This window comes from Agrobacterium sp. NPDC090283 (assembly GCF_044769685.1).
Taxonomy (GTDB): domain Bacteria; phylum Pseudomonadota; class Alphaproteobacteria; order Rhizobiales; family Rhizobiaceae; genus Agrobacterium.
Genome location: NZ_JBIVYG010000030.1, coordinates 1 through 43,202, shown reverse-complemented (window position 1 = coordinate 43,202; position 43,202 = coordinate 1). Strand labels below are relative to the sequence as shown.

Annotated in this window: 41 protein-coding genes and 1 tRNA gene; 20 read left to right on the top strand and 22 right to left on the bottom strand. The window is 58.3% G+C overall.

Translation table 11 applies throughout. The features are described 5' to 3' along the window. Positions 1–322: 322 nt before the first annotated feature. Complete coding sequence (locus tag ACIQUH_RS26705) at positions 323–682, bottom strand: Arc family DNA-binding protein (RefSeq protein WP_400820966.1); 360 nt, start codon at positions 680–682, stop codon at positions 323–325. A gap of 97 nt (positions 683–779) precedes the next feature. On the opposite strand from ACIQUH_RS26705, the gene ACIQUH_RS26700 reads away from it, so the two are divergent. From ACIQUH_RS26700 to ACIQUH_RS26685, 4 genes are read left to right on the top strand one after another with little or no spacing between them, the layout of a single operon-like run. Continuing rightward, a complete protein-coding gene (locus ACIQUH_RS26700) occupies positions 780–950 on the top strand; it encodes an Arc family DNA-binding protein (protein ID WP_174002603.1) in 171 nt (56 codons plus the stop codon). 43 nt (positions 951–993) lie between these two features. Further along, positions 994–1,608 (top strand): hypothetical protein, encoded by a 615-nt coding sequence (locus ACIQUH_RS26695; RefSeq protein WP_400820963.1) that lies wholly within the window; start codon positions 994–996, stop codon positions 1,606–1,608. Next, a complete protein-coding gene (locus ACIQUH_RS26690) occupies positions 1,608–1,844 on the top strand; it encodes a hypothetical protein (protein WP_234825291.1) in 237 nt (78 codons plus the stop codon). The genes ACIQUH_RS26695 and ACIQUH_RS26690 overlap by 1 nt, the downstream gene beginning before the upstream one ends. After that, the gene (locus tag ACIQUH_RS26685) at positions 1,841–2,926 is read left to right on the top strand and encodes a tyrosine-type recombinase/integrase (RefSeq protein ID WP_400820961.1); all 1,086 of its coding nucleotides are present in this window, start codon (positions 1,841–1,843) and stop codon (positions 2,924–2,926) included. The genes ACIQUH_RS26690 and ACIQUH_RS26685 overlap by 4 nt, the downstream gene beginning before the upstream one ends. 73 nt (positions 2,927–2,999) lie before the next feature. On the opposite strand, the gene ACIQUH_RS26680 is transcribed toward ACIQUH_RS26685, so the two are convergent. The 5 genes from ACIQUH_RS26680 to ACIQUH_RS26660 form a co-directional block, all read right to left on the bottom strand. Beyond that, positions 3,000–3,075 (bottom strand) — tRNA-Phe (locus ACIQUH_RS26680). A gap of 277 nt (positions 3,076–3,352) precedes the next feature. Next, a complete protein-coding gene (locus tag ACIQUH_RS26675) occupies positions 3,353–3,784 on the bottom strand; it encodes a hypothetical protein (protein ID WP_400820959.1) in 432 nt (143 codons plus the stop codon). Between the two features lie 155 nt (positions 3,785–3,939). Beyond that, complete coding sequence (locus ACIQUH_RS26670; RefSeq protein ID WP_400820957.1) at positions 3,940–6,156, bottom strand: 3-hydroxyacyl-CoA dehydrogenase NAD-binding domain-containing protein; 2,217 nt, start codon at positions 6,154–6,156, stop codon at positions 3,940–3,942. A gap of 255 nt (positions 6,157–6,411) precedes the next feature. Beyond that, complete coding sequence (locus tag ACIQUH_RS26665) at positions 6,412–7,620, bottom strand: acetyl-CoA C-acetyltransferase (protein WP_400820954.1); 1,209 nt, start codon at positions 7,618–7,620, stop codon at positions 6,412–6,414. Between the two features lie 37 nt (positions 7,621–7,657). Continuing rightward, positions 7,658–9,454 (bottom strand): acyl-CoA dehydrogenase C-terminal domain-containing protein, encoded by a 1,797-nt coding sequence (locus ACIQUH_RS26660; RefSeq protein ID WP_400820952.1) that lies wholly within the window; start codon positions 9,452–9,454, stop codon positions 7,658–7,660. A 377-nt stretch (positions 9,455–9,831) separates the two neighbouring features. Here ACIQUH_RS26660 and podJ point away from each other — a divergent pair, with 377 nt between their 5' ends. The 4 genes from podJ (at position 9,832) to ACIQUH_RS26640 (ending at position 16,179) form a co-directional block, all read left to right on the top strand. After that, positions 9,832–13,569, top strand: a complete 3,738-nt coding sequence (podJ, locus tag ACIQUH_RS26655) for a cell division protein PodJ (RefSeq protein WP_400820950.1) — start codon at positions 9,832–9,834, stop codon at positions 13,567–13,569. 263 nt (positions 13,570–13,832) lie between these two features. Further along, entirely contained in the window at positions 13,833–14,759 is a 927-nt protein-coding gene (locus tag ACIQUH_RS26650) for a sulfite exporter TauE/SafE family protein (RefSeq protein WP_400820947.1), read from the top strand. Further along, complete coding sequence (locus ACIQUH_RS26645; RefSeq protein ID WP_400820945.1) at positions 14,756–15,583, top strand: TIGR02186 family protein; 828 nt, start codon at positions 14,756–14,758, stop codon at positions 15,581–15,583. Before ACIQUH_RS26650 ends, ACIQUH_RS26645 begins: the two co-directional genes overlap by 4 nt. A gap of 158 nt (positions 15,584–15,741) precedes the next feature. Continuing rightward, a complete protein-coding gene (locus ACIQUH_RS26640) occupies positions 15,742–16,179 on the top strand; it encodes a universal stress protein (protein ID WP_003522788.1) in 438 nt (145 codons plus the stop codon). Positions 16,180–16,257: 78 nt separating this feature from the next. Here ACIQUH_RS26640 and pdeM read toward each other — a convergent pair whose 3' ends face one another. Further along, complete coding sequence (pdeM, locus tag ACIQUH_RS26635) at positions 16,258–16,986, bottom strand: ligase-associated DNA damage response endonuclease PdeM (RefSeq protein WP_400820942.1); 729 nt, start codon at positions 16,984–16,986, stop codon at positions 16,258–16,260. Between the two features lie 28 nt (positions 16,987–17,014). Next, positions 17,015–19,606, bottom strand: coding sequence for a ligase-associated DNA damage response DEXH box helicase (locus tag ACIQUH_RS26630; protein WP_400820940.1), 2,592 nt, complete (start codon positions 19,604–19,606; stop codon positions 17,015–17,017). Positions 19,607–19,656: 50 nt separating this feature from the next. Between ACIQUH_RS26630 and ACIQUH_RS26625 the strand changes: the two genes are divergently transcribed. Continuing rightward, positions 19,657–20,160, top strand: a complete 504-nt coding sequence (locus ACIQUH_RS26625; RefSeq protein WP_400820937.1) for an RrF2 family transcriptional regulator — start codon at positions 19,657–19,659, stop codon at positions 20,158–20,160. 105 nt (positions 20,161–20,265) lie between these two features. After that, the gene (locus ACIQUH_RS26620) at positions 20,266–20,727 is read left to right on the top strand and encodes a carboxymuconolactone decarboxylase family protein (RefSeq protein ID WP_400820936.1); all 462 of its coding nucleotides are present in this window, start codon (positions 20,266–20,268) and stop codon (positions 20,725–20,727) included. Positions 20,728–20,752: 25 nt separating this feature from the next. Here ACIQUH_RS26620 and ACIQUH_RS26615 read toward each other — a convergent pair whose 3' ends face one another. The 3 genes from ACIQUH_RS26615 to ACIQUH_RS26605 all read right to left on the bottom strand — a co-directional run bounded on the left by ACIQUH_RS26615 (position 20,753) and on the right by ACIQUH_RS26605 (position 23,255). After that, entirely contained in the window at positions 20,753–21,394 is a 642-nt protein-coding gene (locus ACIQUH_RS26615) for a YitT family protein (RefSeq protein ID WP_400820933.1), read from the bottom strand. A 173-nt stretch (positions 21,395–21,567) separates the two neighbouring features. After that, positions 21,568–22,179: a YitT family protein gene (locus tag ACIQUH_RS26610; protein WP_400820969.1), complete on the bottom strand. Its 612-nt coding sequence runs from the start codon at positions 22,177–22,179 to the stop codon at positions 21,568–21,570. Positions 22,180–22,313: 134 nt separating this feature from the next. After that, a complete protein-coding gene (locus ACIQUH_RS26605) occupies positions 22,314–23,255 on the bottom strand; it encodes a methyltransferase domain-containing protein (protein WP_400820931.1) in 942 nt (313 codons plus the stop codon). Positions 23,256–23,424: 169 nt separating this feature from the next. Between ACIQUH_RS26605 and ACIQUH_RS26600 the strand changes: the two genes are divergently transcribed. Next, a complete protein-coding gene (locus ACIQUH_RS26600; RefSeq protein ID WP_003493739.1) occupies positions 23,425–23,691 on the top strand; it encodes a DUF6460 domain-containing protein in 267 nt (88 codons plus the stop codon). Between the two features lies 1 nt (position 23,692). Continuing rightward, positions 23,693–24,190 carry a CAP domain-containing protein gene (locus ACIQUH_RS26595; protein WP_400820927.1) on the top strand — a complete coding sequence of 166 codons (498 nt, stop codon included), beginning with the start codon at positions 23,693–23,695 and terminating at the stop codon, positions 24,188–24,190. Between the two features lie 222 nt (positions 24,191–24,412). Here ACIQUH_RS26595 and ACIQUH_RS26590 read toward each other — a convergent pair whose 3' ends face one another. Both ACIQUH_RS26590 and ACIQUH_RS26585 read right to left on the bottom strand, forming a co-directional pair. Beyond that, entirely contained in the window at positions 24,413–25,504 is a 1,092-nt protein-coding gene (locus ACIQUH_RS26590) for a quinone-dependent dihydroorotate dehydrogenase (protein WP_400820924.1), read from the bottom strand. Beyond that, the gene (locus ACIQUH_RS26585) at positions 25,504–25,857 is read right to left on the bottom strand and encodes a DUF952 domain-containing protein (protein WP_400820922.1); all 354 of its coding nucleotides are present in this window, start codon (positions 25,855–25,857) and stop codon (positions 25,504–25,506) included. Before ACIQUH_RS26585 ends, ACIQUH_RS26590 begins: the two co-directional genes overlap by 1 nt. Before the next feature lie 243 nt (positions 25,858–26,100). On the opposite strand from ACIQUH_RS26585, the gene ACIQUH_RS26580 reads away from it, so the two are divergent. Continuing rightward, positions 26,101–26,751, top strand: coding sequence for a response regulator transcription factor (locus ACIQUH_RS26580; RefSeq protein WP_035265127.1), 651 nt, complete (start codon positions 26,101–26,103; stop codon positions 26,749–26,751). Positions 26,752–26,862: 111 nt separating this feature from the next. Further along, on the top strand, positions 26,863–27,513 hold the full coding sequence (locus tag ACIQUH_RS26575; RefSeq protein ID WP_400820919.1) for a helix-turn-helix transcriptional regulator: 651 nt from the start codon (positions 26,863–26,865) through the stop codon (positions 27,511–27,513). 55 nt (positions 27,514–27,568) lie between these two features. On the opposite strand, the gene ACIQUH_RS26570 is transcribed toward ACIQUH_RS26575, so the two are convergent. Continuing rightward, on the bottom strand, positions 27,569–28,321 hold the full coding sequence (locus tag ACIQUH_RS26570; RefSeq protein ID WP_003519936.1) for a polysaccharide deacetylase family protein: 753 nt from the start codon (positions 28,319–28,321) through the stop codon (positions 27,569–27,571). A 26-nt stretch (positions 28,322–28,347) separates the two neighbouring features. Further along, positions 28,348–29,643: a Wzy-type polysaccharide biosynthesis protein UppY gene (gene uppY / locus ACIQUH_RS26565; RefSeq protein WP_400820915.1), complete on the bottom strand. Its 1,296-nt coding sequence runs from the start codon at positions 29,641–29,643 to the stop codon at positions 28,348–28,350. A gap of 286 nt (positions 29,644–29,929) precedes the next feature. Between uppY and uppX the strand changes: the two genes are divergently transcribed. Then, on the top strand, positions 29,930–31,222 hold the full coding sequence (gene uppX, locus ACIQUH_RS26560) for a Wzx-type polysaccharide biosynthesis protein UppX (protein WP_400820912.1): 1,293 nt from the start codon (positions 29,930–29,932) through the stop codon (positions 31,220–31,222). A gap of 37 nt (positions 31,223–31,259) precedes the next feature. On the opposite strand, the gene ACIQUH_RS26555 is transcribed toward uppX, so the two are convergent. Further along, positions 31,260–32,021, bottom strand: a complete 762-nt coding sequence (locus ACIQUH_RS26555) for a transporter substrate-binding domain-containing protein (RefSeq protein WP_149744347.1) — start codon at positions 32,019–32,021, stop codon at positions 31,260–31,262. Positions 32,022–32,190: 169 nt separating this feature from the next. Here ACIQUH_RS26555 and ACIQUH_RS26550 point away from each other — a divergent pair, with 169 nt between their 5' ends. Then, on the top strand, positions 32,191–34,128 hold the full coding sequence (locus tag ACIQUH_RS26550; protein ID WP_400820909.1) for a glycosyltransferase family 2 protein: 1,938 nt from the start codon (positions 32,191–32,193) through the stop codon (positions 34,126–34,128). Between the two features lie 214 nt (positions 34,129–34,342). On the opposite strand, the gene ACIQUH_RS26545 is transcribed toward ACIQUH_RS26550, so the two are convergent. Both ACIQUH_RS26545 and aqpZ read right to left on the bottom strand, forming a co-directional pair. Further along, positions 34,343–34,636, bottom strand: a complete 294-nt coding sequence (locus ACIQUH_RS26545) for a hypothetical protein (protein WP_400820907.1) — start codon at positions 34,634–34,636, stop codon at positions 34,343–34,345. Positions 34,637–34,688: 52 nt separating this feature from the next. Continuing rightward, positions 34,689–35,414 (bottom strand): aquaporin Z, encoded by a 726-nt coding sequence (aqpZ, locus tag ACIQUH_RS26540; RefSeq protein ID WP_400820904.1) that lies wholly within the window; start codon positions 35,412–35,414, stop codon positions 34,689–34,691. A 367-nt stretch (positions 35,415–35,781) separates the two neighbouring features. Between aqpZ and ACIQUH_RS26535 the strand changes: the two genes are divergently transcribed. The 3 genes from ACIQUH_RS26535 (at position 35,782) to ACIQUH_RS26525 (ending at position 37,927) form a co-directional block, all read left to right on the top strand. Beyond that, positions 35,782–36,765, top strand: a complete 984-nt coding sequence (locus ACIQUH_RS26535) for a hypothetical protein (protein WP_400820902.1) — start codon at positions 35,782–35,784, stop codon at positions 36,763–36,765. A gap of 114 nt (positions 36,766–36,879) precedes the next feature. Beyond that, complete coding sequence (locus ACIQUH_RS26530) at positions 36,880–37,134, top strand: AlpA family phage regulatory protein (protein WP_191217127.1); 255 nt, start codon at positions 36,880–36,882, stop codon at positions 37,132–37,134. 1 nt (position 37,135) lies between these two features. Then, entirely contained in the window at positions 37,136–37,927 is a 792-nt protein-coding gene (locus ACIQUH_RS26525) for a hypothetical protein (RefSeq protein ID WP_400820899.1), read from the top strand. A 22-nt stretch (positions 37,928–37,949) separates the two neighbouring features. On the opposite strand, the gene ACIQUH_RS26520 is transcribed toward ACIQUH_RS26525, so the two are convergent. Then, entirely contained in the window at positions 37,950–38,507 is a 558-nt protein-coding gene (locus tag ACIQUH_RS26520; protein WP_003519947.1) for a hypothetical protein, read from the bottom strand. Positions 38,508–38,904: 397 nt separating this feature from the next. Between ACIQUH_RS26520 and ACIQUH_RS26515 the strand changes: the two genes are divergently transcribed. Next, positions 38,905–39,120, top strand: a complete 216-nt coding sequence (locus ACIQUH_RS26515; protein WP_400820897.1) for a hypothetical protein — start codon at positions 38,905–38,907, stop codon at positions 39,118–39,120. A gap of 65 nt (positions 39,121–39,185) precedes the next feature. Here the strand turns inward: ACIQUH_RS26515 and ACIQUH_RS26510 are convergent, their stop codons facing one another. The 3 genes from ACIQUH_RS26510 to ACIQUH_RS26500 form a co-directional block, all read right to left on the bottom strand. Further along, positions 39,186–39,641 carry an ArsR/SmtB family transcription factor gene (locus ACIQUH_RS26510; protein WP_400820894.1) on the bottom strand — a complete coding sequence of 152 codons (456 nt, stop codon included), beginning with the start codon at positions 39,639–39,641 and terminating at the stop codon, positions 39,186–39,188. Between the two features lie 93 nt (positions 39,642–39,734). Then, the gene (locus ACIQUH_RS26505; RefSeq protein ID WP_400820892.1) at positions 39,735–40,901 is read right to left on the bottom strand and encodes an MFS transporter; all 1,167 of its coding nucleotides are present in this window, start codon (positions 40,899–40,901) and stop codon (positions 39,735–39,737) included. A gap of 139 nt (positions 40,902–41,040) precedes the next feature. After that, positions 41,041–42,204 carry a DUF2235 domain-containing protein gene (locus ACIQUH_RS26500; RefSeq protein ID WP_400820889.1) on the bottom strand — a complete coding sequence of 388 codons (1,164 nt, stop codon included), beginning with the start codon at positions 42,202–42,204 and terminating at the stop codon, positions 41,041–41,043. Positions 42,205–43,202: the final 998 nt, after the last annotated feature.

Sequence of the window (43,202 nt, the reverse complement as noted above, 5' to 3'; positions counted from 1 at the left end):
CGCTTAAACTCTTCGCTGAAATTCGATTTGCCCATGATGCTCTTCTTGCCTCAAAATTAGGAAAGAAGGTGTCTACAAATCTTGGGGCTATTCACTTTTCCCTCTCGTGATCCCCGCTCACCCTTCGCTCTACGGCAGCGTCCCGCCTCGCATCTGCTCTCGCCAGCGCCCTGACGAAATTTATGATCTTTTTCTTGGCTTCTTCCGGATCGTAGTTTTCAGGCTGGCGAAAGCTTGCAACGTATTCTCTTTCCGTCATGGCGCACCGTTGTTGATAACTGCAAAGGACTGACAGTTTGTTTCACCTGGCAGTTTACGTCACTCAGGATTTTTTGCGGCTGATATGCATTTTTTCCAACAACTCGGATGCAACATCCATGAATCGGCGTATCGCGCGAGCTTCTGTCTGTTTTGCTTCCTCATAGCTGTCGTAAAACTTATTACGATCATTTTCCGACAAGGGGTGAGTCGCCGCAATCATCCTGTTTGCGAACGCCGTTGCAATCGCGTCCAGAGACGAATTGCTTTGGCTGCCGACAAGAGAGTTTTCCAGACGTGTGACAATTTCTGCATTCATAGATCGGCCGTTGCGTTCGGCGGCGATCTTGATCTGTTCACGCATGCCGTCAGGGAAGCGCAACATAAACTTATCTTGTAAGGTTCGGTTTTGATCTTCGGCCATGAAGTCCTAATGACATCATATTTTCCTTGACTGCAATAGTGTCCTTAGGACATATTCACAATGCGTCCTAAGGACACCTTCAATCGGGAATATTTCCATGAGCCGTGAAAGTGACAAGTTCATGCTTCGCTTGCCAGATGGCATGCGAGATCGTGTCAAGGCAGAGGCTGATCAGAATTTCAGATCAATGAACGCTGAGATTGTTTTCCAACTCAACCGCGCATACGTGCAAACAGAAACGAAAAAAGCCGACGCTCAGGCCTCGTAAACCAGCGTCGGCTTTTTGTGATTTACCCACAAGGAGCAATTCAATGCGAAAGAAGTTAAACCAGAAATGCGCCTCCGGCGCAAGTGCCATCGCCAAAATTGCCGCCATGCGTGATGCGGTAGACGATATGCACATTGATGTGGATACCCTTTGCTGCCTCGCAATCGTCACAGAGTCGGGCGTCCAAGATATCCTTTTCGATAAACGGGCGGTGAGTGATCGGCCCGGATTTTACTACGCTGATGATGGCATCCGCCGGGTCTTGGGCTATTCAGTGTCTCAAGTCGAGGCGTGTTCGCGAAACATCGAAACTGCGATGATCGAACTGGCGGAAGATCTCCGAGAGGTTCACCGCATCCTTGAGCTACACAGCGATGATGCCTCCTCGCCATCTGGCCTCGCTGCTGTTGTTGCAGAATGGCGTACAGCCTATGAGGCGTGGGCGGCGGCAGACAAAGGAAACTCCGACCAATACGATACGCCAGAGGGACTGCGGGAGAGGCAGGCATTGATCGCCTTGGCGCAGCATCCTTGCTCATCACTCGACGAGGTGCGCCGCAAGGCTGATCTGTTCCAGACAGATCAGTATCTAAATGGCAATCTTCCGGATCTTGCCCCCGATTTGCTGCGCTCGTTCGCAGAGGCGGCCGGTGCGTGATGGCGAGTGCAACGCTCAATATTCGGGTTGCGCCTCGGCGCATGCTGACGCTCAGAGAGGCCGCAGACTATTGCGGCCTCTCCGCAAAGCGTTTCCCTATCGATTGCCACGTAACGCCAGTGGCAATGCCCTCAGGGGCAAAGGTCTACGACATGCACGATCTCGATGCTTTTCTTGATGCCCTGAAAGGTGGCGAGGCCTCGGGGGACGATGCGATTATTGCGAAGCTTGGATGATGGCAGACCGTAAACGCCCGAAGGGCTTTCAGATTTTTCAGGATAAGAAGCCGCCGCACAAGTGGCGTTGCTATCACCGGAAAACCGGCTCCGCCGTTGATCTCGACAAGTTTCCGCTGTGGACCATGGAGTTCTACGGTGAGTGCTACCGCATAAGCCAGCTTCATCAGAAAAGCGAAAACACCCGGGCCGGCACACTTGGTGCGTTGATCAAGAAGTATCGGGCCAGCCCGGCATTCCAGAAAGATATTTCCGACCGCACCCGCTCGGATTACCAAAAGTGCTTCGATTACCTCAAGAGCATCGAGGACACGCCGCTCACGAGCTTCACGCCCCCGCTGATCGTCAAGATCCGCGACAAGGCCGGAGAGAGCAAGGGCCGGAAATTCGGCTCCTACGTGCGCACCGTGCTTTCACTGCTGTTCGCCTGGGGGAAAGAGCGCGGCGAAGTTAAAGACAATCCAGCAGCAGGCATCAAGGCGATCAAGCGCCCAAAGAATGCGCCTCAGGCGAATCGCCCATGGATGGACGCAGAGCGGGACGCGGTTCTTGCAGCCATGCCAGCGCACATGTTGCCCGCCGTCACCCTGATGATGTTCTACGGCCTCGATCCGCAGGATGCGCTTTCCTTGCCCCGGACAGCGGTGCAGGCCGATGTTATCGACACTCGAAGGGGAAAGACTGGCGAGGCGGTTTATCTGCCGCTGCTCAAGCCCGTCGCTGACGCACTCGCAGCTGCGGCGCCTCACTCTGCAATCACGCTTTGCGCAAACATGCACGGCAGGCCGTGGACCGTTTCCGGTTTTCGCGCCTCGTGGCGACCGATCCGCCTCAAGCTCGAAGAAGCTGGCAGCGTTCAACCTGGTCTCACCCTGAAGGGTCTACGCCACACCGTCGCGACGATCCTGAGAGAGATGAACATGGACTATGGCACCATCGCCAACGTCCTCGGCCAGCGCACCGAGGCGATGGCAAAGCACTATTCCCGCCGTGCCGACATGTCGAAAAATACCATCGCAGCGGTGAAGGATTTCGAGGCCGAAGTGAACAGACGAAAAACGAAAGTTGTCAAACCTTCTTGAGAAAAGTGTCAAACCCGGATTTATGAACGGATGCCAAATCATGGAAAAAGATAGACATAACAAGGACTTAGAATGGTGCCCGGAGGCGGATTTGAACCACCGACACGCGGATTTTCAATCCGCTGCTCTACCAACTGAGCTATCCGGGCACTTCAGGTCCTTGAAGAACCTCCGCTTTTGGCGGTCGAGGCTGTTTGGCGCCCCGAAAGTGAGCGGGGTTATAACATCTTGTTCGGACATGGCAAGCGCCATCGCGAAGTTTTTTGACAGTTTTTTCACGGCGCCTGTGGATGGCTGAAATCTGTGCCCGGTGAACGCCGGATTGCAAGGGAAATCCGCTTTCGGGCACCCGCCGGAGTTGACGCATCCGCCCACCGCCGGGTTCGGGCAAGACCGATCCGGACGAACGAGGGCTGCCGGCGGCGGCTATGCCCCTTCGCTTCGCCGTGCGGCAAGGCCTAGTGCGAACGGCACCAAGGCCACCAACGCAGCCATGACGGGCGAAGACGCGAAGATGCGGCTGGCGAGCGATGTGACAGCAACGGAGCGCACCACGGTCATCAGGCGGGAATTCTCGCGGTCGCGTTCATGCTGCGGCTGTGCGGGCCTGTGGCGGGGATGCCGGGCGGCCTCCAGCCGTTTGACGTCGCGGCGGATCCTGTCGACCTGTTTACGAAGCTCATCCAGTTCGGCGCGCAGCTTCGGGTCGATGGCATCGGCAGCACGCGTTCTCTTTGCTGCGGGTTTTTCCGCCTTTGCGTCCGCAGCCCTTGCTTCAGCCTCTTCGTCCAGTTCGGCCAGATGGTTATCGAGGTCCGAGGGCTTGTCGAAACCGTGGGATCGCACTGGTGCTTTCATCGCTGTCTCCTGGGGCGTGCTGATTGCGTGGCGGCGGGCATTTTGCCCGGTCACGCTTTTCAACGCCTGAGCCCAACAAAGGATGCACGAAAAGTGGCGGCATCAGCATAATAAAACAGGCCCCGAAAGGCCTGTTCCATGGTCCGCTTGGTGTCTTATGCCGCCTTCGCGGCGCTGGCATAGGGGTCGAAACGACCGTAGAAGGTCTCGCCCTTGGCGGCCATGTCCTTCAGCAGTAGTGTCGGCTTGAAGCGCGGGCCGTAGGCTTCGCTGAGCTTCTCGGCCAGAGCGACGAAATTCTTCACGCCCATGCCGTCGATGTAGGACAGTGCACCGCCGGTATAGGGCGCAAAGCCGAAACCGAGGATGGAGCCGACATCCGCCTCGCGCGGATCGGTGACGATGCCTTCTTCCACCGTGCGGGCGGCTTCCAGCGCCACGGTGACGAGGAAGCGCTGTTTCAGCACCTCCATATCCACGTCCTCGGGCTTCTGCTGCGGATAGAGGTCCTTCAGGCCGGGCCAGAGGGATTTCTTGGCGGGCTTTGGCGGGTAGTCGTAAAAGCCCTTGGCGTTCTTGCGGCCAAAGCGGCCCTCGCCTTCCACCAGCTTCTTCACCAGTTCCATATGGCGCGGATCGACGGCCTTTTCGCCGAGATCGGCGACGGTGGCTTTCAGGATCTTGTAGGAAAGATCGATCGCCACTTCATCGTTCAGCGCCAGCGGGCCGACCGGCATGCCGGCGAATTTCGCGGCATTTTCGATCATCGCGGCGGGTACGCCTTCGATCAGCATGTCGTAGCTTTCCGCCATGTAACGCAGCACGCAGCGATTGACGAAGAAGCCGCGCGTATCGTTGACGACGATCGGCGTCTTCTTGATCTTGGCCACATAATCCAGCGCGACGGCGAGCGCCTTGTCGCCGGTTTCCTTGCCGAGGATGACTTCCGTCAGCATCATCTTCTCGACCGGTGAGAAGAAATGGATGCCGATAAAATCGGTCGGGCGCTTCGAGTTCTTCGCAAGCCCGGTGATCGGCAAAGTGGAGGTGTTGGAGGCGAAGATCGCCCCTTCAGGCAACACGGTTTCCACGGCCTCGATGACGGCCTTCTTCACGTCGCGATCCTCGAAGACCGCTTCGATTACGAGATCGGCATCGGCGAGCGCGGCGTAATCCGATGTCGGGGTGACGAGGTCGAGCAATGCCTTGCCCTCATCCTGCGTCAGCCTGCCCTTGCCGATGGCGGCCTTGACGCTTTCTTCGCAATGGCCTTTGCCCTTGTCGGCCGCTTCCTGATCCCGATCCACCAGCGTCACGGGGATGCCGGCTGCGGCGGTGACATAAGCCACGGCAGCGCCCATGAAGCCCGCACCGACGACGCCGACTTTCTTGAACTCCGTCTTCGGCTGGCCTGCGGGGCGGCGCGCGCCCTTGCCCAGTTCCTGCATGGAAATGAACAGCGAGCGGATCATGCCGAAGGCTTCCTTCGAGCGAAGGATCTCGGTGAAATAACGCTGCTCCACCTTCAGCGCCGTATCGAAGGGCAATTGCAGGCCTTCATAAACGCATTTGAGGATGGCAAGGGCGGCAGGATAGTTGCCGGCGCTTTCACGACGCAGGATGGCGGGAGCGGCGGGCCAGAGCTGGGCTGCGGCCGGCGTCCAGATGCCGCCGCCGGGGGCCTTGAAGCCCTTCTCGTCCCAGGGTGCGACCGGCTTCAGGCCGTCCTTGATCATCTGCTTTGCGGTTGCGACCAGCTGATCCGGCTCCACCACCTGATGCACCAGCCCCATGGCCTTGGCGCGCGCACCGGTGAGCGACTGACCTGTGGTCATCATCTGCAAGGCGGATTGTGCATCCGTCAGGCGCGACACGCGCTGGGTGCCGCCGGCGCCGGGGAAAATGCCGACCTTGACTTCCGGCAGGGCGATCTTGAGGCTCTTGGCACTGGAGGCCACACGACCGTGGCAGGCGAGCGACAGTTCGAAAGCTCCACCCATGCAGGTGCCGTTGATGGCGGAAACCCAGGGCTTGCCATTGGTCTCGATCTTGCGGAACAGGCCCGTCATGCGGCCGACGAGTTCGAACAACTTCGCTGCCGCATCATCCGGGTTCTTCGCCTTCTCGTCGTTGTAGAAGGAGAACATCGACTTGATCATCGACAGATCGGCGCCGCCGGAAAACGTGCTCTTGCCTGAGGTGAAGACGACGCCCTTGACGGCTGCATCTACGACAGTCGCGTCAAGAATGGCGCTCAGTTCGTCCATCACTTCAGAGGTGAAGACGTTCATGGATTTTTCCGGCATGTCCCAAGTGACGAGGGCAATGCCATCTGCGTCCGTCTCGATGGTGAAATTGGTGTAAGTGCTCATTTTGGGATTCCTCTTCCCTCAAATTTTTCTGCGGTTACGACAGTCCGATTGCGAGACCGATACAACCGACCACAAGAACGAGAAACACGATCAAGCCCCAACGCTCTGCCCGGAGCCGCCGGATGTGGACAGGCGAAACAGGGCGGATGCACGCCCTATGATCCTGCGCCATATCCTTTTCCAGATTGTGCCGAGCCAGCTGCTGTTCGATCTCATTCTTGGGCCGCTCATAAACCTCGCGCCTCATGACCAGCCTCAAACGCGCTCGATAACCGTCGCCGTGCCCATGCCAGCGCCAATGCAGAGCGTGACAAGCGCGGTGTTGAGATCGCGTCGCTCCAGCTCATCCAGCACCGTGCCGAGGATCATCGCACCCGTTGCGCCCAGCGGATGGCCCATGGCGATGGCGCCGCCATTGACGTTCATCTTGCCGTGGTCGATCTCGAAGGCCTGCATGTAACGCAGGACGACGGCGGCGAAGGCCTCGTTGAGTTCGAAAAGATCGATATCGGCAATCGACATTCCGGTCTTTTTCAGAAGCTTCTCGGTGACGTCCACCGGGCCGGTCAGCATCAGCGCCGGATCGGAACCGATATTGGCGAAAGCCTTGATGCGAGCACGGGGTTTCACGCCCATTGCCTCGCCGCCAGCCTTGGAGCCGACCAGCACGGCGGCCGCGCCATCAACGATGCCGGAGGAGTTGCCGGCATGGTGGACATAGTTGATCCGCTCCACTTCCGGATGCGCCATGATGCCGACAGCTTCGAAGCCGCCCATTTCGCCCGGCATCTGGAACGAAGGATTAAGCGAAGCCAGCGCCTGCATGTCCGTGCCGGGACGCATGTGTTCGTCGCGATCGAGGATGGTCAGGCCGTTCTGGTCCTTCACCGGAATGACTGATTTGTTGAAATAGCCCTTTTCCCAGGCATGCGCCGCACGCTTCTGGCTTTCGACGGCATAGGCGTCGACGTCATCGCGGGAAAAACCGTATTTGGTGGCGATGAGATCGGCCGACACGCCCTGCGGCATGAAGAAGGCCGGGAAGTTGACCGAAGGGTCCATGTACCAGGCACCGCCCGACATGCCCATGCCGACGCGGGACATGCTTTCGACGCCGCCGGCGATGACGATATCGTCAGACCCCGCCTTGACCTTGCCGGCCGCGAAGTTGATGGCATCGAGGCCGGAGGCGCAGAAGCGCGAGATCTGCATGCCCGGGGCCCTGTTGGAATAACCGGCCTCGAAGGCAGCGGCCTTCGGGATCACGGCACCGGCATCCATGACAGGATCGACGCAGCCCATGATGATGTCGTCGACAGTGGAGGTGTCGAGCCCGTTGCGGTCGCGGATGGCTTCCAGCGTCTTGGCGGCAAGGCGAACGGAAGGCACCTCATGCAGGCTGCCATCCTTCTTGCCGCGTCCGCGCGGGGTGCGGACATGGTCGTAGATAAAAACGTCGGTCATAAACTCTCTCCCTGCGGCGTGTTTACCGCCAACCTTCTCAGAATGCTTCCGCAGCCAGTTCCATCATGGTGTCCGCGCCGGTTTCGATGCGGGCCTTGCGCAGCGCCGTTTCCGGCATGATGCGCTCCATATAAAACTTCGCCGTGACAAGCTTGGTCTTGAGGTAATCCTCGTCCGAAGCGCTGCCTGCCGCAAGCGCTTCGCTGGCGGCTTTCGCCATGCGCGCCTGCATGTAACCCAGCACCACGATACCGAAGAGATGCATATAGTCTGTCGAACCGGCACCGGCATTGTCGGGCTTGGCCATGGCGTTCTGCATGAACCACATGGTTGCGGCCTGCAGATCGTTCAAGCCCTTCTTCAAGCCCTTGGTGTAAAGGCTGAGCTTTTCATCAGCGCGGTTTTCCTCGCAGAAATCGCCGATTTCCTTGAACAGCGCCATCACGGCGCGGCCGCCATTCATGCCGAGCTTGCGGCCTACCAGATCGAGCGCCTGAATGCCGTTAGCGCCCTCGTAGATCATGGTGATGCGCGCATCGCGGACATATTGGCTCATGCCATGTTCCTCGATGTAACCATGGCCGCCGAAGACCTGCTGCGCCATGACAGCATGGTCGAAGCCCTTGTCGGTCAGTACGCCTTTCAGGATCGGTGTGACGAGACCGAGCAGATCGTCTGCCGCCTGCCGCTGCTTTTCGTCGGCGGCGCGGTGGGCGATGTCGGATTGCAGCGCGGTCCACAGAAGGAAGGCACGGCCGGCCTCGTTATAGGCCTTGATGGTCATCAGCGTGCGGCGGATATCGGGATGCACGATGATCGGATCGGCCTTCCTGTCCGGGAACTTGGCGCCGGAAAGCGAGCGGCCCTGAATGCGCTCACGGGCATATTCCACCGCATTCTGATAGGCGATCTCGCCGACGGAAAGACCCTGCAGGCCGACGCCCAGTCGGGCTTCGTTCATCATGACGAACATGGCCGACAGGCCCTTGTTCTCCGCGCCCAGCAGGTAACCCGTCGCATCATCGTAGTTCATGACGCAGGTGGCATTGCCGTGGATGCCCATCTTGTGTTCGATCGCGCCGCAGGTGACGCCGTTGCGCTCGCCCGGCGTACCGTCTTCCTTGACGAGGAATTTCGGCACGATGAACAGCGAAATGCCCTTGGTGCCTTCCGGTGCGCCTTCGATACGGGCGATCACCAGATGGACGATATTATCCGTCATGGAATGTTCGCCGGCGGAGATGAAAATCTTCTGGCCGGAAATCTTGTAGCTGCCGTCAGCCTGCGGCACGGCCTTGGTGCGCAGCAGGCCGAGATCGGTGCCGCAATGGGGTTCGGTGAGGTTCATGGTGCCGGACCATGTGCCTCCCACCATCTTCGGCAGATAGGTGTCCTTCTGCGCCTGCGTGCCATGCACGAGGATGGCGGCAATCGCACCCTGTGTCAGACCGGGATACATCATCAGCGACAGGTTGGCGGAAGACATATATTCGCCGATGGCGGCATGCAGCGTATAGGGCAGGCCCTGCCCGCCGAATTCCGGCGGAACGGCAAGGCCGATCCAGCCGCCTTCGCAATAGGCGTCGTAGGCGTCCTTGAAACCATCGGGCACGGAGACGGAACCGTCATCGGCGCGCTTGCAACCCTCTTGGTCGCCGGAAAGGTTCAGCGGGAAAAGTCGCTCTTCGGCAAGCTTCGCCGCTTCACTGGTGATGGCCTCGATCATGTCGGGGGTTGCATCCTCGAAGCCGGGCAGGTTGTTATACCGCTCCAGGCCGAGAACGTCGTTCAGGATAAAAAGCGTGTCTTTGACTGGGGCCTTGTAAACAGGCATTACCGATGTTCCTCCGCATCGTGGGCGCCGGAGCCAATCCGGCCGATATGGCATGACAATATTTGACGTGCGCGTAAACGTCAAACAAATTTCCGCGGAATGTCGACTTGCCATTTCGGTCAAACCGACGCCCGGCCGGGCGGGAGCTCGGTCCCCGCCGTAAAAGTTAAAAAATTCCGACCATAGTTAACCACTTCTTTACCACGTTTCGTGAATTCTCCCGACAGAGGTAACTGCTTCGTTCATCGGCGCATTTTCCTCCATGGGGGCAAATACCGGCTCTAGAATTGCTGCATGTTGCGGCGACGGCGTGGTGAGACAGGCAACGTCGCGACAGACAACCGGGCACGGCGGGCGGAAGCGAAGCGAGCGAAAAGATGAACGGATTGCGATCGAAAACCCAACAGCCAAGTGACAGATCGTCCCTTGATGCGCTCAATCGCACCATTGAAGGCCTTGAAGCCCGTATAGAGGGGCTGATGAGCCAGAAATTCCCGCGCGACCCGCGGGCCGCGAGCGCCCAGCCCGAGCCAAAGAACGAGAGCTATGCCGCGCAGCGTACCGCCGTCACGCCGCCGCAACTCGATCCCGTCAACGAAATCCGCCAGCGCCAGCGCCTCCTCGAAGCGAGCTTCCAGCGCCCGCAGGAACCCGTCGCCCGTCCGGAGCGGACGATTACCAGACCGCTTGCGCCGGAATATCGCGCGCGAGACACCCAGCAAACGGCTGCTCCCGTGCCGCGCGCCCGCGCCATTCCGCCCTATCAGGAACAGCAGCGCAATGACGCAGCCCTGCAGGAGATCGCGCAGGCGCTCGTCAATCTTCGCCATGAGCTGAAGCACGACATAACCGAGGGCGTTGCCCGCGAAGCGCAGGGGCTGCGCGCCGAAATCCGCAATATCCGCGCCGTTGCGGAAGACCAGCAATTCATCGGCGATCTGCGCGACGACATCGCGCGGCTGGCCGGCAGCATCGACCAGCTCGGCAACCTGGCATCTCCTGACGCCTATGGGCTGCGCAACGAATTCGAGGACCTGCGCCTCACCATCGACCAGCTTGCGCGCGAAGACAGCGTTCACCGGATCGAAAGCCGCTGGAACAATGTGGAAGACACGCTGCGCGGTTTCGATGCGGCCTCCTTGCAGGACGAGATCGTTTCGCTCGCCTATCGTCTCGATGACATCAAGACCCAGCTCGGCGGCATGAGCAACAATCCCGCCGTACGCGTGCTTGAGGAAAAGCTCATCACCATTGCCAGCGCCGTGGAGCAGCTCGGCAAGCACATGCAGCCCAACGAGGCCGCCTTTACCGAACAGTTTTCCGGTCTCGACCAGCGGCTGGACGAAATCAGTCGCGCCATTGCCGCAAGCGGCACGCGCACCAATGCGCAGGCAACGGACAATGCACTGGCGCAACGTCTGGAAAGCCGGCTGAACGGTCTTGCCGAACAGCTCGGCGACATCAACCGCCTTGCCGCCGCCAAGCCGGAACCGGCGCTTGACCTCACCGCCCGGCTCGAAGCGCTCTCCGGCAAGATCGACGAACTCAGCACCGCCCGCGACGCTGCGCAGCTGCACGAGCGGCTCGACCAACTGTCGCTGCTTCTGGAACGTTCGCAGCGCCCTTCGCAACAGGCGGAACTGACGTCCTTCCTCAGCGATATCTCCCGCAAGATCGACGCGCTGGATCACGGCGCGGTCAATGACGGCCTGGCAGAACGGCTCGACACGCTCTCGCGACGGATCGAGGACCTCGACTATCGCTATAGCCAGCCGCAGCCCGCATCCGGTCTCAGCGAAAGCGCCTTTTCCCGTCTGGAAGAGCGGCTCGGCACTATCGCCGCCCGTCTGGACGAGACCGCCCATGCCGCACCGGCCGACAGCCACGCGCTGGCGAGCCTCGAAAACCAGATCGCCCATCTCTCCACGCTGATCAGCCAGCCGGTGCAGATGCAGGCAACGGGCATGTCGCCTGAACTCGATGCCCGCATGGCGGCGATCGAGGATTACATGGCGTCGAACGATGAATATATCATCGAAGCGGCGCGGCAGGCGGCCGAGGCCGTTCTCGACGCTTATACCCGTAACAATCTTTCGGCCGGCGCAAACATCGCCGACATGACGATGCTAACAGATCTTGCGACCGATCTGCGCAACCTCGAAGCCCTGAGCCGCAATACCGAAGAGCGCACGCACCGGACATTCGAAGCGCTGCACGAAACGCTGGTGCAGATCGCCGGCCGGCTGGACAACCTCGACAACGCGCCCGCCTATCGCGACGAGGCGCCCCGCAACGTCGCGCAGCCTATGGTCACCCCCGCCCGCGAAGAAGCGCCGATGCCGGCCGCAATCTTTCCGGAAGAAGGCTATATTGCCGAAGAGCAGGCCATTCTTGATGATGACCGCGAAAACGACGCGGCAACGATCGTGCCGCCCGCCGCGGCAAAGCCCGCAAAGGCAGAAAAAAAGAGCCTGCTCGCCGGCCTGACAAAACGGTTCAAGACCGGTACGGCGAAAACCGCCAAAACCATTGAGGAGCCAGTCTCGGCCTCCTCCGCCCGCACCCAGGTTGAGCCCGCCCCGTCGCTCGATCCGATCGATGTTCTGCCGGCTGGCCAGGAAAATGAACTTCTGGAGCCGGGTTCGGGTGCGCCTGATATCAAGAAAATCCTCGAGCGCGTGCGCGCCACTCAGGTGGCCGCGACTGGCAAGGCTGCAGACGCCGAAGGACGGACGGATTTCATCGCCGCCGCCCGCCGTGCAGCGCAGGCCGCCGCCATGGAAACATCGCCGGAGAAGCTGGACTCCGGCAAGAAGGGCCGCAAGAGCGACACATCGGCGCTTTCGCGTTATCGCCGCCCGCTGCTTCTCGGCATCGGCGCCATTCTTCTGGCAATGATGGCCATGCCGCTCGTCAAGACGCTGATCGGCGGCGCGGAAGCTCCGGCACCGGTCATCGAGCAGAAGATGGAGAATGGCCCGGTTTCCGCACTTCCCGAAACCGGCGACAAGGCCGTGACCATTCCGTCCGATCTCGCCATCGATCCGGAACAGGCCGCATCGGCAGACAGCATCGAAAACGCCGCGCCGGCGCAGAACACCATCGATCCCCGCACCGTCGGCGGCGCACCGCTGCCGGATGAGCCGCCGGTTGCCGATGTTCCCGCCGTGGATCCCGCAAAGTCAGACACCGTCGCGCAGAATGAAGGGCCGAAACCGGCTGAGGTCACCACCACGACTATCCCTGCGCAGGACGCCATTGCGGTTCCCGCCAGCATCGAGCCGGCATCGCTCGCCGAAGCCGCCGCCAAGGGCGACACACAGGCGCTGTTCGAGATCGCAGCGCGCTACACCGATGGCCGCGGCGTTGCCGCAGACCGTGCGGAAGCGGCAAAGTGGTACAAGATGGCGGCCGATCGTGGCCTTGCGCCCGCGCAATATCGTCTTGCCAATCTTTACGAAAAGGCGAACGGCGTCGAGCGCAACCTTCCCGAAGCGAAGCGCTATTACACGCTTGCCGCGGAACAGGGCAATGCCGGCGCCATGCATAATCTCGCGGTCCTGCTCGCCTCCGACGCGGCCGGCCAGCCGGATTTCACCGCCGCCGCACAATGGTTCATCAAGGCCTCCGACCTCGGCGTCCGTGACAGCCAGTTCAACCTCGCCATTCTTTATGCGCGCGGCAGCGGCGTGAAGCAGGATATCGAAGAATCCTACAAGTGGTTCGCCATTGCCGCCAAGGATGGTGACGCGGATGCCGCCCAGAAGCGCGATGAGGTTGCCGGCGCGATGAGCCCGCAGCAGCTTCAGAGCGCCAAGGCCAAGGTGGATGCGTGGAAGGTCAAACCGCTTTCGGACGATGCCAACAGCGTCAACCCGCCCGAGGAATGGGCTGGCAAGGAGGGCGTGAAGACCGCCTCCGTGGATATGGAAAAGGCGATCCGCAACATTCAGGCCATTCTGAACAAGAACGGTTTCGACGCAGGCCAGCCGGATGGCAAGCTTGGCAAGAACACCGTGACAGCGATCAAGGACTTCCAGAAGTCCGTGGGTCAGACGCCGGATGGCCGTATCACCAACGAGCTGGTGACCGCGCTGCTCGCCCGCAACAAATAGGCCTTCGAGAACCGGCGAAGCGGCCCCATGGCCGCTTTCGCTCAGCCCGGCGCAGGAATGTGGCCGGTTGCCGACACACGGCCGCTATCTTTCCAAATTATCAACGTATTTACCGTTGAATGTTGACAGGTCAGGCCCTCGCGGGCATGACGGATGAAGGCCGGGCATGCCCGATCTTTTCAGACAGAAAGTGTAAATCGCGGCGCGGCCCCCACACCCGGACAGGCCCTGCCGCCCGGAACCATTTGCCCGAGGTCCGAGCCGTGACTGTCTATCTGCCGATCGCAGAACTGTCGGTGAATATTTTCATCATTCTCGGCATGGGCGCGGCCGTCGGTTTTCTGTCCGGCATGTTCGGCGTGGGCGGAGGCTTTCTGATTACCCCGCTGCTGATCTTCTATAATATCCCCCCCGTTGTGGCCGTGGCAACCGGTGCGAACCAGGTGGTTGCCTCCTCCGTCTCCGGCTCGATCACGCATTTCCGGCGCGGCACGCTCGACGTCAAGCTTGGCAGCGTATTGCTTGTCGGCGGTCTGGTCGGGGCGACGGTCGGCGTGTGGATATTCTCCTTCCTGCGCAGCATCGGCCAGCTCGATCTCATCGTCTCGCTGCTCTATGTCATCCTGCTCGGCACTGTTGGCGCGCTGATGCTGAAGGAAAGCATTTCGGCGCTGCGCCGCGCCGCCCGCAATGAAACCGTGACGCTGCGCCGGCCGGGCCACCACAACTGGGTGCACCGGCTGCCGCTGAAAATGCGGTTCAAGAAATCGAAGATCTACCTCAGCATCATTCCCGTCGTTGCGCTGGGCTTCGGCATCGGCATCCTCACCTCGATCATGGGTGTCGGCGGCGGCTTCATCATGGTGCCGGCGATGATCTATCTGCTGCGCATCCCCACCAGTGTGGTTGTCGGCACCTCGCTGTTCCAGATCATCTTCGTGACCGCCTATACGACCGTCGTTCAGGCGGCGACCAACTATTCCGTCGATGTGGTGCTGGCCTTCATCCTCATGGTGGCTGGCGTCATCGGTGCGCAATATGGCGTGCGGGTGGGTCAAAAACTGCGCGGTGAACAATTGCGCGCGCTGCTCGCCCTCCTCGTCCTCGCCGTGGCGCTTCGCCTTGCGGTATCGCTGGTGGTGCGCCCGGAAGACCTGTTTTCTGTTGCCGTCGGGGGGCTAGGTTATTGACCCGCCACCTGCTGCTCGCCGCCCTTGCTCTGTTCTCATGTCTTGTCCTCGGGCAAACTGCTTCGGCGCAAACACCGCCGCTCGCCGTGCTGCCCGGTCCGCAGCAACGGCCGCTGCAGGAAAATATCGAAATCGGTGCGTCGACAACGGAAATTCCCATCGCTTCGGATTTTCGCGGCGCGGATTTCACGCTTTTCGGTGCGCTGAACAATACCGACCAGCTACTGCTGGCCATCGGGCAGTACGACATTGTCGTGACGCTGGAAGGGCCGAGCGACTATATGACCGTGCGCAAGAAGGAACGGGTCGCCGGCATCTGGATCAATACCAGCGCCATCACCTTCACGCCGCTGCCGGAATCCTATTCCATGGCCAGCACGCGCAATATCAGCGATGTCGCCTCGCCCGGCACTCTGCGCGCCATGGGGCTGGGTGTCGACCATCTGTCGCTCAAGAGCGCCGTCTTCTCCGGCGTGCCCGACAATGTCTTCGATTTCCAGGAAGCCTATCGTCGGCTCAAGCTTTCGAGCGGCATCTATCGCAATGATACGACCGGGGTGCGGCTGGAACGCACCGGTCTTTTCTGGGCGACGCTGCGCCTGCCCGCCAATGTGCCGAATGGCGTCCACACCGCCCGCGCCTATCTCTTCAAGAGCGGCAAATTCATCGCCCAGCGCGAACTGAAGCTGCGCGTCGTCAAAACCGGCATGGAACAGGCGATCACCGACGCCGCGCATCAGACGCCGCTTGCCTATGGCGCGCTCTGCGTTCTGCTGGCCGTCGTGACCGGCTGGGGCGCCAGCATCATCTTCCGCAAGGACTGATCCGTTTCATCCCCCAAAATCGGGCGCTGGCCGCCCTTTCCGCCAAAGATAGCATTCGCTTCCGTCATCTGTTTGCTGTAAAATTCAAGGCGTTACAACCACGCACGCAGATCATGGCGGTAAGCGCGGTTGTGACCGGGATGAAAAGGAGAAATGTCATGTTCAAGCACATTCTCATTCCCACCGATGGCTCGCCGCTGGCGCAGATCGCAATCGACCAAGGGTTCGCTCTCGCCAAGGAGGCAGGCGCAAAGGTGACCGTCGTGACGGTATCGGAACCCTTTCACGTGATTGCCAGCGATGTCGAGGACATTGCCGCCATTGCAGAAGAGGAATTCCACCGCTGCGAAGAAGCAGAGCATCTGCTTCGGGATACGCAGGCGCAGGCAACATCCATGGGGCTGGATTGCGAAGCGCTCTTGGCACGGGCGGGAAGGCCCGACGAGGCGATCATCGAAGCCGCCAACAGGAGCGGCTGCGATCTCATCGCCATGGCCTCGCACCGGCGCCGGAGCTTCGTGGAAATGCTGCTCGGCAGCGTCACGGCCAAGGTGCTGAAGAATTCGAAGATACCGGTGCTGGTTTACCGGCAATAGAGCGTTTCCAGTAAAAGTGCGTCGCGGTTTTACGTCCGGACAATGCGTAAAAACAACGAGGCAACAGCGTCGATGCGCTCAGCCGAGCAGATTTGCAAACCGCACCGAATAGATGCGGTCCCTCCCCATCAGATGCGCGACGAGAGCGGCATGATCGAACAGGCCGCGCATGGCCTTATGCCGCAAATCCAGCCCTCCGCTCATGACCCCGAATGCCGGCATCAAAAGCCTTGAGCCGTCGGTGGCGAAACAGGGGCGTCGCACCGTCTTTTCGCGGCGACGCACGGTGGCGGAGGGATGCAGGTGACCGGCGATTTCACCGGCGGCATCGCCCGGTTTCGGCTCGTGGCGGAAGGTGAGGTTGCCGTAAAACATCTCGTCCACCGAGGACCCCGGCAGATCAACCGTGCCATCGGGGTCGTGATTGCCGTTGATCCATATCCATTCGCGGCCGCGGGCCATCTCGCGGATAAGTTCGCGCAACATGGGCGGCAGATGCTCCGACCCGACGCGGTCGTGGAAATTGTCGCCGAGGCTGACGACGATCTTCGGATCGTAGCGGCTGACGAGCGAGGAGAGAATCTTGAGGGTGGCGATGGTGTCATAGGGCGGCAGCATGCGTCCGCGCCGCGCAAAGGCCGCACCCTTTTCCAGATGCAGGTCGGAGACGACGAGCAGCGACAGGTCCGGCAGGTAGAGCCCGCCCAAAGGATCGCACCAGCCGGCAACGCCATTGATGGCGGTTTCGCTGCCAAGGCATTCGAAGCCATTTGAAAATCGGTCGCTCAATGTCAGCCGGCTCAGCACTTTTGTGATCGTTCCTTCATTGCGTATCTCAGGACATGGCCTCGGCGATCAGCTCGTCGGCGGCTTCGGCCAGCACATCGTCCATCGCCTCGCCCGCCACCGTCTCGCGGCCGATTTCCAGCATCACCGGAACGGCAAGCGGCGAGACATGTTCCAGCGCGCGATGGGTGGTGTGACCCTTGATTCGCTTCAGCATATCGCCAAGACGGCCAATATCCAAAAGTCCCGCCGCCGCATCGCGCCGCGTCGCTTCCAGCAGAATATGATCCGGCTCATGGCTGCGAAGAACGTCATAAATAAGATCGGCGGAGACCGTGACCTGTCGGCCGGTCTTTTCCTTGCCCGGATGGCGGCGTTCGATAAGGCCGGAAATGACGGCGCAGTTGCGGAAGGTGCGTTTCAGCATGAAGGATTCGTCCAGCCACGCCTCCAGATCGTCGCCCAGCATATCCTCATCGAGAAGGTCCGCCAGCGACAGGCGGCGGGATTTCAGCCGCATGCCAATATCCTCCATGGCCCAGATGGCAAGCGAATAATCGGTGGCGACGAAACCCATGGGCTTGGCGCCGGCCCGCTCCAGCCGCCGGGTGAGCAGCATGCCGAGCGTCTGATGCGCCAAGCGCCCCTCAAAGGGATACATGACCATGAAGAAACGCTTGCGGAAGGGGAAGGTCTCGACCAGCAGCTCGTCGCGCTTCGGGATGATCGATTTTTCCTTCTGGATCGCCAGCCAGTCGCGCACCTGATCCGGCAAAGCGTGCCAGCGCGCCGGGTCCGAGAGCATGGAACGCACCTGATCGGCGAGATAGGTGGAAAGCGGAAACTTGCCGCCGGCATAGGAAGGAATCTTCGGATCCATGGAGAAGGCCTGCGAGACCAGACATTCATTCTCCCTGATACCTTCGAAGCGCAGGACCTTTCCGGCAAAGAGGAACGTATCGCCCTGCACCAGCTGCTCGAGGAAATATTCCTCGACCTTGCCGAGCGACATGCCGCCGCGGCCGACCGTGCCCTTGGCGTTGCGCTTGACCATGCGGACATTGAGTTCCGCCGCCTCGACGATGGTGCCGAGGTTCAGGCGATATTGTTGTGCCACCGCCGGATTGGAGACCCGCCAGCGACCATCCTTCATCCGACGGATACGGGCGTAACGCTCATAGGTGCGCAGCGCGTAACCGCCGGTGGCGGTGAAATCCACCACCCGGTCAAAGGTGGTGCGCGGCAGATCGGCATAGGGCGAGGCGCTGGTCACTTCGCGGTAGAGATCGTCCGCATCGAAGGGTTCGGCGCAGGCCATGCCGAGCACGTGCTGGGCGAGAACATCGAGCGCGCCCTCGGCAATCGGCGGCGTATCCTGAGCGCCGATGTAATTGGCGTCCAGTGCTGCCCGGCACTCCATCACCTCGAAACGGTTGGCGGGAACGAGGATCGCCTTTGACGGCTCATCCATGCGGTGATTGGCGCGGCCGATGCGCTGGGCAAGACGACTTGCACCCTTCGGCGCGCCGACATGCACGACAAGGTCGACATCGCCCCAGTCTATGCCGAGATCGAGCGTGGAGGTGGCGACGACGGCGCGCAACTTGTTTTCCGCCATGGCCGCTTCCACCCGTCGGCGCTGGCCGGCATCCAGCGAGCCGTGATGCAGCGCGATCGGCAGATTGTCGTCATTGATGGTCCAGAGTTCCTGAAAGATCAGCTCCGCCTGCGAGCGGGTGTTGACGAAGATCAGCGTCGTCTGATGCTCCTTCAACGCGGCATAGAGATCCTTCATGGCGTAACGCGCCGAATGGCCGGACCATGGAATGCGCTCTTCCGTATGCAGGATGGCAATGTCCGGCTTTGCCCCGCCTTCGACGGTGATGAGGCCAGCGGGCGGCTCACCCTGCCCCTGCGGGGCGAGATAACGACGCAAGTCCATCGGCTCCGCCACCGTGGCCGAAAGGCCGATAAAGCGCACATCGGGCGCGTGCCGGCGCACCCGGGCGAGCGCCAGCGACAGCAGATGGCCGCGTTTGGAGGTGACGAGCGAATGCAGCTCGTCCAGCACCACATATTTCAGGTCACGGAAAAAGCGCTCGGCCTCCTTGTTGGCGAGCAGCAGCGAGACCTGTTCCGGCGTCGTCAGCAGAATATCCGGCGGCTTGATCTTCTGGCGCTGGCGTTTGCCCTGCGGCGTATCGCCTGTTCGTGTTTCGATGGAAATCGGCAAGCCCATTTCGGAGACGGGCCTGGTGAGATTGCGTTCGATATCCACCGCGAGCGCCTTCAGCGGTGAGATATAGAGCGTGTGCACGCCGACAAAACCGGAGCCAGGCGGAACCTTGCCGCGCTCCGCCAGATCGGTGAGCGAAGCCATGAAGCCGCCCAGCGTCTTGCCGGCGCCCGTCGGTGCAATCAGCAGCATGTTTTCACCGCCGCGTGCCCGCGCCATCAATTCCAATTGGTGGGCGCGCGGAGACCACCCCTTTTCGGCAAACCATTTCTGGAATGGAAGGGGCAAGGCGCCGACATGGGTGCCGGAAATGGGGGACTCGGTATGTTTCACCTCTTCAAGGTAGTGAAAACCCTGCGAAAAAGAAGGGCATAACGGGGCCGCTTGACAGGAAAGCATAATCATGGATAAATAATATCCATGATTATGACGCAAACCACACAGGGGCAAGCCGGATGAAACTCGGTGACGGCGTGGAACAGGCCATTCACAGCGTCGGCATGCTGGCAGGGCTTTCCAAAGGCGGTGTGCTGTCGGCGGCCGCGCTGGCTGAATTCCATGGTGTTTCCACGAGCTATCTTCTGAAACACCTGCAGTCGCTGTCCAATGCCGGCATAGTCGCCACCGTATCGGGGCCGAAGGGCGGTTATCGTCTAGCCCGGACGACCGACGCGATCACGCTGCTGGATATCGTGCTGGCTGTGGAAGGGCCGCAGCCCGCTTTCCGCTGCGCGGAAATCCGCCAGCGCGGGCCGAACCCCTTGCCGGGGCGTTATTTCACCAGGCCCTGCGGCATCAACGCCGCGATGCTGAAAGCGGAGAAAGCCTATCGGGCGGAGCTCGCAAAGACCACCATCGCCGACATTCTCGGCGATCTCGCCGCCAATGATGATGGCGGGATTGCCGCGCGCGGCTGCGCCTTTCTGGAGCTGAACGAGCGTAAGACAGCGGCGCGCTGAAGCCGGAAACAGGCACCCGAAGAGACCGAGCTACACCGGAGAGCTTCGCCGCTTTCCGGAGCGATGATGCATGACTTCCAATAGACCCAACCAATGGAGAGACCCATGAAAACCCGCATCAACTATGCCAAAGCATCCCCCGAAGCCTTCAAGGCCGTCATGGCGCTGGAAAATTACGTTCAGGGCAGCGGGCTCGAGCGCCGCTTCGTTCACCTCATCAAGCTGCGCGCCTCTATCATCAACGGCTGTGCCTTCTGCGTGGATATGCATGTGAAGGAAAGCCGCCATGACGGGCTTTCCGAACAATGGATCAACCTGATGAGCGTGTGGCGGGAATCCCCCGTTTATACCGAACAGGAAAGAGCCCTGCTTGGCTGGGTGGACGCGGTGACGAAGATCGCCGAAACCGGCGCCCCGGATGACGCCTTCGAGACACTGAAGGCGCATTTTTCCGACGAGGATATCGTGAAGATCACCGTCGCCATCGGCACCATCAACACCTGGAACCGCATCGCCGTCGGCTTCCGTTCGCAGCATCCGGTCGAAGCCGCGGCCAAGGCAGCCTGATCTCCGCAGCCCGAACTGACGACCGCTACATGGCGATGTAGCGGTCGTTCCTGTGATTGATGGCGAGCGTGAGGTTCATGACCAGCGCGCCGAGGACGGAGCAGACGATGACGAAAGGTGTGGCCACGAAAAACGAACAGGCCAGCACCATGCCGTCAAAGGCGAGCTGCACGAGGCCGGCGCGCCAGCCGAAACGATCCTGCAGATAAAGCGCCAATATGCCGAAGCCGCCGAGGCTGGTGCGGTGGCGAAACAATGCCAGCATGCCGGCAGCAACCGTCAGCCCGCCGAAAAGTGCAGCAGCAACCGGATTGATGCTCTGAAAGGCGAAAAAGCCGGGCATATATTCCGACAGCAGCGCCGTCATGGCGATGGCGCAGAAGGTCTTGACCGTGAAGGCGAGGCCAAGGCGACGGAAGGCGAGATAATAAAACGGCAGATTGACGAGGAAGAAGACCGTGCCGAAACTGAGGTCAGTGCCGTAATGCACGAGAAATGCCAGACCGACCGTGCCGCCCGTCAAAAGGCCGGCAGCGGAAAACAGCGTGACACCGAGCGAAACCAGCATGCTGCCGGCGAGAACGCCCTGCGCGTCTTCCAGCAATGAATGCCGATCCGGCGCCGAGACCCAAAGGTTCAGACGCCTGCGTGCGCTCGTATCGTCCATGCCCTTTTCCCCTGACTTTCGGCCCCTGCCGAACTCGCGTTCTTTCGCTTTTCCTCGAAACGCGAAAACACTCTAACTCTTTGTTTTCGCGCATTTCCGGACGGAAAACCGGGTTCCACTTTTCCTGGAAATGCTCTATTGCGCCGAAGCACTCCGGATTTCAACACCTTTGCTCAACGCACGACGATGTATCTATCCGAGCGGTGATTGATGGCGAGAAACATGTTGAGAACGAAAGCGCCGACAATCGAATAAACGACCGTGGCCGGATCTATGACGAGGAAGGCGCAGAGCATGACGAAGGCATCGAAGGCAAGCTGGATCAGACCGGCGCGGATGCCGAAACGGTCCTGAATATAGATGGCGAGAATGCCGATTCCGCCCAAGCTGGCGCGATGGCGATAAAGCGCCAGCAAACCATAACCCAGAAGCAGACCGCCAAGCAGCGCCGCCCAGAGCGGATTGATGCTGTCGATCACCATCCAGCGCGCCTCCACTTCCGTCAGCACCGAAACGAGGCCGATGGCGATGAATGTCTTGAAGGAGAAAGCGAGGCCGAGGCGGCGGAAGGACAGGTAATAAAACGGCAGATTGACGAGGAAGAACAGCAGGCCGAAGCTGATACCGAAGGCATAATGAAGGAGGAAAGCGACGCCGGCGGTGCCGCCGGTCAGAAGGCCGACCTTGTTCAGGAGATAAAAGCCAAGCGCCGACACAATGGCACCGGTGATGATGCCCTGCACGTCCTCCACCGGCGCATGTCTGGCCGGATCGGAACTCCACATGCCGTAAACGCTTCTCGTTCTGCTCACGCTTTTTTCCCCAGGTTCAGGCATATTTTGCACTGCAAAAAACGTCTGAGCAAGATGGATACGTAAGGAAGCCTGACCTATCGTAAAAATGGCAAGAAACGGAATGTTCAGGCTTTGGCGCGGGCAAGAAAAAGAATGCCGGAAAGGGGTTTTCCGGCATCCTTGCGAATGGTGGTTTTGCGGATTTCGATGAGGGAGAAGCCCGTCCGCTCAAGAAGCTCGGTCACGTAGCTTTTCGAATGGGCGTAACGAAGGGACTCCCGCAACACGAAACCGTCTTCCTCCCCCGCATCCTCCACCGAAAAGGCGAAAAAGCCTGAAGGTGCGAGCAGGGCGGAAACGAGCGGCATGACGGTTTCGAGACTGCCGAGATACATCATCACATCGGCGGCGGCGACGAGGTCGGCGCGGTGCTCTACCAATGCCGGAGGGAACAAACCTGAGATATGCGCCTCAAGCGAAAGATCGGCCTGGCCGAGATAGTCGTAAAGACCCTTTTCCTCCGCCTTGGCCAGCATGTTCTGGGAAATATCGAAACCTTCCAGCCGTTTCGAGAAAGGGCGGATTTCAACCCCGAGCAGGCCCGTGCCGCAGCCAATATCGATGATGGTGTCGAAGACGTCGCTATCCGCAGCCTTGCCGATCAGTTCCGCCAGCTTTTGCGGCACGCTGTAGTCCAGCTTTTCCACGAGCGAGGTTTCGAAACGGTCGGCGTAGTCGTCGAAGAGCCCTTCCACATAGCGGCTCGGCGGTTGCTCCGGTGTTTCGGCGGCGCCGAGAACCGCGAGTTTCAGCTCGGCTGCAAACAGCCCTTCCGTATCCAGTTCGGCGACCTTCTCGTAAGCCGCTATAGCTTTTGCGGTCTCCCCCGCTTTTTCGTGATACTCCCCGAAGCGAAACCAACCCGCCGTCCACCGTGGCGCAAGTTCCAGCGCCTGTTCCATAAGTTCGGCGGCGGCGGGATAGTCACCGCCTTCCGCCAACATGCGGGCATAGTCGGCCCGGCGGTCGGCAATGACGTCACCGGAAGAAAACTGGTTTGGGGCCATCAATGATTTCCTGAGAAGATGCCGGCTGTCATTTATCAAGCCATAAAAAAACTCAAGTCCTATTTCATGGCCCCTGCGTGGAATTGGCGAATATGACGCGATATAGTGCGCCGAAACTTGCATCGAAGCGTCGTGCTTCATATGTCAGGACAAAACAGGAGACGTGCTGATGGCCGGTGAGGTCAACAAAATGCTGGGTGACACGGTGGCCCGCACCGTTGTGAAGCTGCTGGTGGTTTCATTGCTCGTCGGCTTTCTGATGGCTATCTTCGGATTGACGCCATGGAACATCATCTATGGCGCGCGGGATTTCGTGGTCGACCTATGGCGCAGCGGTTTCCATGCGCTGGGCGCGATCGGCGACTATCTGATCCTCGGGGCCACGATCGTCATTCCCGTTTTCATCATCCTGCGCCTTCTGAGCTACCGCCGCTGACATGACCGATACTTCGCTTCAGACGCTTACCCGGCGCGGTTTCGTGCTGCTTTCCGCCGGTTCCGTTCTTTCCGCCTGCGTGTCCATGCCCACCAACAAGGGCATGCCATCAGGCACCCGCGACGAGACGGCGGCGGCCCTTCCCATGGTCAATGATCTGCGCCGCTCCAAGGGGCTTTCGCCGCTCGCCATCAATGGGGCAGCCAGCGGTGCCGCCGCCTATCAGGCCGGCCGCATGGTCAAGGCCCAGAAGATGGCGCATCTGATCGGCCTGACCGACAGTTTCCTGATCCGCATGAAAGACGGCAATGTGCCGCTTCCGGCAGCGGAAAACGTGGCCGCCGGGCAGGATAGCGTCGAGCGGGTGGTGAAGGCCTGGATCGGCTCGCAACACCATCTCGAAAACATGCTCGGGCCCTATAATGGCCTCGGCGTCGCGGTCGCCTATGACGCGGCCAGCCGCAACCGGCCGTATTGGGCTATGGTGCTCTGCGCCTGAGGTAAAGCGGCGGGAACCATCCTCTTCCCTCATTCCTTGCTCGTCACAGGAATCCAGCCGACGTGCGTCTGCGCGGCGGGAAGAGTCGTTTCAGCCCAAGGACTTGGGCTGGCTGGATCCGTGTGACATCCTCGGACTTGTTCCGGGGAACAGGGGTGAGGATAGGATAGCGCAAGAAAGATGCTTCTTGACGGAATAGCAACGCGCTCCGTCAAACCACGCTCAGCCGAGCTTGCGATCCGCCCAGCGGTCCACCGCGCTGTCGCGCAGCTCGCGAATGGACTGCACGCCCTCGCGGGCGACCAGCTTCGACAGGCCCTTGACGATCGCCGAGGGCAAGCCGGGACCTTCATAGACCATGCAGGAATAAAGCTGCACGAGATCGGCCCCCGCCCTCACCTTTTCCAAAGCCGTCTCTGCGGATGAAACGCCACCGACACCGACGATCGGCAGGTTGTCGCCGACCCGGCGGCGCATCTTGGCGAGAACCGTGGTGGAAAGCTCGAACAGCGGCTTGCCCGACAGGCCGCCAGCCTCGCCCTTGTACGGGCCGGGTCGCAGGCCTTCACGCGAGAGGGTGGTGTTCGAGACGATCAGGCCATCGAGATCATGGGCGAGTGCCTCTTCGGCGACGTCGTCCAACCCCTCTTCGGTCAGATCGGGGGCGATCTTGAGGAAGACCGGAATGCGTTTGCCGAAACGTTCGGCCTCCGCCTTGCGACGCTCCAGCACGGCCGCGAGAAGGGCGGCAAGGCTTTCCCGCGCCTGCAGGTCACGCAGGCCGGGCGTGTTGGGCGAAGAAATATTGACGGTGAAATAGGACGCGACCGAATAAAACGCCTCGATGCCCTGCACATAATCGGCGATGCGGTCTTCGCTATCCTTGTTGGCACCGATATTCACGCCGACGATGCCACGCAGCTTTGCCTGCTTCAGACGTTCCAGCGCCGCGGCATGGCCTTCATTGTTGAAACCGAGGCGGTTGATGACGCCTTCATCCTCCACCAGACGGAAGATGCGCGGTTTGGGATTGCCCGATTGCGCCTTGGGCGTGACGGTACCGATTTCGGTAAAGCCGAAACCGAGCCTCAGAAGCGGCCCCGGGACTTCCGCATTTTTGTCGTAACCCGCCGCCATGCCAAGCGGATTGGGAAAGACGAGGCCCGCCACCGTCTGCTGCAGACGCGGATCATGCGGCACCATGCAGGTGGGCAGGAAGCCGCTTTTCAGCGCCGCGATGGACAGCCCATGCGCCTTTTCCGGATCGACCAGAAACAGGCCCTTGCGGCCGATCGAGGAAAATAATCCGCTCATCACAAAATCTCCGGAAACTGGTGCTGGCCATCGTGACCGAGCGAAAGCGGCGTTTCCCAAAGCACGGCGGTCAAGGGAAGAGACGCATAGAGGTGAGGAAAGAGATCGCCGCCTCTGGAAGGTTCATAGACCAGCTTGTCGCCAAGCGCCGCGCCGTCGACCGCGATCAGAAGCAGATCGACCTGGCCGGAAAAATGCCGCGCGGCGGTTTCGGCCACCTGCTTTGCCGTCGAAAAATGAATGAAACCGTCGGTGAAATCGATGGCCGCGCCTTCGAAGACGCCCTTCGCCTTTGCCGCACTCCACAACGTCTCCGGCACGATTTTATAGATGATCGCGGGCGTTTCCTGCATAGGGCTCTCCAAGGCTTTCCACTCAGCGGGATTTGCCGCAAAGCTCGAAGATTGTCCACAGTTTCCACGGCATTTTTATTGCGCAGAGCCCGAAAGACCGCATGTCCACAAGCTTTTCCTTGTAATGCGGGACCGATTGGCGCAACCTTTGGCGGAGGAGCCGGATGTGTTTCGACCACCGGCAAATGGGAGTGAGCCAGTATCATAAAAAGAACCGCATAACGCCCTTGGGAGGGGGCCAGAATGTCGGAACTTGTCATTATCATCGCAGATGACCACCCGCTTTTTCGCGGCGCCCTGAAACAGGCCGTATCCGGCCTCGATGGGCAACAGAGCATTATTGAAGCCGGGGATTTCGAGGCCGCCCGAAGCGCGGCCGCAGCGCGCAACGACGCCGATCTCATGCTTCTCGACCTCGCCATGCCGGGGGTGAGCGGATTTTCAGGCCTGATGGCGCTCCGGGCGGAATTCTCCAGCCTGCCGATCGTCATCGTTTCGGCAACCGACGATGCGACCACCGTGCGCCGCTCCATCGAACTCGGCGCTTCCGGTTTCATTTCCAAATCCTCTGGTATCGACGATATCAGAGATGGTATCCGCGCGGTTCTGGAAGGCGACGTCTGGATACCGGCGGGTCATCAGGGCGATAAGGAACAGGATCCTGACGTGGCGGATCTCATTGGCCGGCTCAGAACGTTGACGCCGCAGCAAAGCCGGGTTCTGGGCATGCTGGCCGAAGGGTTGCTGAACAAGCAGATCGCCTATGAACTCAATGTTTCCGAAGCCACCATCAAAGCGCATGTCTCCGCGATCCTGCTGAAGCTCAAGGTCGACAGCCGCACCCAGGCGGTGATCCAGCTCGCCAAGATCAACACATCCGCCATGGTGGCATAGAAAAGGATTTTATTCCTTTCCTTGCTTTACTCCTGACTGGATTTGGTCTAGATTCCGGTCAGTAAACGACAGGAGCTTTCCGCTATCGGCTCCACTTGCGGGCTTTCTATCATGCTGTCACACGAGACGATCTGGAGCGCCATCGATACGCTTGCCGAACGCCACCAGCTGACGCCTTCGGCATTGGCGAAACGCGCCGGTCTCGATCCCACCTCGTTCAACAAATCGAAACGTTTCGGCCCGGATGGCCGCAAACGCTGGCCTTCAACGGAATCCGTCTCCAAGGTGCTGGAGGCGACGGGGGCAAGCGTCGACCAGTTTTTCGGTTATGCTTTCGGCAGGGCGCAAACGATGCAGCCTTCCGGTGCCGACAACGCCATTCCCCTGCTCGGTTTCGCGCAGGCGGGTTCGGGCGGCTTTTTCGACGATGGCGGTTTTCCGGCGGGTCAGGGCTGGGATGTGGTGGAGTTCCCCTCCTCTCCCGAGCGCAAACAGGGTGTCTATGCGCTGGAGGTGCAGGGCGAGAGCATGATGCCGCTTTACCGTGACGGCGACATCCTCATCGTGGAGCCCGGCGCGCAGGTGCGGCGCGGCGACCGCGTAGTGCTGAAAAGCCGCGATGGCGAAGTGATGGCCAAGGTGCTGGCGCGGCAAAGCCCTAAAAACATCGAGCTTCTTTCGCTCAACCCGGAACATCCGAACCGCAGCTTCGACATGGCCGAGGTGGAATGGATCGCCCGTATCATCTGGGCCAGCCAATAATCCTCAACTGCGTTTTCCGCGGGATCGACCGGGTACGCGCGCTGAGAATATTCGTTTAAAGACCGAGTGTCCTTGCGGCGGCATCGACCGTCATGATCTTCGCGCCTCCCGACACCGCCCTGCGGACGAGACCCTGAAATCTGCCTTCCGGACAACCGTAGAAGCTCGGCGTCTGCGAAACATCATGGGTGAAGATGATGAGCCAGCCGCCTTTTTGCAGAACATCCTCCAGCCAGCCATCGGCAGCGTCGAGGTAGTTTTGATCCGAACGCAACTCGACTGCGGCAAGATTATGCGGGTCGACACTGCCCCGGTTAATCCCTGGCATGATGCCGCGCGCCGTCCTGAACCGGCGTCGCAACAGCGGTTGCATGACCGGTGAGGCCATGCCGAAGGGAACGGAGAAATTGCGCCCGTGGCGGCTTGCATCGAACGAGCCGAGCACGCGGTCATTGCGATCGAGATCCTCTTCCAGCCCCCGTCGGGAAAAGCTCGAAAGTTTGCGATGGGAAAAGGTGTGGCAGGCGAGCTCATGGCCGGCCGCCGCCAGTTCCGAGCAGCCTTTCGCGGAAATCATCTGCTGCTGTCCATCGTATTGGTCGATAAACACGCCGGCGATGTAAAACGTGCCGCAAACGCCCTCGTTTTCCAGAATGCGCGCACCCGCCGTCCAGGCGCTCGCCGGCACATCGTCGAATGTGAAGGACACGATCGGTTCGGATGTTTCGATCCGCACCGCCGGTCCCGGAAAATAGCGCACCAGCCGGTTATTGATCCGGTCTGTAAAAGTCCCGATTTTTTGCGTCATACAAAGCCCCCCGGCCTGTCTGCAAATTACTGTCCCTCTTCGAGTATGTCGTAAGCCTGATGTCTCAAACAATAGATTGCGATGAGAAGAGAAGACCAGATAGGCCCGGTTCCGGTAAAGAAATTACTCTCTAAACACGAAGAAAGTAGCGCATACACCCAGATTCTTGCAAAAAGTCGGGTCAGGCCCGGATCCGTGCCCTTGCCCACCGCTGTGCGGAAATCGTTCGCGGGTATGATGACCAGCCAGATGACAGTGAGAATGAAGGCCGGCAAGCCGCCGTTCAGCAGGCTTTCAATATAGCCATTATGGGCATGGAAGGCTGTGACCGCCCAGGTGCCGGCAATATCGGCCTGCGACAGGAGCCGGTCGCTCGCCCAGAATGCCTGGAACCCCTGCCCGAAGATCGGTGACTGCGCGAAGGTGTCGAAGGACAGGCGCCATATGTCCGTCCGGCCGGTGAAAGTGGAATCGATGCCCAGGCTCTCGACAAAATTCTGTATGCTCGGAAAATAGGTGGAGCCGACCGCGGATATGTTGATGAAGGCCAGAAGACCGCCGATCATCAGCAGGGTGCGGTGGGCATGCCTTTCCATGATCCAGATCAGCGCCACCGTGACGGGCAACAGCATGGCCGCGGTTTTTCCGTTGGTCTTCCAGAGGAAGAAGCCGGCCAGCAGCGTGATGGCGATGCCGCCCAGCGTCGACCAGGCATTGCGCAGGTAAAGCCCGATCATGAAGAGAATGATCATCGCCGGAGCGGCGGCATTCTTGTGATTGAAAATACCGCGCCAGTCACCCGCCAGCGCTTTTTCATCGAGATCATAGGGCTGATGGATCGAGCGCGAGCTGAGGAAGATCACACCGAGATAACACAGCGCCAGGAGAATGATGGCGAAGATGGCCATCATCCGGTCGAACTGCCGCCGGTCGCGCGGCATGACGACGAGGACGCTGGTGATGAAGCACAGGAGCGCCGTGAAGATCAGACGTTGCAGCGACGTGCCGGGCTGGGTTCCAACCACCGAGCAGATAGCCAGCCAGAAGAACAGCAGCAGAATGGGCAATCGCGGCCGCAGCAGAAGCCCCGTCAGCCGGTGGCGCAGTGCAAAAACGCCGAGAATCAATGCGATGACGAGGCCCGTCAGCTGGTTTGCGGCGGCGTGCGGCACGGGCGGTGCTGCAAGATTTTCGAAAGGCGCGACGGAAATCCAGATATAGAGCATGGTGGCGACGAAAAAAAACGCGTCGCGCCGGCCGCCGGCAAGGGATATGGCGCTGCCTTGCGCAGAGACGGGCTGCGTATCAGCCAAACGCGGCATGGTCGCCTGCATCGGAAATGGATAGTCGGATCATTGGCCTGCCTTGTGACGAACAACGAAACCCTTCTGAAACAGGGCCATGTCCAAATAACCATAAACAGTCATTATCATCATTATTATGCAATTGCTTTAACCCTCTCTTACCTCAAGGGGGATAAGACAGGATAAACTGCCATTCATTCGGGTCGCGGACTTTCACTTTATTGGCCGGTTGCGGCTTTTTCAGTTCGCCAGATTTTAAAAGCAGCGCAGTCATTTTTGAATTCGCCCGGCACTGCCGGAAAACATGGAGAATGAGGTGTCGTTCAATACGCCGCGGCTCGGCCATCTAGTCAGACTGGGATTGACCTACATGGCGTCCGGCGGAGCGCTCCTCATGTCCAGCGCCGCCCAGCTCCTGACCTTCGCGCTGCTTGCCCGCCATCTCGGTGTCGAACAATTTGCGCTTTACGCCTCCATCACGGCCGTTACCAATCTCGGCGTCCAGATCTGCGGCATCGGTTCGCAGGAATCGCTGATCCGCCGTGTCGCGCAGGATCGCAGCATGTTTCCCGTCATGCTCGGCCACAGCTATCTGTTAAGCGCCGCGACAGGCGTTGTACTGACGATCATCGGCATGGTGACGATCCCGGTCTTTTTCCCGACCTCGGAAACATTGCTGCACACGCTGATCACCACCTTCCTGATCCTGTTCACCAACCTCGTTCTCCTGAAGGTCATCTCGCTTTCCACGCAGAGCTTCATCGCCCATTCCGATTTCGGCTCCGCCAACAAGCTGGAAGTGATGTTCGCCGTCGCTCGCACCATTGCCGCCGTGGTCGCCTGCCTCATTTTCAAGGTGGAGACGGTTGAGGCCTGGGCGTTGTGGAACCTCGCCGCCCACACCATTGCGGCCGTGATTTCGGTCAAGGCGATAGCAAGACTCGGCAGCCCGGTGTTCCGCATCGTGCGTGAGGAAATCCGCATCGGCATCCTGTTTTCCACCCAGTTCCTGTTCAAGGCGGTGCGCGGCAATGCCGATATTCTCGTTCTCGGCGCCATTGCCAGCGCCGAGGTGCTCGGCAGCTATTCCATCGCCCGGCGTATTCTCGACAGTTCCTATCTCTCCGTCGAGGCCCTCAACCGGCTGATCTATCCCGGCTCGGCTTCCGCCGCCCTGCAAGGCATCACCAAGACCATAGAGCGCGCCTATAATGTGCTGAAGGCTGCACTTTTCATCGCCACCGGCAGTGCGCTCGTCATTTTCATCATCGCTCCCTTCCTGCCGCTTTTGTTCGGCGATGAATATGTCTCGCTGCCGATCATCACCCGCGTGCTTTGCTGGGCGGTTCTGCCGATGGCCGTTGCCGCCACCGCGCTTGAGGCGCTCGGCGCATCCGGACGGCAGGATATTCGCGCCAAGATATGGAACAGCGGCAATCTCATCGGCTCCGTCGTCGTCGCCTTCTTCACCTGGTCCTTCAGCATTTCCGGAACGATCGGCAGCTATTTCATGGTGGAAACCGCCATCGCCGCCGCCGTATGGATCGCGCTGCTGCGCCTGCGGCGCAATGAAGAGGTTTTCGCGCCAGCAAAATAGGAGCTAGCGTCAGGACACATCTGGGGGCCGACTCCCTCTAATAGAGCCCGTAGGGGAAATAACGCCGGTAAATTTCCTCCAGCCGGCCGTTGCGGGAAAGGGCGGCCAGCGCCTGATCGAAAGCCGGAACGAGCACGTTGTCGGGATCGACGGTCATGATGGACAGACCTTCGCCCAGAAACCTGTCGGACATATAGGGACCGCCGAAGAGCGCGCAGCAGCCTTCGGAAGCGCTTCCCGAAACCCAGAACGGCAGGCGCAGACCATCGGCGAAGATGGCGTCCACCTTGCCTTTCTTCAGCGCGTCATACATCGGCTCGTAACCATCGAAACCTTCAGCCGTGGCCTTTGGAAAGAATGCCTTCAGCATCTGTTCGTGCCGCGAGCCGGCAACCACGCCCACCTTCTTTCCCGAAAGCGCATCGGCACCGGAGCCGGTGAATTTCGCCGCCTTGTTCACCGCAAGACGGGCGGGCATCAAGAGATAGGGCCGCGAGAAGGTAAAACTCTTGCGCAGGTCGGCGGTGGTGGCGAGACCGGAAATCACCGCTTCGCCCTCACCCATTTCCAAAGCCGCCTCCAGCTCGTCAAACGGCAGCGCCTGCACCTGGCATTTGCTCTCGACCTTCAGTTGCGCACAGATTTCACGCACCAGATCGACATGGAAACCCGCAAGCCGGCCTTCCTGATCGGTAAAATTGAAGGGCGGGAAATCGACCGACATCAGAAATCTGATGCGAGGTACGGAAGAAAGATCGCCGCCCGGAAACCGCTCCTGCGCATCGAACAGCACCGGCATCCGGTTTCCGTCGGACAGACCCTCCGCACGCGCATCGCTAAAAAAACCGGTAAATTGTAAAGCGAAAGCTAAAGTAAATCCGAGACTTATATTCCGCGTTACATTCGTCATTCTCATCTATACTATCCGTAACAGGAAGTGGGCGTTACCATGACGGCGGCGGCGATGCATGGATTATTTTAGGCAATATACACGAGATTCGTTTCGCACGACGCCGACGACACGAAAAATTGCACTTTCCCATACCCGTGAAAATCCGCTTTTGGCCACTTCCGAACAGGACCAGGCCGGACAAGCCCGCTTTCTCTCTTCGCTGGGATTTGGCAGGCCCTATATCGAAGCATTCGAGCAACGGGCGCTGGAAAATGGCTCGACTGTGGAAGACGAGTTGCTGGCAAGCGGTCTCGTCACGGTGGATGCCTATTTCGGCGCTTTCGCGAGATTTCTGCGATTGCCGTTTCTCCCGGAAATCGGACCCGACCGGGTGACGGACTTGAACAAGCTGGACACTCAGCTCTCCCAGCCAAGGTTCCTGCGGCTGACGCCGCTCAACGGCACGCCGACGTTGCTGATCGTGCCGGAACTGGCGCGGATGGCATCGCTGAAAAACATGCTGGATCAGCGTCCGCGTCTTCTCGACGAATGTGCCGTGACCACGCCACAAGCGATACGCAGCGCAATCTGGAAAGCGGGCGAGGCCCGCCGCCTGGCGGAAACCCAGCAGCGGCTTTTCAACACGGCGCCGCAGCATTCCGCCAGGATCACGCTTCACGGCCAGCAGGGTTTTTGCAGCGGCGTTCTCCTTACCCTGCTCATTTTGTCGCTGCTGTTCTATACGGAAGCGGCATTTGCCTATCTGCATGTCACCCTGACGATGCTTTACCTCCTTACCCTGCTTTTCAGGCTGTTCGCGCTCGTCCAAGTACCCGCGGAGAACGACACGAAAACCATCCCGCCTCTTCAGCGGGAAAAAGAGTTGCCCATCTATACCGTTCTGGTGGCGCTTTACCGGGAAGAGGCCGTCGTCGGGCAACTCATTGGCGCATTGGAACGTCTGGACTGGCCGAAATCCCGGCTCGACATCAAGCTTGTCTGCGAGGCCGACGACGGCGCGACAATCGAGGCAATACAGCGAACAAATCCCGGCCCGCATATGGAGGTCGTCAAGGTGCCGCCTTCCCTGCCGCGCACCAAGCCAAAGGCCCTGACTTACGCGCTTTCCGGCGCACGCGGCGCATTCGTTGTCATCTATGACGCCGAAGACCGGCCCCATGCGCAACAATTGCGCGAAGCCTATGCCACCTTCCGCAACGCGCCGGAGGAGGTTGCCTGCCTGCAGGCGCCGCTTATTGTCAGCAACGCTTCTTCCTCCTGGCTCAGCGCCTGTTTCGCATTGGAATATTCCGGCCTTTTCCGCTGCATGCTGCCTGCGCTTGCCGCACACGGGTTGCCATTGCCACTTGGCGGCACCTCCAATCATTTCCGAACCGCCGTGCTGCGACAGGCCGGTGCCTGGGATCCCTATAATGTCACTGAGGACGCCGATCTTGGCCTGAGGTTGCATCGGCTCGGTTATCGTTGTGGCGTCATCCGACGGCAGACGCTGGAGGATGCGCCGACCTCGCTACCCGTGTGGCTGAACCAGCGAACACGCTGGTACAAGGGCTGGCTGCAAAGCTGGCTGGTTTTGACCCGTGCGCCCTTTGCGACCGCACGTGACATGGGGTGGATTGCCTATATGGTTTTTCAGCTGCTGATCGGCGGCATGCTTCTGTCGTCTCTGGCCCATCCCCTGCTCTTCGTTTCCCTGGCACTCATGGCCCTCGCCATCCGGGAAAACGGCGTCGATCTGCTGCTCACCTGGCAGGGTCTTCTGTTTTTTATCGATGCGCTGAATATCGTCGGAAGCTACACGATCTTCGTGCTGATGGGCAGAAGCAGAATGATCGCCTATGAGAAAAGGCATGTCGGAAAGCGGTGGCTGGCAATGCCCGCATATTGGCTGATCTTGTCCGTCGCGGCCTGGCGGGCCGTGGTGGAGCTCAAAACCAAACCCTTCGCATGGAACAAGACGCCACATATGCCAGCCGTCAAAAATACCACGTGACCCGGTATTTTCGACAGCAGCCAAACAAGCCCTAATACTTCCTCTGTCAACCGCGACGGCGTTTCACGATTTCGGTCACGCTTCTGCTGCCGGCAAAACCGCTTCAGGCATTGCATCGCCACCGTCACCGAAATACGAAAAGCTCACGCCTTGCCGAACGAAGCGCCTCCTTCGGCAAGGTCCGTCATTTCATCCTGAAGGCGACCGAACCGCTCTACTTGGTAACGAGCTTGTTCTTGATCAGGCCGACGATGATCTGCACGATCAGACCGCCGACACCACCGCCAACGAGCTGACCGGCGAGAGCGCCGATATCGACGCCGCCGGCTGCCGCACCTCCCGCCGCGCCGAGCAGCGATCCGAGCACGGTTCCGCCGCCGAGACCACCGATGGCGCCGGCAATCAGATTGCCGAGCGAACCAAGATCGGAGTCCTTCACTATCTTTCCGCCTGCCGTGCCGCCTACCGCACCGCCGACGATTTGGGCCAATATCGAAGCAAGATCCATCTCATCCTCCTCAGTCGTTTCCCCGACCATTCGAGGAAACAAACCCTCTTATTCACGTCTGCGCAGGTTGAACCGAACCGGCATGGCCGGCCTTCTCTTCCTCGCCGAAGATTTTCCAGATCACGGCCCCGATGGCGCCGCCGAGGATCGGAGCGAGCCAGAACAGCCAGAGCTGCTGCAGCGCCCACCCGCCAACGAACAATGCCTGTCCCGTGGAGCGGGCCGGATTGACGGATGTATTGGTGACCGGAATGGAAATCAGATGAATAAGGGTGAGAGCAAGACCGATGGCGATCGGCGCGAAGCCGGCCGGAACTCTGCCATGCGTTGAGCCCAGAATGACGATCAGGAAAAATGCCGTCAGGATGACTTCGATCAGCAGCGCCGAAACGAGAGAATATCCGCCCGGCGAATGCTCGCCATAGCCATTGGCGGCAAAACCGCCGATGTCAGCCCCCGCCTTGCCGGTGAGGATGACATAAAGCGCCGCAGCCGCGACGATCGCCCCCACGACCTGAGCCACGATATAAGGCAAGAGGTTCGCTGCCGGGAATTTGCCGGCAACCGTGAGGCCGACTGAAACGGCTGGATTGAAGTGGCCACCTGAAATGCCGCCAACCGCATAGGCCATGGTCAGAACCGTCAGACCAAAAGCGAAAGCGACACCAAGGAATCCGATGCCGAGCTCGGGAAAGGCGGCGGCAAAAACCGCACTGCCGCATCCTCCGAACACGAGCCAAAAGGTTCCCAGAAATTCCGAAAGAAGTTTGCGACTCATAACACTTCCCCTATGTTACGACTGCATCAACTATTACGTGCAATTTAATCGTAGTCAAGCTAAATTGCATATTCGCGCGACGAGCGACACGATGGCGGCTGAACGCGGCAGAGGAAGAGTTTCAGACGCTTTGAAAATGGAGCGGGTGAAGGGAATCGAATTACTTATACAAATAATTGAAATATAACCATAAATTTTCTTATTATATGATTTTACCGCACAATGTACCGTAAATATATTGGATGTTATTGGACGATACCTCGCCCGTTGGATCTTAACAGTACCCGTCAAACTAGCTGCGCGCCGCGCTGCATTACTTCCATGAATCAGATAGTCTTATCCCGTTCACCAAAGTAGGCGGGATAGCATGGTCGACGTTAAAGATGTGATTGAATCAAAAGAGATGCGAGATGTCATCACCGCTCTCCATGCGCTGAAACGGCGATGGGCTCCTGAGCATCAAGCAACCGATCACATCCGCCCAACTGTCCTTGCGCTTGTCGGCAAATACAAAGCCAAGGAAATCTTAGAGGTGCTGCTCGACAACCATGAGTATTACCCCGGCTACAAGGAAGTTTTAGCCGCAAGTTTCGGCGGGTGGCTGATCGTGCCCCGAGAACGTCGCGTGCGAGAAATTCTCATGGTGCACGCAGCTCTTGACCACATGCATGATGCGGAATGGAAGTTGGGTTACGCCGAGTTGAGTTTGGAGAGAGACATAACAGCTCGATACATCCTCACAAGCTTGGACTTTTTGATCGAGATTTATGACGGCTTGGGTGGCTATCAAGCTTTCGCACAAAATCCGTCTTTCGAGCTACTCTGGATAACATTTGAGCGGGATGAAAAATCGATAAATACCTGTGTCCTCGCCATGCGTTTTCTTCATCATGCTATTGATCGATCCAGTGCAAGAGGCCGCCCATTTCTTCCGAGCCTCAGCAAAGCAGTCCTCATGTTGGATGTGCTGAAAGATAAAAACCCCTCCTTCCCTTACAAAGAAAAATACGTCTCGCGGTCGTTGCTTCATCAACGATGGAGCCAGAACAAGCAAACATTGGCGCTGCTGTATGCCGCCTCAACAATCCGCATAAACCGAAAAACGTTGCTGCAACTCATTCTAGATGGCTTCTTCTCTTATCAAAACCACCAGCCCTACCTCGACACTTGGATGCGCCGCACTCGCTATGTTGCCGCTCACGTCTTTGGACGGATGACCGACACTGATCTCGAACGGAAGACCATGCGCCTCGTTGGCGACGGGCCAGCCACCGCTTTTGCACCTGCCAAGCTTATCGATATAGAGGCTGCATCTTTCAATGAAATTTTTCAAAAGATAATCAAAGACTAAACACAAACAGATTGTCCATTTTTGGCTACCATGTCCATGGACACGCACAGAATTTTAAATCGATAAATTTCGCGTCAATCTTTCTCCGTCATCAAGATCGAAAGGACGAAAGACATGAAGCACATACGTTTTCAAAACGACAAACTGCACGAGCGCAGTGTACCGCCGACCTTCCCGCAAACGGGATTTGTACGCCTCAACCAGATTGTTGGCCCCAGCGGCCCGCTGCCAATCAGCAAGTCAGGTTTCTGGGCGGGCGTCAAAAACGGCAAATTTCCAAAACCGCTCAAAATCTCGCCAAGGGTCACCGTATGGAAAGCCGAGGATATTCATAACCTACTGCGTGAAATCGAGAGGGGAGGCAAATAACATGTCTACTTCTTCCTCAAAAAATCGCAGCGCAGCGCCTGAAGCTAAGTTGAAGGAAAAATCGGATAATCCGAAATCGAAAGACCTATCGGTGTTTGAGATGAACAGTGCTGTTTCGAAGTTGCAATTCCGATATTTCAGTCGGGAAAGGGGCTATAGGCAAGGAGTGTGTGAGGATATTGCCACGGCTTGCGATCTTGGCTTGAAGTTGAAAAAGAACGCCAAGCTCTGGAAAGCTTTCTGCAATCGTTCGCCGAACAGCATCGGCAAGCCAAAAGAAACCGAGCAGGACGACGCTGTCCGGTGGGTTCTGAAGTACATGGTGGGCCCGGGCGAGGATGCGCAGAAAAGGGCAAGCTTCTACTTTCGCGCCGCGGGGCCTTTGGTTGAAAAAGGTTTTTCGGGGAACGACCTAGCAGTCAAACTCAACAATAAGGGCCTGAAGGCACTGGCAGACAAACACGCAAACAAAAACAAGACTGCGCGTGAAGAGAAGTCCAATAAGCGCTCCAAAACGCACGCGTTGCCTGCTAGTTCTTCGAACGCGACCGATCAGGGCGTTGTCTCCGAAAAGGCAAAAGCCCTAGACCGGTCTCCTGTTTCCGATAAAGACAAGGCATTTGCAGCAGAGAACGATTTGACCATCGTACATGCGGACTTACTGATCAAAAAATCAGCGAAGGCCTTCAGGCGTCTGCCGCAGGGCGAGCTGTTCAAGATGAAATGTGAGATCATCACGATTGGCCCCGCCACGAGCATTCTTGTTCGCTCGATCAAGCACAAGAAAGCGTAACCGCCTCCAGACGGTCCACCAATCACGTACGCCAACTAGTCAATTCGCGCTTCGACTTCGGAAGAACAATAACCTCTTCCGGGGTCGCTCTCTTTCTATCTACTGACTTCAGAGTATATGCCGCGGCCCGTGCCAGCGTCTTTTCGATGGGCGTGACATGAATGCGGGAAAGGGGCGCAGTCTTGCCAATCAGGAAACTAGTTGGTGCGTTCGCGATAAGGTCCGTTACTCGGCGTCCGGTACGCGCATTCGGCGGCACCATTGCCAGTACGTGAATATGCATCCCGTCGTTGATTGCGCTGTCCGATGTGGACCAGCCAGACAGCTTCCGCACTGGCCAGTCGTAACTGGCAAGCCAGAATGGCATCTGAATACTCGGGGTCTTATAGGGCCGTTTGATGAGGCGGGTCAGTACGCGAACATAAAGCTGCTCCACCGTGTAACGCATCTGGGCCTTCTTGGCTTTTTCATTGCCGCTTAGCGCATTGAACATCAGCGTGAGCATATAACTTTCCCAACCGCCTGCTGTTCTCTCTTCAACCATTTGCGTATAGCCATCGAGTATCTGTTGGGTACTCATAGTGTTGGTTCCTTCGTTTGGTTATTGTGAGGTTGATTGTGTGTGTGAGTGTTTGTCTGTAGGTAATTTGGGTACAGCTTCCCCATATGCCTGTACCCTCGCGAGCGCGGCATTGATGTCTCCAGATGGAGCAAGACCTGCCATGCGTGGAGATTCCCCGCACTAGCGTTTTGGCCTGCAAATGTAATTGGCGTTATGCCGACCGTTATTTACGGCGACGTCTCTAGGGAGTTTTTGCAGCTGGCGGCGGACTCGCAGGCGCGGATAAGCGCTGACCTGCGGTTTCTCTGAAAAAGCCGAAACGGCAATTTAGATAAAATTTACGCTAAATCTTATCGGTTTGAACCGATCCGCCCATGCTACGTTTCACGCAAGTCAAAACGGGAGCCCGGTTGCGATGATCTGGAATTTGGAGAAGCTCGAACAGGAACGTCTCGACCTCATTGAGGTCATAGACAATCTCAAAAGGTGGGAACGTTTCTCGATAGATGATCGGCATATCATCTCATTGCAGATAACTGCACATATGCTGCGACTCAGCGAACTCGATGAGGACTTGGCACAGCTGCGAGGTCAGGAACATTCCAATTCGGACTGTCTGGCCGCTATCTGACGATGGTGAAAGCATTTACAAGTAGTGAAAGCTACAGGCTTCCTCGATGTAAGGAATTTGGGTGGTCATGCCTTTTTAGAATTCAGTTTGACGAAAAGCACCACCTCTTTCAACAACCCTATCAGCTCCGGCATTATCAACCGATAATAGACGACAAGTCCGTGACGTCGCGTTTCAACAACACCCGCCTCGCGCATTTTTGCGAGATGCTGAGAAAGCGCTGATTGCGATAAATCGACTTGATGGGCCAACTGCTTGACGCTATGCTCATTCTTGGACAGTGCCAGCACGACCTCGACGCGCTTTGCGTTCGACAGGATGTTGAGCACCTCGCCACACCGTTGGAAATATTCGGCGTTCTTGTCTTCAACCGCTCTATGCATACTGCCTCGGCCCCACAGATTTCCATGGGTTTCGTCATAACATTTGCGTGTGTTTCCGTCTTTTCGAAAGTGCAGAATTGTCCCTGTAGGCCGATCCGGCACAGATCGACAATGGGCGTTGTCTCGTTCTTGGCTCATTCAAAATCTCTTTGAGATTAGCGGTTTCAATATGAATTTCTAAAAATCTAGAAACTTGATTGCCTAGTAGGATGCCGGCTTCTTCGGCAGCAATCACTCAGCCACGGTGTTCCACGACCGCTTACGGTTGAGTTGCCATAAAACCATAAAGGCCATCGAGCTGAGGATGCCAAGAACCGCAAAGACCGCCTCTGCCCCCATCCCCGCCATGAGCGCAGCCAAAACCGGCGGTGCCAGTGCGTTGATCAAATTCATTGGCAAGGCAATGGTTGCCATTGCGGCGGCATAGTCGGATTTCTCGAAGAAAACGAGCGGCATGGTGGCGCGGGCAACAGCGAAAGCCCCACTTCCCACGCCGTAGATCACGAGAAAACCAGCCACCGACAGGAAGCCTTGACCACCTATCCACATTACAGCAAGACCGATGGGTATCATTGCGCCGGACACGATCCCCGTGGATAACCCGTCCCATTGTTGCCCACCCAGCAAGTCAATCACACGTCCTCCGACTTTGAAGAGCCCCAGAAGCGATGCAATCGCGACCGCTTTGGCAAGGTCCATTCCTGTTGCCTGCAAGAGCTGAATACCTACAGCCTCGATGCCAAACGTCACGAAGCTGTTCAAAGCGATGGCGGTCACAAGAAGGGCGAAGACAGGACCCTTGCGAGCAGTTCTTTTGTTGATGGCCGCTGCGGCCCCAGTTCCAGTGGCCGGCAGGACGATTAAAACCAGCGGGCAGACAACAAAAGCCATGATACCGGCATAGATAAGAACTGTTGCACGCCAGCCAACCACACCATCGAGAAAAGCGGTAATGGGCCAGAAGACGCTACCGGCCAGACCGGTTACCAACATCAATGTGCCAATAAGGCTCCGCGCGCGATCCTCCGCATAATCCGCAATATAGGCGTAGGCAGATGTCGTCAGGAACATTGAGCCTGCAATTCCGACCAGCATCCAGGCTGCCCAGAACACCAACAGGTCAGCAGAAAGCGCGAGCAGGCACTGCCCTGCCGCGATGACCCCGGCTCCCGCAGCCATGACGGAACGCGGTCCAAATCTTCGAAACGCTTGCCCTGTCCAAGGGGCTGCAAGACCCATCGCGACGAACATCACAGAGGTTCCGATAAAGACCATTGGCAACGAGGTTCGGAATTCGGTCGCCACTGTCGTCGCGATCACAGGCAAAACGCTCACCACACCCCAGCCGGTGATCTGGGTCAGCGCAAGGAGGAATAACACAAAGAGGTGACGTTGCATTGTTCACTCGTAGAGCCGAAGTGTGACGCTCAGATAACAACCACGGCACCATCAAATCTCTGGCCGTAGACGCTCAGACTTGGGGGAGATCGCTTCGAATTGGCGCGAAATACCGGTTCAGCTCACGAGAGCGTCTCGGTCAAGGCGCGTCGACGGTAGGCGAGTTCGCTAAAACGGAAGTTTGGATGTTGATTGGATCGATCTTTTTCCGCTTTGCCCAATCACTCAGGTTTGGCGGCCGATAGTCGACGTTGTCCCGCCATCGTTCAAAAACTGAAACGTCAATTGTTTCATTGACTCTAGTGTGGGTGCCCGTCGGCCCTACAAACGGTTCAGGTGCAACAGGGCGATAACTTCTCTTGCTCACGCAGGAATAGGCGCCTTTTAGGAACTCCTTATAGGAATCCGAAACCGGGCCCAAATGCTCGTCACCCTCCAGCTCAAGTTCATTGCGAAAAGCCAGTCCAAGATTAGACGCTTTTTGCATCATCCACCTCAGCGGGATCTGGGCAAGCGTATCGTTAAAACAACCGCCGCCGACGTTCGCATGAGCACCGACGAACCAGCGCTGTTCAACACTCTCTATCGACCTCATTTGCGCCGCGGCGCTTCCAGCCTTGCTTCTAATTGTCCAAGGCGTAGGTGCGAACTTCGCTCGATGTTCGTCAATCGCAAGCGCATGAAACCCGTGCCTGACCGGTATGCGAAGGCCTGTATGATGAAACTTCAGTGTAGAACTGCTGACGCCGGCGAGGCTAAAAGCGGGAACGCCGAGCGCCCCCACGGTGTCCCAAACGCCGACCATTTCGATTGCCACCGGGCGGGAGTATTTCAGCATCCACCGCTCTTCAAGCGTGATGCTCTTGGGTTCAAACGTGGGAAGTTTATAGATCGTGCGGTCATCATCATTACGATACCGCTCATATAGCTGATCTACCCCCAATGCTCCTCCGGGTTTCAGAAGACCGCATATTGAAATGAAGCCCGCGAGGCTCCGGGCGGTGTGGGCTCCACGGCTGAAACCGAAGATGAAGATTTGGTCGCCATCTTCATAATTCTCGACAAGCCAGTTGTAAGCCTCTTGGACATTCTCGGTGAGGCCTTTGCCCCAACCGCCTCCGATGAAGCCATTTACCCCAGAATCATAGTAGCGAAGCTGTTGTAGGCCCTCGGCATCCTTGTCTGCGCAAAGAGAGCGGAGGCGCCAAACATTCGTGTTTGTACCGACTGCATTCCACGTTCCGTCTAAGAAGATCGCGAGCTTCTTTTTCGGTGACGAAGGCGGTGTGTTCAACAATTCCACGGTTCCTCTCCTACGACAGCTTTTTATACGCGACGCTCCTGAGTCGGACAAACCTACCGGATGAAAATCAACCTTGATGATGCGGCTGAGCGAACTGGACAAGGATTTGGTGCGTCTGCGCAGTAAGGAACATCCGGCAGGTATCGGGCTTAATGGGATACGAAGACTTGACCGTCTGGACCACCATAAGCTTCGTGAAACTTCTCTAACTCTTTGAGAAAAGAGTTTGCATAAAACCCTGAACGGACCGGGAACGCTCGACCATCAAATAAAAAACTCAGCACAGGTGACCGTTCGGGCTTCCGCTTCGGTCGCCATGTAACGACTGGAAAGAAACCCTTAATATATATTGTGTGGATTGACGTCACGTCCTGCCACGCAACAAAAACAGGCTTGCTTAACACGCGCCGAACCGTGAAACCTTCAGGGGCGAGAGTGACCTTGGAGCGCTTGAATACGCTAAAAATGCCAATCGTAGAAAACCAAGCAAACATTAAAGATATCAGGCCGAAGAAGATACCAGAAATATGACTCAAAGACGAAATAGAGAATAAGGCGAGTGTCATAGGAAGTAAAACGACCGTTACAAAAACGGAGAACCACCGGCTCGAATAATAAGTTTTTGTTTCCACAACACCCCACCAAAAAAGATGACTACCATTCTCTTGTTTTTGCCGGTGCGTCTGAAAAATTCAAGCCCACTCTTCGCGTTTTGCCGTAAGCCACGGTGAAGCGTGCAGCGTTATTCGGGGTGTCTCGAACAAACGCGGTGGTTCAAACATCGCGCATCACATACTGGGTAAAGGGAACAGCATCAGAATTTATGCGACTCCCAGATGAGCAAGTGCTCTACAGGTTCACGTTGTACGAACTCTGCCTCTACGTGCTTTAAAACATGGCGCTGTGAATAGCCCCAAGATTTGTAGACACCTTCTTTCCTAATTTTGAGGCAAGAAGAGCATCATGGGCAAATCGAATTTCAGCGAAGAGTTTAAGCG

Bases quoted from the DNA above. Each gene is read 5' to 3' on its own strand.
- ACIQUH_RS26665 (WP_400820954.1), bottom strand. From the start codon at position 7,620: ATGACCGACGTTTTTATCTACGACCATGTCCGCACCCCGCGCGGACGC.
- uppX (WP_400820912.1), top strand. From the start codon at position 29,930: ATGGAGAATGAGGTGTCGTTCAATACGCCGCGGCTCGGCCATCTAGTC.
- ACIQUH_RS26550 (WP_400820909.1), top strand. From the start codon at position 32,191: ATGGATTATTTTAGGCAATATACACGAGATTCGTTTCGCACGACGCCG.
- ACIQUH_RS26520 (WP_003519947.1), bottom strand. From the start codon at position 38,507: ATGAGTACCCAACAGATACTCGATGGCTATACGCAAATGGTTGAAGAG.
- aqpZ (WP_400820904.1), bottom strand. From the start codon at position 35,414: ATGAGTCGCAAACTTCTTTCGGAATTTCTGGGAACCTTTTGGCTCGTG.
- ACIQUH_RS26670 (WP_400820957.1), bottom strand. From the start codon at position 6,156: ATGAGCACTTACACCAATTTCACCATCGAGACGGACGCAGATGGCATT.
- ACIQUH_RS26555 (WP_149744347.1), bottom strand. From the start codon at position 32,021: ATGCCGGTGCTGTTCGATGCGCAGGAGCGGTTTCCGGGCGGCGATCTT.
- ACIQUH_RS26705 (WP_400820966.1), bottom strand. From the start codon at position 682: ATGGCCGAAGATCAAAACCGAACCTTACAAGATAAGTTTATGTTGCGC.
- ACIQUH_RS26695 (WP_400820963.1), top strand. From the start codon at position 994: ATGCGAAAGAAGTTAAACCAGAAATGCGCCTCCGGCGCAAGTGCCATC.
- ACIQUH_RS26640 (WP_003522788.1), top strand. From the start codon at position 15,742: ATGTTCAAGCACATTCTCATTCCCACCGATGGCTCGCCGCTGGCGCAG.
- uppY (WP_400820915.1), bottom strand. From the start codon at position 29,643: ATGCCGCGTTTGGCTGATACGCAGCCCGTCTCTGCGCAAGGCAGCGCC.
- ACIQUH_RS26660 (WP_400820952.1), bottom strand. From the start codon at position 9,454: ATGCCTGTTTACAAGGCCCCAGTCAAAGACACGCTTTTTATCCTGAAC.
- ACIQUH_RS26700 (WP_174002603.1), top strand. From the start codon at position 780: ATGAGCCGTGAAAGTGACAAGTTCATGCTTCGCTTGCCAGATGGCATG.
- ACIQUH_RS26615 (WP_400820933.1), bottom strand. From the start codon at position 21,394: ATGGACGATACGAGCGCACGCAGGCGTCTGAACCTTTGGGTCTCGGCG.
- ACIQUH_RS26580 (WP_035265127.1), top strand. From the start codon at position 26,101: ATGTCGGAACTTGTCATTATCATCGCAGATGACCACCCGCTTTTTCGC.
- ACIQUH_RS26620 (WP_400820936.1), top strand. From the start codon at position 20,266: ATGAAAACCCGCATCAACTATGCCAAAGCATCCCCCGAAGCCTTCAAG.
- ACIQUH_RS26535 (WP_400820902.1), top strand. From the start codon at position 35,782: ATGGTCGACGTTAAAGATGTGATTGAATCAAAAGAGATGCGAGATGTC.
- podJ (WP_400820950.1), top strand. From the start codon at position 9,832: ATGAACGGATTGCGATCGAAAACCCAACAGCCAAGTGACAGATCGTCC.
- ACIQUH_RS26525 (WP_400820899.1), top strand. From the start codon at position 37,136: ATGTCTACTTCTTCCTCAAAAAATCGCAGCGCAGCGCCTGAAGCTAAG.
- ACIQUH_RS26515 (WP_400820897.1), top strand. From the start codon at position 38,905: ATGATCTGGAATTTGGAGAAGCTCGAACAGGAACGTCTCGACCTCATT.
- ACIQUH_RS26690 (WP_234825291.1), top strand. From the start codon at position 1,608: ATGGCGAGTGCAACGCTCAATATTCGGGTTGCGCCTCGGCGCATGCTG.
- ACIQUH_RS26630 (WP_400820940.1), bottom strand. From the start codon at position 19,606: ATGATTATGCTTTCCTGTCAAGCGGCCCCGTTATGCCCTTCTTTTTCG.
- ACIQUH_RS26530 (WP_191217127.1), top strand. From the start codon at position 36,880: ATGAAGCACATACGTTTTCAAAACGACAAACTGCACGAGCGCAGTGTA.
- ACIQUH_RS26590 (WP_400820924.1), bottom strand. From the start codon at position 25,504: ATGAGCGGATTATTTTCCTCGATCGGCCGCAAGGGCCTGTTTCTGGTC.
- ACIQUH_RS26625 (WP_400820937.1), top strand. From the start codon at position 19,657: ATGAAACTCGGTGACGGCGTGGAACAGGCCATTCACAGCGTCGGCATG.
- ACIQUH_RS26510 (WP_400820894.1), bottom strand. From the start codon at position 39,641: ATGAGCCAAGAACGAGACAACGCCCATTGTCGATCTGTGCCGGATCGG.
- ACIQUH_RS26595 (WP_400820927.1), top strand. From the start codon at position 23,693: ATGACCGATACTTCGCTTCAGACGCTTACCCGGCGCGGTTTCGTGCTG.
- ACIQUH_RS26585 (WP_400820922.1), bottom strand. From the start codon at position 25,857: ATGCAGGAAACGCCCGCGATCATCTATAAAATCGTGCCGGAGACGTTG.
- ACIQUH_RS26685 (WP_400820961.1), top strand. From the start codon at position 1,841: ATGATGGCAGACCGTAAACGCCCGAAGGGCTTTCAGATTTTTCAGGAT.
- ACIQUH_RS26675 (WP_400820959.1), bottom strand. From the start codon at position 3,784: ATGAAAGCACCAGTGCGATCCCACGGTTTCGACAAGCCCTCGGACCTC.
- ACIQUH_RS26610 (WP_400820969.1), bottom strand. From the start codon at position 22,179: ATGTGGAGTTCCGATCCGGCCAGACATGCGCCGGTGGAGGACGTGCAG.
- ACIQUH_RS26545 (WP_400820907.1), bottom strand. From the start codon at position 34,636: ATGGATCTTGCTTCGATATTGGCCCAAATCGTCGGCGGTGCGGTAGGC.
- ACIQUH_RS26505 (WP_400820892.1), bottom strand. From the start codon at position 40,901: ATGCAACGTCACCTCTTTGTGTTATTCCTCCTTGCGCTGACCCAGATC.
- ACIQUH_RS26605 (WP_400820931.1), bottom strand. From the start codon at position 23,255: ATGGCCCCAAACCAGTTTTCTTCCGGTGACGTCATTGCCGACCGCCGG.
- ACIQUH_RS26600 (WP_003493739.1), top strand. From the start codon at position 23,425: ATGGCCGGTGAGGTCAACAAAATGCTGGGTGACACGGTGGCCCGCACC.
- ACIQUH_RS26570 (WP_003519936.1), bottom strand. From the start codon at position 28,321: ATGACGCAAAAAATCGGGACTTTTACAGACCGGATCAATAACCGGCTG.
- ACIQUH_RS26575 (WP_400820919.1), top strand. From the start codon at position 26,863: ATGCTGTCACACGAGACGATCTGGAGCGCCATCGATACGCTTGCCGAA.